Source organism: Nonomuraea pusilla (assembly GCF_900109355.1).
GTDB classification, from domain to species: domain Bacteria; phylum Actinomycetota; class Actinomycetes; order Streptosporangiales; family Streptosporangiaceae; genus Nonomuraea; species Nonomuraea pusilla.
Genome location: NZ_FOBF01000028.1, coordinates 1 through 55,910, shown reverse-complemented (window position 1 = coordinate 55,910; position 55,910 = coordinate 1). Strand labels below are relative to the sequence as shown.

At 74.1% G+C, this 55,910-nt stretch carries 49 protein-coding genes (1 of these 49 running past the window's edge); 13 read left to right on the top strand and 36 right to left on the bottom strand.

Annotation, left to right across the window (positions count from 1 at the left end):
- Positions 1–62, top strand: partial view of a TetR/AcrR family transcriptional regulator gene (locus BMX74_RS38450; protein ID WP_091105379.1) — the end only. The gene continues 556 nt to the left of window position 1, outside the view; 62 of the gene's 618 nt are visible here — the last part of the coding sequence; its start codon lies off the left edge, out of view; its stop codon occupies positions 60–62.
- 58 nt (positions 63–120) lie between these two features.
- Here BMX74_RS38450 and BMX74_RS38445 read toward each other — a convergent pair whose 3' ends face one another.
- Positions 121–993, bottom strand: a complete 873-nt coding sequence (locus BMX74_RS38445; protein WP_091105377.1) for an alpha/beta fold hydrolase — start codon at positions 991–993, stop codon at positions 121–123.
- 174 nt (positions 994–1,167) lie between these two features.
- On the opposite strand from BMX74_RS38445, the gene BMX74_RS44600 reads away from it, so the two are divergent.
- Positions 1,168–1,407, top strand: a complete 240-nt coding sequence (locus tag BMX74_RS44600) for a TetR/AcrR family transcriptional regulator C-terminal ligand-binding domain-containing protein (protein WP_177227664.1) — start codon at positions 1,168–1,170, stop codon at positions 1,405–1,407.
- A gap of 127 nt (positions 1,408–1,534) precedes the next feature.
- On the opposite strand, the gene BMX74_RS38435 is transcribed toward BMX74_RS44600, so the two are convergent.
- A complete protein-coding gene (locus BMX74_RS38435) occupies positions 1,535–2,797 on the bottom strand; it encodes a glycosyltransferase (protein ID WP_091105375.1) in 1,263 nt (420 codons plus the stop codon).
- Between the two features lie 153 nt (positions 2,798–2,950).
- Between BMX74_RS38435 and BMX74_RS38430 the strand changes: the two genes are divergently transcribed.
- On the top strand, positions 2,951–3,412 hold the full coding sequence (locus BMX74_RS38430; protein WP_091105374.1) for a GbsR/MarR family transcriptional regulator: 462 nt from the start codon (positions 2,951–2,953) through the stop codon (positions 3,410–3,412).
- Between the two features lie 56 nt (positions 3,413–3,468).
- Here BMX74_RS38430 and BMX74_RS38425 read toward each other — a convergent pair whose 3' ends face one another.
- Positions 3,469–4,083 (bottom strand): sulfocyanin-like copper-binding protein, encoded by a 615-nt coding sequence (locus BMX74_RS38425; protein WP_055501206.1) that lies wholly within the window; start codon positions 4,081–4,083, stop codon positions 3,469–3,471.
- Positions 4,084–4,211: 128 nt separating this feature from the next.
- Positions 4,212–4,340 (bottom strand): hypothetical protein, encoded by a 129-nt coding sequence (locus BMX74_RS46120; protein WP_256257534.1) that lies wholly within the window; start codon positions 4,338–4,340, stop codon positions 4,212–4,214.
- Between the two features lie 289 nt (positions 4,341–4,629).
- On the opposite strand from BMX74_RS46120, the gene BMX74_RS44595 reads away from it, so the two are divergent.
- Positions 4,630–5,004 carry an STAS domain-containing protein gene (locus BMX74_RS44595; protein ID WP_176573255.1) on the top strand — a complete coding sequence of 125 codons (375 nt, stop codon included), beginning with the start codon at positions 4,630–4,632 and terminating at the stop codon, positions 5,002–5,004.
- A 503-nt stretch (positions 5,005–5,507) separates the two neighbouring features.
- Here the strand turns inward: BMX74_RS44595 and BMX74_RS38415 are convergent.
- The 3 genes from BMX74_RS38415 to BMX74_RS38405 all read right to left on the bottom strand — a co-directional run bounded on the left by BMX74_RS38415 (position 5,508) and on the right by BMX74_RS38405 (position 12,954).
- A complete protein-coding gene (locus BMX74_RS38415) occupies positions 5,508–7,892 on the bottom strand; it encodes a SpoIIE family protein phosphatase (RefSeq protein WP_143078918.1) in 2,385 nt (794 codons plus the stop codon).
- An 86-nt stretch (positions 7,893–7,978) separates the two neighbouring features.
- A complete protein-coding gene (locus tag BMX74_RS38410; protein ID WP_091105370.1) occupies positions 7,979–12,235 on the bottom strand; it encodes a HAMP domain-containing protein in 4,257 nt (1,418 codons plus the stop codon).
- Between the two features lie 365 nt (positions 12,236–12,600).
- Complete coding sequence (locus tag BMX74_RS38405) at positions 12,601–12,954, bottom strand: STAS domain-containing protein (RefSeq protein ID WP_055501202.1); 354 nt, start codon at positions 12,952–12,954, stop codon at positions 12,601–12,603.
- Positions 12,955–13,197: 243 nt separating this feature from the next.
- Here BMX74_RS38405 and BMX74_RS38400 point away from each other — a divergent pair, with 243 nt between their 5' ends.
- Entirely contained in the window at positions 13,198–13,548 is a 351-nt protein-coding gene (locus BMX74_RS38400; RefSeq protein ID WP_055501201.1) for a helix-turn-helix transcriptional regulator, read from the top strand.
- 10 nt (positions 13,549–13,558) lie between these two features.
- On the opposite strand, the gene BMX74_RS38395 is transcribed toward BMX74_RS38400, so the two are convergent.
- A complete protein-coding gene (locus BMX74_RS38395; RefSeq protein ID WP_055501200.1) occupies positions 13,559–14,656 on the bottom strand; it encodes a carboxylate-amine ligase in 1,098 nt (365 codons plus the stop codon).
- Between the two features lie 292 nt (positions 14,657–14,948).
- Between BMX74_RS38395 and BMX74_RS38390 the strand changes: the two genes are divergently transcribed.
- A complete protein-coding gene (locus tag BMX74_RS38390) occupies positions 14,949–15,218 on the top strand; it encodes a DUF1876 domain-containing protein (protein ID WP_055503746.1) in 270 nt (89 codons plus the stop codon).
- Positions 15,219–15,333: 115 nt separating this feature from the next.
- On the opposite strand, the gene BMX74_RS38385 is transcribed toward BMX74_RS38390, so the two are convergent.
- Both BMX74_RS38385 and BMX74_RS38380 read right to left on the bottom strand, forming a co-directional pair.
- Positions 15,334–16,737 carry a wax ester/triacylglycerol synthase family O-acyltransferase gene (locus tag BMX74_RS38385; RefSeq protein WP_091105368.1) on the bottom strand — a complete coding sequence of 468 codons (1,404 nt, stop codon included), beginning with the start codon at positions 16,735–16,737 and terminating at the stop codon, positions 15,334–15,336.
- A gap of 15 nt (positions 16,738–16,752) precedes the next feature.
- Complete coding sequence (locus BMX74_RS38380) at positions 16,753–17,040, bottom strand: PLD nuclease N-terminal domain-containing protein (protein WP_082534581.1); 288 nt, start codon at positions 17,038–17,040, stop codon at positions 16,753–16,755.
- A gap of 221 nt (positions 17,041–17,261) precedes the next feature.
- Between BMX74_RS38380 and BMX74_RS38375 the strand changes: the two genes are divergently transcribed.
- Positions 17,262–18,692, top strand: a complete 1,431-nt coding sequence (locus BMX74_RS38375) for a DUF4389 domain-containing protein (RefSeq protein ID WP_091105367.1) — start codon at positions 17,262–17,264, stop codon at positions 18,690–18,692.
- Here the strand turns inward: BMX74_RS38375 and BMX74_RS38370 are convergent.
- The 3 genes from BMX74_RS38370 to BMX74_RS38360 all read right to left on the bottom strand — a co-directional run bounded on the left by BMX74_RS38370 (position 18,662) and on the right by BMX74_RS38360 (position 24,006).
- Positions 18,662–21,061: a heavy metal translocating P-type ATPase gene (locus BMX74_RS38370; protein WP_091105365.1), complete on the bottom strand. Its 2,400-nt coding sequence runs from the start codon at positions 21,059–21,061 to the stop codon at positions 18,662–18,664. The two genes, BMX74_RS38375 and BMX74_RS38370, sit on opposite strands and share 31 nt — an antisense overlap.
- A gap of 156 nt (positions 21,062–21,217) precedes the next feature.
- A complete protein-coding gene (gene ftsH, locus BMX74_RS38365; RefSeq protein WP_055501197.1) occupies positions 21,218–23,143 on the bottom strand; it encodes an ATP-dependent zinc metalloprotease FtsH in 1,926 nt (641 codons plus the stop codon).
- Positions 23,144–23,421: 278 nt separating this feature from the next.
- The gene (locus BMX74_RS38360; protein WP_055501196.1) at positions 23,422–24,006 is read right to left on the bottom strand and encodes a hemerythrin domain-containing protein; all 585 of its coding nucleotides are present in this window, start codon (positions 24,004–24,006) and stop codon (positions 23,422–23,424) included.
- Here BMX74_RS38360 and BMX74_RS38355 point away from each other — a divergent pair.
- Both BMX74_RS38355 and BMX74_RS38350 read left to right on the top strand, forming a co-directional pair.
- Complete coding sequence (locus BMX74_RS38355; protein WP_337959884.1) at positions 24,005–24,910, top strand: YqjF family protein; 906 nt, start codon at positions 24,005–24,007, stop codon at positions 24,908–24,910. The two genes, BMX74_RS38360 and BMX74_RS38355, sit on opposite strands and share 2 nt — an antisense overlap.
- Before the next feature lie 89 nt (positions 24,911–24,999).
- On the top strand, positions 25,000–25,269 hold the full coding sequence (locus tag BMX74_RS38350) for a metal-sensitive transcriptional regulator (protein ID WP_055501194.1): 270 nt from the start codon (positions 25,000–25,002) through the stop codon (positions 25,267–25,269).
- A 50-nt stretch (positions 25,270–25,319) separates the two neighbouring features.
- Here BMX74_RS38350 and BMX74_RS38345 read toward each other — a convergent pair whose 3' ends face one another.
- A complete protein-coding gene (locus BMX74_RS38345) occupies positions 25,320–26,882 on the bottom strand; it encodes a serine/threonine-protein kinase (RefSeq protein ID WP_091105361.1) in 1,563 nt (520 codons plus the stop codon).
- A gap of 215 nt (positions 26,883–27,097) precedes the next feature.
- On the opposite strand from BMX74_RS38345, the gene BMX74_RS38340 reads away from it, so the two are divergent.
- A complete protein-coding gene (locus BMX74_RS38340) occupies positions 27,098–27,454 on the top strand; it encodes a DUF3592 domain-containing protein (RefSeq protein ID WP_143078917.1) in 357 nt (118 codons plus the stop codon).
- A 30-nt stretch (positions 27,455–27,484) separates the two neighbouring features.
- Here BMX74_RS38340 and BMX74_RS38335 read toward each other — a convergent pair whose 3' ends face one another.
- Positions 27,485–27,676, bottom strand: coding sequence for a hypothetical protein (locus BMX74_RS38335; RefSeq protein WP_091105360.1), 192 nt, complete (start codon positions 27,674–27,676; stop codon positions 27,485–27,487).
- Between the two features lie 64 nt (positions 27,677–27,740).
- Complete coding sequence (locus tag BMX74_RS38330) at positions 27,741–28,625, bottom strand: hypothetical protein (protein ID WP_091105358.1); 885 nt, start codon at positions 28,623–28,625, stop codon at positions 27,741–27,743.
- A gap of 212 nt (positions 28,626–28,837) precedes the next feature.
- Between BMX74_RS38330 and BMX74_RS38325 the strand changes: the two genes are divergently transcribed.
- Positions 28,838–29,497, top strand: a complete 660-nt coding sequence (locus BMX74_RS38325; protein ID WP_055501189.1) for a pentapeptide repeat-containing protein — start codon at positions 28,838–28,840, stop codon at positions 29,495–29,497.
- Positions 29,498–29,546: 49 nt separating this feature from the next.
- Here BMX74_RS38325 and BMX74_RS38320 read toward each other — a convergent pair whose 3' ends face one another.
- From BMX74_RS38320 to BMX74_RS38290, 7 genes are all read right to left on the bottom strand, one after another.
- On the bottom strand, positions 29,547–30,413 hold the full coding sequence (locus BMX74_RS38320) for a hypothetical protein (RefSeq protein WP_091105356.1): 867 nt from the start codon (positions 30,411–30,413) through the stop codon (positions 29,547–29,549).
- 4 nt (positions 30,414–30,417) lie between these two features.
- On the bottom strand, positions 30,418–32,514 hold the full coding sequence (locus BMX74_RS38315) for a right-handed parallel beta-helix repeat-containing protein (RefSeq protein WP_091105354.1): 2,097 nt from the start codon (positions 32,512–32,514) through the stop codon (positions 30,418–30,420).
- Positions 32,515–32,553: 39 nt separating this feature from the next.
- A complete protein-coding gene (locus tag BMX74_RS38310) occupies positions 32,554–33,531 on the bottom strand; it encodes a hydroxyacid dehydrogenase (protein ID WP_091105353.1) in 978 nt (325 codons plus the stop codon).
- Positions 33,532–33,551: 20 nt separating this feature from the next.
- Positions 33,552–34,385, bottom strand: coding sequence for a carbohydrate ABC transporter permease (locus tag BMX74_RS38305; protein WP_236714539.1), 834 nt, complete (start codon positions 34,383–34,385; stop codon positions 33,552–33,554).
- On the bottom strand, positions 34,382–35,302 hold the full coding sequence (locus BMX74_RS38300; RefSeq protein ID WP_091105350.1) for a carbohydrate ABC transporter permease: 921 nt from the start codon (positions 35,300–35,302) through the stop codon (positions 34,382–34,384). The genes BMX74_RS38305 and BMX74_RS38300 overlap by 4 nt, the downstream gene beginning before the upstream one ends.
- Positions 35,303–35,565: 263 nt before the next feature.
- Positions 35,566–36,873: an ABC transporter substrate-binding protein gene (locus BMX74_RS38295; RefSeq protein ID WP_091105349.1), complete on the bottom strand. Its 1,308-nt coding sequence runs from the start codon at positions 36,871–36,873 to the stop codon at positions 35,566–35,568.
- A gap of 109 nt (positions 36,874–36,982) precedes the next feature.
- Entirely contained in the window at positions 36,983–38,023 is a 1,041-nt protein-coding gene (locus tag BMX74_RS38290; RefSeq protein ID WP_055501182.1) for a LacI family DNA-binding transcriptional regulator, read from the bottom strand.
- Positions 38,024–38,145: 122 nt separating this feature from the next.
- Here BMX74_RS38290 and BMX74_RS46410 point away from each other — a divergent pair, with 122 nt between their 5' ends.
- Positions 38,146–40,488, top strand: a complete 2,343-nt coding sequence (locus tag BMX74_RS46410) for a DUF2264 domain-containing protein (RefSeq protein ID WP_218154194.1) — start codon at positions 38,146–38,148, stop codon at positions 40,486–40,488.
- Positions 40,489–41,004: 516 nt separating this feature from the next.
- Here the strand turns inward: BMX74_RS46410 and BMX74_RS38275 are convergent.
- Positions 41,005–42,738 carry a glycoside hydrolase family 35 protein gene (locus tag BMX74_RS38275; protein WP_091105347.1) on the bottom strand — a complete coding sequence of 578 codons (1,734 nt, stop codon included), beginning with the start codon at positions 42,736–42,738 and terminating at the stop codon, positions 41,005–41,007.
- Between the two features lie 270 nt (positions 42,739–43,008).
- On the opposite strand from BMX74_RS38275, the gene nadE reads away from it, so the two are divergent.
- A complete protein-coding gene (gene nadE, locus BMX74_RS38270; protein ID WP_177227675.1) occupies positions 43,009–43,821 on the top strand; it encodes an ammonia-dependent NAD(+) synthetase in 813 nt (270 codons plus the stop codon).
- A 12-nt stretch (positions 43,822–43,833) separates the two neighbouring features.
- Here the strand turns inward: nadE and BMX74_RS38265 are convergent, their stop codons facing one another.
- The 12 genes from BMX74_RS38265 to BMX74_RS38210 all read right to left on the bottom strand — a co-directional run.
- Positions 43,834–44,211: an ASCH domain-containing protein gene (locus BMX74_RS38265; RefSeq protein ID WP_201784399.1), complete on the bottom strand. Its 378-nt coding sequence runs from the start codon at positions 44,209–44,211 to the stop codon at positions 43,834–43,836.
- 39 nt (positions 44,212–44,250) lie between these two features.
- A complete protein-coding gene (locus BMX74_RS38260) occupies positions 44,251–45,942 on the bottom strand; it encodes a dipeptide ABC transporter ATP-binding protein (RefSeq protein WP_177227667.1) in 1,692 nt (563 codons plus the stop codon).
- On the bottom strand, positions 45,939–46,733 hold the full coding sequence (locus BMX74_RS38255) for an ABC transporter permease (protein WP_091105344.1): 795 nt from the start codon (positions 46,731–46,733) through the stop codon (positions 45,939–45,941). Before BMX74_RS38255 ends, BMX74_RS38260 begins: the two co-directional genes overlap by 4 nt.
- Positions 46,734–46,737: 4 nt before the next feature.
- A complete protein-coding gene (locus tag BMX74_RS38250; protein ID WP_055501175.1) occupies positions 46,738–47,709 on the bottom strand; it encodes an ABC transporter permease in 972 nt (323 codons plus the stop codon).
- A complete protein-coding gene (locus BMX74_RS38245) occupies positions 47,706–49,319 on the bottom strand; it encodes an ABC transporter substrate-binding protein (protein WP_177227666.1) in 1,614 nt (537 codons plus the stop codon). The genes BMX74_RS38250 and BMX74_RS38245 overlap by 4 nt, the downstream gene beginning before the upstream one ends.
- Positions 49,316–50,473 carry an LLM class flavin-dependent oxidoreductase gene (locus BMX74_RS38240; protein WP_091105342.1) on the bottom strand — a complete coding sequence of 386 codons (1,158 nt, stop codon included), beginning with the start codon at positions 50,471–50,473 and terminating at the stop codon, positions 49,316–49,318. Before BMX74_RS38240 ends, BMX74_RS38245 begins: the two co-directional genes overlap by 4 nt.
- 32 nt (positions 50,474–50,505) lie before the next feature.
- The gene (locus BMX74_RS38235; RefSeq protein WP_055501172.1) at positions 50,506–51,537 is read right to left on the bottom strand and encodes an LLM class flavin-dependent oxidoreductase; all 1,032 of its coding nucleotides are present in this window, start codon (positions 51,535–51,537) and stop codon (positions 50,506–50,508) included.
- Complete coding sequence (locus BMX74_RS38230) at positions 51,534–52,700, bottom strand: LLM class flavin-dependent oxidoreductase (protein ID WP_091105340.1); 1,167 nt, start codon at positions 52,698–52,700, stop codon at positions 51,534–51,536. Before BMX74_RS38230 ends, BMX74_RS38235 begins: the two co-directional genes overlap by 4 nt.
- Positions 52,697–54,025, bottom strand: a complete 1,329-nt coding sequence (locus tag BMX74_RS38225; protein ID WP_091105338.1) for an NtaA/DmoA family FMN-dependent monooxygenase — start codon at positions 54,023–54,025, stop codon at positions 52,697–52,699. The genes BMX74_RS38230 and BMX74_RS38225 overlap by 4 nt, the downstream gene beginning before the upstream one ends.
- Before the next feature lie 10 nt (positions 54,026–54,035).
- Complete coding sequence (locus BMX74_RS38220) at positions 54,036–54,542, bottom strand: flavin reductase family protein (protein WP_055501169.1); 507 nt, start codon at positions 54,540–54,542, stop codon at positions 54,036–54,038.
- A complete protein-coding gene (locus tag BMX74_RS38215; RefSeq protein ID WP_055501168.1) occupies positions 54,539–55,066 on the bottom strand; it encodes an NADPH-dependent FMN reductase in 528 nt (175 codons plus the stop codon). The genes BMX74_RS38220 and BMX74_RS38215 overlap by 4 nt, the downstream gene beginning before the upstream one ends.
- A gap of 406 nt (positions 55,067–55,472) precedes the next feature.
- Positions 55,473–55,910: hypothetical protein (locus BMX74_RS38210; protein ID WP_091105336.1), on the bottom strand; the 438-nt coding region annotated here is incomplete at its 5' end.

Sequence of the window (55,910 nt, the reverse complement as noted above, 5' to 3'; positions counted from 1 at the left end):
CGAAGATCCTCGACCTGCTCGTCGACATCGTCGCCGCAGGCCTCACCCCGAAGCACCCCTGACCTCCCCAGGGCGAGGCGACCGCCTCGGGCCACAGCTCAGGTGAAGGGCCAGGGTGCCTCAGCCTGCGCCAAGGAAATCGCGGATCTTCGCGGCGATCCGGGGATAGTCCGGGCCGAACCAGATCATGTGACTGTCGGCCCGGCTGTCCACCAGTTCGGCGTTCGGCATCGCCGCCGCCAGGGACTCGGCGTGGGCGAAGGACACCGACCGGTCGCGGCGGCTGGCGATGACCAGTGCGGGCTGGCCGACCTGCGCGGCGCAGTCCGGCACGGGGAGCATGTCGGCGACGAAGCCGTGGCCCGAGCGCATCATGGTGAACAGTCCGGTCAGCGTCGCCCGCTCGCTGACGGACAGGCCCGCCAGGACCTGCCGCGCGGGCAGGACCGACAGGTCGCGCAGCAGCAGGCACAGCGCCGAGGACGGCGCGGCCCGGATCAGGGACCGCATGATCGCCCAGGTTCCGGCCTCGACGCGCGCGTTGAACAACGCCCTGCCGCCCAGCCGGGTCAGCCGGTCGGGCCAGGGCAGGAATCCGACCGCGCTTTGCAGGATGACGCGTTCGACCAGGTGCGGATGGCAGGCGGCCATGGTCAGCGCGGTGCGTCCCCCCGCCGAGACACCCACGACCGCGGCGAGGCGTTCGATGCCCAGTGTCCCGCACAGCTGGGCGGTGGCGTCGGCGAAGCCGGCCGGCGTGGCGCCGGTGGTCAGCGGCGTACGCCCGTAACCGGGGCGTGAGGGCGCCAGCACCGTGAGACCGGCGTCGGCGAAGACCTCCTCGCCCAGCGCCAGCCCCGCCCGCATGTGACCGCCGTGGAACACCAGGACTGTCCTGGAGCCTTCGCCTTCCAGCCGGTACTCCACCGTGCCCGCCGGCAGCCGGGCCAGGGCGGTGGCGCGCTCGGAGAAGGCTGTGCGGGAAGTGGACATGATCGCGTCTCCTTGGCGAAGTCCGGCAGCCGACGGGCAGACGGCAGGCGAGCCGCCGACGTCTGCCCGACATGGTCACCGCGGTCGGCGTATCTCGCGGGTGACACCTCCGTACCAGGCCGGGACCTCGCGCTCGTCGTCGAAGCCGCGGGCCACCACGATGCCGGTCGAGCTGTGCGGCAGGATCGACAGCACGACGATCACCGCGAGCTGGCCGCCGCGATGCCGCGGCGCGCCCAGCGGGACGGCACGATGGCGGCCGACGCCGACCTGGACGTGCTGATCGACATGATGGCCGGCGCGGTGACCTACCGGGTGCTGCAGCCCGACCCGCCGGACGCCGCCGGCATGCTGCGCCACCTGACCGCCGTCCACCGCCAGGCCGGGCTGTACTTGCCCGCTCAGGACACCTGAGCGGGCAAGTACAGCCCGGCCCCGGGCATGGCTGCTCTGCCTGGACGGGTCGCTGCCGGAGCGCGCGCCGGTCAGCGCCGCCAGGCTCTCGGCGTGGCCGGTGACGAGGCCGCGCAGGTCGTACCGATCATGACAGCGACTCCAGGATCGTCACGGCACGCCCGGTGCTGTCCTCGGCGCGGATCCGGCGCCCGAGATCGGCGGCGGCGGCCGCCATCCCGGGGTCGGTGGCGGCCAGGCGGATGGCGGCGGCGAGCGTCTCCGGGGTCAGGCGTCGCTGCGGCTGGGGCGGCACGGCGACGCCGGCCGCGTGCGCGCGGGCCGCCCAGAACGGCTGGTCGGCGACGAACGGGCAGACGACCTGCGGCCGTCCGGCGGCCAGCGCCGCGCCGGTGGTGCCGCTGCCGCCGTGGTGGACGATCGCGGCCATGCGCGGGAACAGCCAGTCGTGCGGGGCCTGGTCGAGCTGGTGGACGGTGTCCGGCAGGTCCGTGGCCTGGATGCCGCCCCAGCCGGAGGCCAGCACGGCGCGCACGCCGGCCAGCCTGACCGCCTCCGTCACGATGCGGCCGACGCGCCGCGGATCGGTGCCGGCCATGCTGCCGAACCCCACGTACACCGGCGGCTGCCCGGCTTCCAGGAACGCGGCCAGCTCGGGCGACGGCGCCCAGCCGGGCGGCGCGGGCAGGAACCAGAAGCCGGTCGTGTGCACCCACGCCGGGTAGTCCAGGCGGCCGGGCAGGAGGTGCCTGCTGAAGCCGTGCAGGACGGTCGCCGGGCGGCCGTCGGGCCCGCGCAGGATGTCGTGCCGCCCGCGTCGGCGCGGCAGGCCGAGCCGGCGTTCGCGCAGGTCGTCGGCGATGCCGCCGAGGGAGCGCAGCATCAGCCTGATCGGCAGGTACGAGGCTCGGTTCAGCGCTCCGGGCAACGGCACCGGCAGCATGGGGTTGGGGAAGGCCGCGGTGGGCACCCAGACGGGCTGGAGCGCGGCGGGCACCGCGGGGACTCCGAGCCGTTCCGCGACGTGCTGTCCCGGGATGCCGGGCGCGTGCACGACCAGGTCGGCCCCCTGCTCGGCGACGGTGACGAGGTCGTCGAGGACGGCCGCCATGAGCGGCTTGGTGCGGCGCATCACCCGCAGGGCGACCTTCTTGCCGCGCAGGCCGCGGTAGTTGGTCTCGACGGCCTGGCGGATGTCCGGGTCGTCGATGAGGGTGTTCGGCCCGTCGTGGAGCGGCGCGAACGTGATGTCGTGCGGCTCGGCCAGGGAGGCCATCGCGGCCGGGCCGGCCAGGACCGGCTCGTGCCCGGCCGTTCTCAGTGCGAGCGCGAGGGCGGCGTACGGCTGCACGTCGCCGCGGGTGCCATGGGTGAGGATGAGGACCTTCATCGGCGCTCCTTGCGTGGAGGACTGCTGCTGCGCTCGCCGACCAGGCTTCCCGGCACACCGTCGGCCCCGAGGAACCGAATGCCCGCAATATAGCGAAATTTCAGAAATTTCTGAAGGCTTAGGAATCCGCTATTCTGCCGTGGGAGGTGGCAGGTGAGCGAGACGGAGCGGTGGCAGGCCGCGGAACAGCTGGCGCTGGCGCTGGCCGAGGGCGGCCTGCAGCGGATGCCGGCACGGGCACTGGCCGTGTTCCTGTTCACCGGCGACGAGACGGTGACCATGGGGGAGATCGCCGACCGGCTCGGCGTCAGCGCGGGCTCGGTGTCCGGCGCGGTCAAGGCGCTGCTGTCGGTCGGCCTGATCGAACGACTGCCCGCGCCCGGCAGCCGCCGCGAGCACTACCGCCTGCGCGACGACGCCTGGTCCACCCTGTTCTCCGCCCAGAACACGGTGGTCGGCGTCATGCTGAAGGCGGCCGACACCGGGATCGCCGCCACCGCGTCCGGCGACCCGGCCCACGAGCGTCTGACGCGGATGCGCGACTTCTACCGGTTCCTGCTGGGCGAACTGCCCGGCCTGCTGCGCCGCTGGGAAGAGCAGCACCCGCCCCGCTGACCCTGTAAGGCCCCGCCCAGCCCGGCATGGCGGGCCGCGAGGCCGGGGGTGGGTGGTTACCGGGTGACGTCCAGTTCCGCGTACATGCCGGCGGCGTAGTGGCCGGGGAAGTTGCAGACCAGCTCATAGCGGCCCGGCCGCAAGGTCAGGGTGGTCCAGCCGGTGGATCCGGGGGCGATCCCGCTCCCCGCGCCCGCCCCGCACGTACGGGACGCCTCCCCCAGGCTGCCCGCCTCGCTGACGCGCCCGTCCGGATTCGTCACGCGCCGCCCCGGCGTCTGCCCCGGCTGGAGGGGCAGCACGACGACCTCGTGGGTGTAGACGCCGTCGTTGACCACCCTCAGCGAGACCTTCCCCGCAGGAACGGCCTGCGGCGTGGCTCTCAGCGTCATGCGCATGCCGTGCGGCCACTGACCGTACGGGCCCGGAGTCCCCGGCATGGGCCCGCCAGGGCCCGGGGTGCCGGGATAGGGGCCGGGGCCCATCATGCCGGGCCCCATGTCAGCCGTCGTCACGTCGACGACCTGGCCCTGCAGCGGTGGCGCCGTGCACGCGGGCGACGGCTGCCGGTGGGGAGCGGTCGTCGAAGCGGCGGCCGGTCCTCCCATGCCGAGTCCGGCGAGCGCGACGAGGCTCGCCGCCGCCACGGCATTCATCCTGTGCGACAACATGGCTCGCCACCCCGGAGACGAACGGCGGTCCGGCCCGGCCGGCCACTTCGCGGGGGCGCCTCACGGCAACCGCCGCAGCCGGGCCCTCCGGAAGCCCGTGCCCCGCCGTGTCCAGCGCAAACGCCGGCTCACGCGCTCGGGCGCCCAGGCCGGAGACGGTCGCCGCCCTTGACGTCGGCGAGGAGTTCCGTGGCGATGGCCTCACCCCGGCGGAGCACGCTGATGTCGCCGGTGCGTTCCAGCATCACCGCGGCCACGTCGCCGCGTCCGTCCAGGTCGGTCCGATGCGCATGCTCGTTCCCCCTGCCGTGGACGGCCAGGTGGCGGAGGGCCCGGGTTCCTGTCGCGATCCTGCGGGATTCTTGCCCTGAGCAAAGTTCTGCTACCGTCACCTGTCAGGTGAGCCGGGAAGTCGGGTCGGCACGTCACGCCGTGCCACGCGGAAGGTCCACAGATGTCCCCAGACCGGCGCCCAGGTCGCGATGGTCCCCACGCCGTGGCCGGGGAGCGCGCGGCGCCCCGCTTCTCACGAGCGGACGAGACCTCGTGACCGGACCCTTGCGGATCACGGAGTTCACTGCCGGCTTCCGCATCACCGTGCTCACGCTCGAAGGCGTTCTCGACCTGGACTCATACCCGCTTCTCCAGGTCAGGCTCGCCGGTGCGCTGGCGCTTCACCAACCACCCCTCGTCGCGGTGGAGGTCAGCAGGCTGCTGTCGGCCGACTCGTACGGCCTGTCCGTGCTCGTCGCCGCCGATCAGCACGCACGGGCCTCGGGCGGCGGGATGTCGGTGTGCGGTGCCGGCGACCTGCTGCTCGCCACCTTCCGGCAACGCGGGCTGGACGGCTGCCTGACCCTGCATGCGTCGCTGGCCGACGCGCTGCGCGACCTGCGTCCGGCCGTCGGCGAGGGCGACTGAGGACTCGCAGGGCCCGGTCACCCCGTCGCGGCCGATGCCTGCCCTGCCTGTCGCCCGGCATCAACGCTTCGCAGGGCGTCGTCGCAGGGGGCTCCATGACATCCGCCGCCGAGAGCACCGAGGCGAACACGGCACCGGCGAGTCTGCGCCTGCCCGGGATCGTCCTGGGGGGTGGGGCTCGGCGGGTTCGTGATGCACGACCATCCGATGCGCGCGCACGGCGGCGGCTCCTGGGACGCCCTGGTGCCGGCGGCCCTGGCGGTGCTGCCGGCGGTCGCGTACCTGCTGCTGGTGCGCCGCGCCGCCCGCGCCGGGCGGCGCGCCTGGCCGCCGTGGCGCACGGCGGCCTTCCCGCGCCCCGGTCGCCCAGGTGCGCGGCGGCGCGGAGCTCATGGACTACGGCGGCGACATCGCCGGGCTCCTGCTCGCCGCCGCCCTGGTGGCCACCCGGCGGCCCCGGCAGGGGGTGAGTCCCCGGCCTGTCCTTCCGGCCGGGGAGCGCGTCAGTGGAGCTGGATGCCGACGAGGCAGGTGTCGTCGTCGGTGTCGGAGTTGCTGTGCGTCAGCAGGTGGTCGAGGCGGCGCTCCAGGTCCGGCGTCGGGTGCCGCGCCGTCTCCAGGAGCTGCTGCTGGGAGTGCTGCAGCGCGCCGTCGCGCCGCTCGATGAGGCCGTCGGTGTACATGAGCAGGACGTCCTCGGCGGCGAGCTGGATCTCGCCCTCCTCGTAGTCGGCCTCGGAGACGGCGCCGAGCAGGATGCCGCCGGTGAGGTCGAGTTCCGCGGCGTCGCCGCCGCGCACCAGGATGGGCGGCAGGTGGCCCGCCCTGGCCCAGCGCAGCGCCCGGGTGTGGGGGTCGTACAGCGCGCAGATGGCGGTGGCGGTGACGTTCTCGGTGAGGTGGTGGGCCACCAGGTTGAGCCAGGCGAGGAGCTGGCCCGGGCCCGCGCCGGTGGCGGCCAGGCCGCGCAGGGCGTTGCGCAGCACGACCATGCCGGTGGCCGCCTCGATGCCGTGACCGGCGACGTCGCCGACCGACAGCAGGATCTGCTTGGACGGCAGCACCACGGCGTCGTACCAGTCGCCGCCGACGAGGTGCTCCTTCTCGGCCGGGCGGTACCGTACGGCGATCTTGAGGTTGAACGCCTCCATCGGCTCCCGGCTGGGCGGCATGATGGCCTGCTGGAGCTGGAGGGCGAGCCGGTTGCGCTCGGCGGCCTGCTGTTCGGTGTGCGCGAGCTGGTCACGGGTCGCGGCCAGTGCCACTTCTGTCCAGTGCTGAGCGGAGATGTCCTGGTAGGCGCCGCGGACGGCGAGCAGCCGGCCGTCGGCGTCGAAGACGGGCTCGGCCACCACCCTGATGTGCCGGACGATCCCGTCGGGCCGCTGCAGCCTAAAGGCGGTGGAGGCCGAGCGGCGGTGGTGCAGGACGGTGCGCAGGAAACGGCCGATGGCCACCGCGTCGTCGGGGTGGGCGTGGCCGGCCAGACGCTCCAGCGGGATGGGCGGCTCGTCGCCCGCCATGCCGTACAGCGCGTAGAGCTGGCTGTTCCAGAGGATCTCGCCGGTGAGCGCGTTCTCCTCGAAGCCGCCGATGCGGCCGAGCCGCTGCGCGTGCTGGAGCAGGCTGGCGAGCTGGGCGGCCTCGTCCTGCAGGCGCCAGATGAGCAGCACGCCGTCGCCGTGCCTGACGATGCTGACGCTCGCCACGCTGGGCAGCGCCACCTGGTCGACCAGCGCGGTGAGCGTCATCCGCTCGGCGCGGAACGGCTCGCCGGTGGCGTGCACGTGCTCGATCTTGGCGAACAGGCCGTTGTCCTCGGCGGCCAGCGGGTACGCCTCCAGCAGCAGCGCCCCGGTGACCACGCTCCTCGGCCGCCCCGCCGGATCGACGAAACGGGCGTTGGTGTGCTGGATGCGGAAGTCGGTGAGCCGGCCGTCGGGGTCGAGGTGGGGGCTCAGCACGAGGGCCGCGTCGGGCAGCGCGTCGGCGAGGCCGGCCAGCTCGGGCAGCACGTCCCCCCGCGGCTCGGCGCCGCCGGGCGACTCCAGGGTGTGCGCGCACAGCTCGGCCAGCGCCTCGATCTGCTTCCTGATCTGCGGCGGCTGCGGCGGCAGCGGGTCGGGCCAGCCGATCTCCAGCACGCCGAGGATCCTGCCTCCGGTGCCGGCGGGCACGGTGACGCGGCCGCCGGGCGTGTCACGCTGGCCGATGGACGGCAGCCCGACCGCGGCCAGCTCATCCAGCCAGACGGTCTGCCGCTCGACGAGGGCGCGGCGGGCCGGCGTGGCGACGCCGGGCGGGACGTAGCGCCACCGCCTGGCCTCCTCGGCGCTCAGGCCGGCGTACCCGGCGAGCGTGAGCGAGGCGTCGGGACCCGCCTCCCACACGGCGACCACGGTCGCGCCGAGCGGCGCGAGCGCATGCTCCAGCAGCGACTCCGCCGCCGCCTGCACGTCGGTCGCCTTGAGCGCGCCGCTCTCCGCGGTGCGCAGCCGCACCGCGACGTCGGACGCCTCCCCGGTGGCCCCGCCCGGGGCCGGCGCCGGCCCCGCCGAGGCCAGGAACGCGCGGGCCGCCTCGCTGATGCGGTCCTGGGCCGCCTGGTTGATGATGTCGGCGGCCAGTTCGAGCTGGGTCAGCCCCGCCTGCTCGGCGAGCGTGGCGAGCTGCTGCGCGGCGGTGGTGACGCCGCAGCGCAGCCGCTCGACGAGGATGCCCTTGGCCAGCTCGATGAGCGCGCGTCCCTCCGCGGCGAGCTGGGCCTCCTGGACCTCCTTGCGCAGGCGCTCGATCGTGGCGGCCAGCCTGCCGACGTTCGTCTCGGAGCCAGCCGGCGCGGGCGCGCCCTGCCGGGTCGGGACGGCCGGCTGCTGTGGGCTCTGCACTTGCTGCTCCTTCTGCTGCTGCGGCGAGCTGGACGTGGCGTGCCTGCCGCCGGGGCCGGCGGCGTGCCCGGCGGGAGGCGGCGTGGCTAGGGCGCGAGCCAGCGCCGGATGCGCTCCATGAGCTCGTCCGGCTCGACCGGCTTGGTGACGTGGTCGCTGGCCCCGGCCGCCAGGCTCTTCTCCTGGTCGCCCGGCATCGCCTTGGCGGTGACCGCGATGATCGGCAGCTCGGCGTACCTCGGCATGGCGCGGATCGCCGTGGTCGCGGTGTAGCCGTCCATCTCGGGCATCATCACGTCCATGAGGACCAGGTCGGTCTCGGGGTGCGCGAGGAGCGTGTCGATGCCGGCCCTGCCGTTCTCGGCGTGCAGGACGTTCATGCCGTGGATCTCGAGGATGCTCGTCAGCGCGAACAGGTTCCTGGTGTCGTCGTCGACGACCAGCACGGTGCGCCCGGTCAGTCCGTCGCCGCGCTCGCGCGGCAGCGGCTCCCCGGCCGCGTCCCGCGTGCGCGCGCCGCCCGGCTCGTCGGCGGTCAGGTGGCGGGCGATGCGCTCGCGCAGCTCGTCCAGGCTGGACAGCAGCTCGAGCGGCTGGCTGCCGGCCCGCTCCTGCAGCCCGGTGAGCTGCTGCGGCGTGGCCCGCCAGTTGTTGTACGCCAGCACCGGCACCGCGAGCAGCGCCGGGTCGCCGTCCATGGCGTCGAGGAGCTGGTAGGCCGCCCCGTCGGGCATGTCCAGGTCGAGGACGATGCCGTGGCACGGCTCGTCGGCGAGCGTGGCGGCGGCCTCCTGCGGGCCGGCGGCGGTGACGAGCTCGACGTCGTAGCCGGAGTCGAGGTCGTTGACCACGCTCTCGGCCACGAGCGACAGCAGGCCGTGCGGGCGGTGCTCGATCACGAGGAGCCGGCGGTGGAGCGGCGCGGCCGACTCGGCCTCCTCCGGGTCGTCCCCGGCGGCGGCTTCGCCCACGGCCGGCTCCCCGGCCGGCTCCTCACCGGGCGCCTCCGCGGCGGCCGGGCGGACCGGCGACTCCTGGAAGTCGGGCCGCGCGATCGGCAGGTACAGGGTGAAGACGCTGCCCTCGCCCGGCGTGCTCTGGGCGGTGATGGCCCCGCCGAGCAGGTAGGCGATCTCGCGGCTGATCGACAGGCCGAGCCCGGTGCCGCCGTACTTGCGGCTGGTGGTGCCGTCGGCCTGCTGGAAGGCCCCGAAGATGGCTTCGAGCTGCTGCTCGGGGATGCCGATGCCGGTGTCGGCCACGCGCAGGGCGACGGCCGCGCCGTGCGGGCGCACCGACGGCGGCAGCTCTCCCTGGCCGGCGGGCTCGATGCTCAGCTCGACGGTGCCCGTCTCGGTGAACTTCACCGCGTTCGACAGCAGGTTGCGCAGCACCTGGCGCAGCCTGGAGTCGTCGGTGATGAGGTCGACGGGCAGGCCGGGGGCGGTGGTGATGCGGAAGTCGAGCCCCTTCTGCGTGGTCATCGGACGGAACGTGGCCTCCACGTAGTCGAGGAGCTGCCGCAGGGGCACCCGCTCGGGGTTGACGTCCATCTTGCCCGCCTCGACCTTCGACAGGTCGAGGATGTCGTTGATGAGCTGCAGCAGGTCCGAGCCGGCGGAGTGGATGATCTCGGCGTACTCGACCTGCTTGGGCGTGAGGTTGCGCGTGTGGTTCTGCGCCAGCAGCTGGGCGAGGATGAGCAGCGAGTTGAGCGGGGTGCGCAGCTCGTGGCTCATGTTCGCGAGGAACTCGCTCTTGTACTTGGAGGCGAGGGCGAGCTGCTGGGCGCGGTCCTCCAGCTCCTGGCGGGCCTGCTCGATCTCCAGGTTCTTGGTCTCGATGTCCTGGTTCTGGCTGGCGAGCAGCCGCGCCTTCTCCTCCAGCTCGGCGTTGGAGCGCTGCAGCTCCTCCTGCTGGTTCTGCAGCTCCTCGGAGCGGGCCTGCAGCTCGGCGGTCAGGCGCTGCGACTCCACCAGCAGTTCGTCGGTGCGGGCGTTGGCCACGATGGTGTTGAGGTTGACCCCGATGGTCTCCATCAGCTGGCCGAGGAACGCCCGGTGCACCTGGGTGAACGAGTGGACGGAGGCCAGCTCGATGACGCCGAGCACCTGCTCCTCGAACACGATGGGCAGCACGATGAGCGAGGCGGGCTCGGCCTGGCCCAGGCCGGAGGAGACGGTGACGTACCCGGCGGGGACGTCCTCGACGGCGATGGCGCGGCGGGTGCGCGCGGCCTGGCCGACGAGCGCCTCGCCCAGCCGGAAGGTGGTGGGCCGCCCCGGGTCGGCGGGGTAGCCGTAGGCGCTGATCAGCCGCAGCTCGTGCTCCTCGGCGAGGAAGAACGCGCCGTACTGGGCGGCGACGAGCGGCGCCAGCTCGTTCATGACGACGTCGGCGACGGTGGTGAGGTCGCGCTGGCCCTGCATGAGGCCGGAGATGCGGGCGAGGTTGGACTTGAGCCAGTCCTGCTCCTCGGTGGCCCGGGTGGTCTGGCGCAGCGACTCCACCATGGAGTTGATGTTGTCCTTGAGGTCGGCCAGCTCGCCCTCGGCGTCGACGGTGATGGAGCGGGTCAGGTCGCCGGAGGTCACCGCGCTGGTCACCTCGGCGATGGCGCGCACCTGCCTGGTGAGGTTGCCCGCCAGCTCGTTGACGTTCTCCGTGAGGCGCTTCCAGGTGCCCGACACGCCCTCGACCTCGGCCTGGCCGCCGAGGCGGCCCTCGCTGCCGACCTCGCGGGCCACCCGGGTCACCTCGGCGGCGAACGACGAGAGCTGGTCGACCATCGTGTTGATCGTGGTCTTGAGTTCGAGGATCTCGCCGCGGGCGTCCACGTCGATCTTGCGGGTGAGGTCGCCCCTGGCGACGGCCGTGGTGACCTGCGCGATGCTGCGCACCTGGTTGGTCAGGTTGTCGGCCATCGAGTTGACGTTGTCGGTGAGGTTCTTCCAGGTGCCGGCCACGTTGGGGACGTGCGCCTGGCCGCCGAGCTGGCCCTCGGTGCCGACCTCGCGGGCCACCCGGGTGACCTCGTCGGCGAACGCGCCGAGGGTGTCGACCATGGTGTTGATGGTCTGGGCCAGCGCGGCGACCTCGCCCTTGGCCTCGACGGTGATCTTCTGTGACAGGTCGCCCTTGGCGACGGCGGTGGCCACCTGCGCGATGCTGCGCACCTGGCTGGTCAGGTTGGAGGCCATGACGTTGACGTTGTCGGTCAGGTCCTTCCAGGTGCCCGACACGCCGCGGACGATGGCCTGCCCGCCGAGGTTGCCCTCGGTGCCGACCTCGCGCGCCACGCGCGTGACCTCGTCGGCGAACGACGAGAGCTGGTCGACCATCGTGTTGATGGTCTCCTTCAGCTCCAGGATCTCGCCGCGCGCGTCGACCCTGATCTTCTGGGTCAGGTCGCCCCTGGCGACCGCGGTGGTGACCTCGGCGATGCTGCGCACCTGCGCGGTGAGGTTGTCGGCCATGACGTTCACCGACTCGGTGAGCGCCTTCCACGTGCCCGACACGCCCTTGACGTCGGCCTGGCCGCCCAGCCTGCCGTCGGTGCCGACCTCGCGGGCCACCCGCGTCACCTCGTCGGCGAACGACGAGAGCTGGTCGACCATCGTGTTGAGGGTGTTCTTCAGCTCCAGGATCTCGCCGCGGGCCGAGACGGTGATCTTCTGCGACAGGTCGCCGCGGGCGACGGCGGTGGCCACCTGCGAGATGTTGCGTACCTGGTCGGTGAGGTTGCTGGCCATGAAGTTCACCGAGTCGGTGAGGTCGCGCCAGGTGCCGGCCACGCCCTTGACGTCGGCCTGGCCGCCGAGGCGGCCCTCGGTGCCGACCTCGCGGGCCACCCGCGTGACCTCGTCGGCGAACGACGAGAGCTGGTCCACCATCGTGTTGACGGTGTTCTTCAGCTCCAGGATCTCGCCGCGCGCGTCGACGGTGATCTTCTGCGACAGGTCGCCCTTCGCCACGGCCGTGGTGACCTGCGCGATGCTGCGCACCTGGTCGGTCAGGTTCCCTGCCATGGCGTTGACCGAGTCGGTGAGGTCCTTCCAGGTGCCGGAGACGGCGGGCACCTCGGCCTGGCCTCCCAGGCGGCCCTCGGTGCCCACCTCGCGGGCCACGCGGGTCACCTCGGAGGTGAACAGCGAGAGCTGGTCCACCATCCCGTTGAACACGGAGGCGATCTCGCCCATGAGGCCGTCGGCGTCGTCCGGCAGCCTGGTGCCGAAGTCACCGTCGCGTACGGCGGTCAGGCCGGCCAGCAGCTGCCGGAGCTCACGCTCCCCGGCGTCGGCGCCGGTTGTGGACCGTGAGCCGCCAACCGTCGTGTCACTCATGTCCACCCTCGTTATTCCGTTTCGCTTCCACGGGAATCCACCACCAGGGGTGGACACGGCCCCATCCCGCCACACAAGTGATTACCAGCCCGTTGCGCGGACAAGTCAGGAGATTATCCCCACGGGAGGGTAGCGGCTTCCGAACGACCGCTCGAACGCGCGGCTCCAGGAGGACCTCCTCGGGGGGACGGCAGCGGACGGCTCGACCTGCCGGTCTGCCGGCGGGCACGCAGAGGCGGATCAAGGACCCCGGAGTGCCGAAGATTGTATCTGCCCCTTCCCCCGGCCCGTACACCAGCCAAGACGGCGTGATCATCGGGGCGGCACGCGACGGGCACGCCGGGATCACCTCCATCCTGCCGCCGTCAGACCAGGGGCCAGTTCAGCACGCGCAGCAGGCGCATCATCCGCGGCGGCACGTTGTCCAGGCGGGTCCAGCCCTCGCGGCAGAACCGCGCGAGCGTCCGCACCCCGGCCACGTCGACGAAGGCGAGGCCGGCGGCGTCGAGGACGATCAGCTCGTCGATCTGCCTGGCGCGGGCCAGCGCCCGCCCGACCTCGGCGGCGTTGGACGCGTCGACCTCCCCGGCCAGGCGGACCACGGAAGGGCCCGAGCCCCGGGTGCAGGTGACGCGGACCAGGTCGTCGGCGTGGAGCAGGTGGCAGGACGGCGCGGTGCCGGCGGGGGCGCCGCGGCGGCCCGCGCCGGCGGCGGTCACGGCGTCCTCCCCAGGGTGAGGACGAGCGGCGACGACCTCCTCGCGCGGGAGGCGAGCGGCGGTGAGCCGGTGCGGGACGGGGGCATGGCACCTCGGTGTTCTCGCGGCCCTGTGACGGCGGCGTTGCCTGTCACGAATCACACACTAATTCCAGAAGACAGTTACCGGAAAGCTATTTCGCTATAGGATCTTCTCGTAAGAAGCCCGCTGGAATCCGTCCCCTGCCGGGGCTGAAGGTGGAACATGGCCGCGAGTAAGCCTCAAGACCGCTCCTCATGGACGTTCCTGACGCACCACGCCCGCGTCCTGCTGGAGATCGCCCGCGACCCGCAGGCCCGGCTGAAGGACATCGCCGCGGCCATCGGCATCACCGAGCGGGCCGTCCAGGGCATCGTGTCCGACCTGCACGAGGCCGGGTACCTCACACGCGACAGGGTGGGCCGGCGCAACCACTACAGCGTCAACCCCGACCAGCGCTTCCGGTACCGCACCGAGGCCAACCTCCCCGTACGCCTCCTCATCGACCTGTTCGCCCAGCACGACCTGCCGCGAGACAGGGAGCCCGCCGAGGGCGAGCCGCCGGCCCCCGGCTGACCTCCGCGGGTCAGTCGAGGGTGGCGGCGGCCAGCAGGCCGGCGAACGCGTGCGGCGTCCCCGCCCGCGTCCACAGCTCGCGCTGCCTGGAGGCGCCGTTGCCCCGCAGCAGCAGCCGCCCGACCAGCCGCTCCAGCGGCCCGGGGTCGGCGACCCGGTCGAGGACGAGGCCCAGCAGCACCCGCTGCGGCACCCACCGCCCGGTGTACGGGTCGGGCGCGAGCCCGTCCAGCCCGTCTCGGGCGGCGGCGTTCAGCGCGGCCAGGATGGTGACGTCGGGCATCGGCAACACCGGCACGCCGTCCTCGGCGTCCCGCATGGCGAGGTCCACCAGGGCCCGGACGGTGCCGGCCACGAGCACGGCGTCCTCGGCCGACAGGCACGCGTCCATGATCCGCAGCTCCACCGTGGGATAGCGGGGCGAGAGCCTGGCGTGGAAGTAGACGCTGCGCTCGTCCAGGGCCCGGCCCCGCCGGACCAGGTGGCGCACCGCCGCGTCGTAGTCGGCGGGCGTCTGCCACACCCCTGGAGGCATCGCGGACGGCCACCGGCTCCACCGCAGGTAGCGCCGGCTCGCCCACGACGTGTCGCGGCCGTCGGCGAAGGGCGAGTTCGACGTGATCGCGAGCAGCGTCGCCAGGTACGGCCGCAGCCTGGAGAGCACCTGCACGCCCACCTCCCGCGACGGGACGCCGACGTGGACGTGGCAGCCGCAGGTGCCCGCTTCGACGATCATGGAGCCGTACCGGCGGGCGAGCTCGGCGTAGCGCGGGTCGTCGGTGAGGGCGGCGATGCCGGGCAGCGGCCCCGGCGAGACGCCCGAGGCGACCAGGTGGCAGCCCAGCTCCGCCGCTGCGGCGGCGGCGCGCCGGCGCAGCGCCGACAGCTCGGCGCCGAGCTGGTCGAGGTCGGCGCAGACCCCGGTGACCGTCTCCAGCTGGTAGCGCATGAGCTCGGGCTTGACATGCAGATCGTCGTCGAGCAGCTCCAGGATCGCCGGCGCCCGCAGCGCCGGGCGCCCGGTGACGCGGTCCAGCAACAGGAACTCCTCTTCCACGCCCAGCGTCAACGCGCCGGTCGCGTGGCGTGCCGCGGCGGCGACTGACATCCCCACCTCCTCGCGCCCTGGATGGACCGCGACCTCTCCCCCCGAGAGTCCGCGCTCACGGCGAGGATGGCAAGAGACGTCCTGCTGCCGGTAGCGACCAAGGTCCCTTACCCGCAGGATCTCCACCGCCGGGCCGGACCGGCGTCGCCGCAGGTCAGTAGGGTCGTTGGTCCTGACAGGGCCGGGCGTTGGCCTCTGGCGGCCCGTCCCTTCCCACGGCGACGATGGAGGGAGGAGCCGTAACGGCAGCAGTGCAGTGGCAGTGCAGTGGCAGTGCAGGAGGTTCGCCGTCATGGAAGCCAAGCAGTGGACGGTGCAGGTCTTCCTCAACGAGGAGGGCGACGACACGACCGCGGAGGCGGCCCTGACCACGAGGGACGGCACGCGTCTTGTCGGGAAGGGGCGTGCGCGCCGCAACCCGTCCGACCCGTCGGTGCCGGAGATCGGGGACGAGCTGGCCGCCTCGCGCGCGCTGGCCGACCTGGCCGAGAAGCTGGGTGTGGTCACCCAGCGGGACATCGCGGAGTACTCGGGGCCGTCGGTGCCCACGCGCTCCTGGTAGGCCGTGTCCTGGCAGGGCGTGTCCTGGTGAGTGCGGGCCGGGCGTGCCGGAGGGGGCGCGCCCGGCCCGCGGCGCGTCCCGGGGGTCGCGAGCGGGAGTCAGTCACAGGCGGGCGTCACAAGCGGGCGTCGGTGGCGGCGGCGGTCAGCTCGTCCAGCGACTCGCGCAGGTGGCCGGGCAGGTCCCACACGTCCGGCACCATGTCGCTGCAGGCCGTGAACCCCACGTCCAGCCGGCCGTCGTAGGAGAACACGGTGATGTTGAGCGCGCCGCTCACCCCCGTGACCACCGAGACCGGGTGGTGCGCGAGCAGCCGGATCCCCGACACGTACAGGGGGAACTGCGGGCCGGGCACGTTCGAGACGACGACGTTGACCGGCGGGAACGCCTGCCCCGCGAGCGCGAACGCGGCCCGGTCGGCCAGCCCGTTGAGCGCCGCGGGCAGGGCGCCGCTGAGCTCGCGCAGCCACGAGGCGGGCACCGGGCCGAAGCGCTCCTTCAACGCCCGCATGCCCGCGCTGACGTCCCTGAGCCGGTCCACGGGGCCGGCCAGGTGCGTGGCGAGCGGGCTGGTCATGATGGTGACCTGGTTGCCGTCGCCCGCCTGCGCGGGCAGCGCGAACGGCACGCCCGCCACCAGCGGCTCGTCCGGCAGCCCGTCGTGCGCCAGCAGCCAGCGCCGCAGCGTGGAGGCCACCAGCGTCAGGACGACGTCGTTCACGGTCACGCCGAACGCGTTCTTCACCCGCTTGACCTCCGGCAGCGGCAGCTCGGCGAAGGCGTAGCCGCGCCGCTCCGAGACCGGGCCGCTGAGCGGCGTGCGCGGCGCCACCGCGCGCGGCAGCTCCGGCAGGTGGTCGCCGCGCAGCAGCCGCGACACCCGGCCCGCGCCCGGGAGCTGCGAGAGCACCGGGATCTGGTCGAGGTGCGGCATCGCCCCCGCCACGAACCGCGCCAGGTGGGCGGGCGCCGCCGCCAGGTGCAGCCCGCCCCGCAGCAGCATGGTCCAGCCGTCGGGCGGCAGGTCGGGCTCGCGCGGGCCGGGCGGCGGCACGCCGGGCACCGGGTCCATGAGCGCCGTCAGCACGGCCGCGCCGGTGACGCCGTCCACGGCCGCGTGGTGCAGCTTCGTGTACACCGCGCCGCGCCCGCCCGCCAGGCCGTCGATCACGTACATCTCCCACAGGGGCCTGTCGCGGTCCAGCCGCCGCCCGTGCAGCTCCGCGACCAGCTCGCCCAGCCGGACGTCGTCGCCGGGCGGCGGCAGCGTGACCTGGTGGACGTGGCGGCCGAGGTCGGGCTCCTCGTCCTCCGCCCAGTACGGGTGGTCGAGCCCCAGCGGCACGGGGACGAGCCGCCGGCGCAGCTGGGGGACGACCGCGACCCGGTCCCTGAGGCGGGCGAGCGCGCGGTCCAGGGGCAGCGGACGCTCCAGGATCGCCAGGCCGCCGATGTTGGCGACGTCGGCGTCCGTCTCGAAGTTGAGGAACTGCGCGTCGACCGCGCTGAGCTGCCGCATACCCCTACGGTCCGCTCAGGCGGGCGGCGTCGTGAGGGCCGATGTCCCCTCAGCCGCGGGACCTTCGTCCCCTGCCCGCCCGCGGCACCGCGCCCCGCTCCCGCGCCGGCCCCACAGCAGGTACGCGAGCGGCCCCACCGGCTGCACGAGGATGCCGGCCGCCCACAGCGCCTTGCGCCCGCGCACCGACTCGCGCGGCCTGAACCACAGGTCCGCCGCCGCGGTCGCGGTCAGCGCGACCTCCACCGACGCCAGCGCCAGCAGCGCCGCGCGCCGCCCGCGCGGCATCTCGTCCCATCGCATGGCCGTACCCCTTCCCTCGGTGCGCCCGGGTTCCCCTCACGCGCCGGGCCCTTCGCGCTCCCCCACTCGGAGCCTGGCACCGCGCCGCGCCGCCCGGGGGAGGCGGAGGTCCCGCGCCGCCGTGCCTTTCGTCCCGTCCGATCGGCCCCGGGGCCGATCGGCGGGGCGTCCGAGGACCTTCGGCCGGTGTGACGGAGCGCGTCCGGTGCTGCGCTTGGGACATGAGCACCTATCCCGTACGCGTCGAGGCCCGGCTGGAGGAGCCGCTCAACCGGGGCCTCTGGATCGTCAAGTGGATCCTCGCGATCCCCCACTACGTCGTGCTGGCGTTCCTGTGGATCGCCATGGCCGTCCTCACCGTGGTCGCGTTCTTCGCGATCCTCTTCACCGGCCGGTACCCCCGCGCGCTGTTCGACTTCAACCTCGGCGTGCTGCGGTGGACCTGGCGGGTCGCGTTCTACAGCTACGGCGCGCTCGGCACCGACCGCTACCCGCCCTTCACCCTCGGCCCCGCCCCCGGCTACCCGGCGACGCTGGAGATCGACTACCCGGAGCGGCTGTCGCGCGGCCTCGTCCTGGTCAAGTGGTGGCTGCTCGCCGTCCCGCACTACCTCGTCGTCGGCCTGTTCACCAGCGGCAGCATCGTGTCCTGGACGGGCGCGCTGCCCGACCGCGGCGGCGTGCTGTACACGCTGGACTGGGGCGGGCTCATCGGGCTGCTCGTCCTCGTCGCGGCGCTGTCGCTGCTGTTCACCGGCCGCTACCCGCACGGCGTCCTCGACTTCGTCGTCGGCATGAACCGCTGGTCGCTGCGCGTCGCCGCCTACGCGCTGCTCATGACCGACGCCTACCCGCCGTTCCGCCTGGAGCAGGGCGAGCGCGAGCTGCCCCGCATGGAGCCGCCCCCGGCGCCGCACCCCCACGTACGGCACCGGGCCGGTTCCGTCGTGGCGGTCGCCGCGGGCGCGGTGCTGGTCTTCTGCGGCCTCGGCGCGGCGGCGGCCGGCACCGGCGGCACGTTCGTCTCCATGGCGCGGGGCGACGACGGCTTCCTCAGCAGCGGCCCCGAACGCGTCAGCACCTCCGCGTACGCGCTGACCCTGGAGCCCGGCGCGGTCACCGGCGGCGGCGTGGACCTGATGGGCGACGCCGTCGGCACGGTCAGGCTGACCGCGACGGGCACGGGCGCGCCGGCGTTCGTCGGCATCGCGCCGAAGGCCGACGTGCAGCGGTACCTGAACGGTGTGAGCCACGACCGGATCACCCGGCTGTCCTTCCCCGCCCCCGGCTCCTCCTCCGGCCCCGCCGACGTCGGGTACGAGCGCCACGCGGGCGGAGCGCCGTCCGGTCAGCCCGCGGCGCAGCGCTTCTGGAGCGCGAGCGGCACCGGCGCCGTCACCTGGAACCTGCGGCCCGGCGAGTGGGCGGTCGTCGTCATGAACGCCGACGGCTCGGCGGGCGTCACCACCGACCTGCGGGTGGCCGCCACCCTGCCGGGGCTGCGCGGGCTCACCGCGGGCCTGCTCGTCGCGGCCGGTCTGCTGCTGGTCGGCGGCGGCGCGCTCATCGTGGCGGGCGTGCGGATGGCCATCGCTCCGGCGGGCGCGGGCAGCGACGCCGGTCAGTCGGCGTGGCCGGCCAGGGAGAAGTAGGCCTCCTCCTCCTGGGCGAAGTGCAAGGTGAGGACGGCGTGCAGCCCGTACAGGCAGGCCCTCAGGTCGTCGCGCTGCTCCGGGCGCGGGCCGTCCTCGCCCGCCAGCTCCAGGTGGCGGGCCAGCCTGTCCGCGAGCCTGCCGATCTCGGCGTGCGCCCTGCTCATCGTCACGGTCGCCTCGGGGTCGCCGAGCAGTCTGGTCAGCGCCGGGTACAGGCGCTGCTCCTCCTCCTGCTCGTGCGGCATGATCTCGGTGTCGAGCGCGTCGTGGACGCGGCGCAGCAGCGTCAGGGCGGTCCGCGGCGGGCCGTCGAGCGCGTCGGCGGCCTCGCGCAGCAGTTCGAGCGCCGGCCTCAGCGTGGCGTGCTCCTGGTCGAAGCGCTGCAGCAGCTCGCCGGTGGGGCGGTCCACCCGCAGCCGGGTGCCGCGTCCCGGGGCGAGGGCGCGCAGCGCGTTGAGTATGACGGCCACGTCGATGGCCTCCTGCAGCAGCGCGCCCGCGGCGGGCGGCAGGAAGCCGAACGCCGCGAAGGCCATGGCCAGCAGCGACAGCCCGATGCCGACGCCCGCGCTCTCGACGGCGATGCGCCTGGCGCGGCGGGCGACGTCCATGGCGTCGGCGAGCCTGTCGAGCCGGTCCGTGGTCAGCACCACGTCGGCCGCCTGCGTGGACGCGGCCGAGCCGCGCGCCCCCATGGCGACGCCGACCTGCGCGGCGGCCAGGGCGGGCGCGTCGTTGACGCCGTCGCCCACCATGACGGTCGGGGCCCGCTCCGCCTCCTCGCGGACGCCCTCCACCTTGCCCGCGGGGCTGCGCTCCGCCAGGACGTCGTCCACGCCGAGCACGGCCGCGACGCCCTGCGCCACCTCGGCGCGGTCGCCGGTGAGCATGACGACCCGGTCGATGCCGGCCGTCCTGAGCCTGCGCAGCGTGCGGGAGGCGTCGGCGCGGACGGCGTCGCGCAGGAGGACGACCCCGGCGACCACGCCGTCCACGGTGATCCAGACGGTGATGGCGCTGTCGAGCGCGGCCCTGGCCCGCTGCGCGGCGACCCACCCGGAGTCCGTGCGCGGGGCGTCCGTGCGCGGGGCGTCCGTGGCGGCGGGGTCGGCGGTGCCGGTCGCAGCGGGGTCGGCGATGCCAGTTGCGGCGGGGTCGCCGGTGGCGTCGGTGTCCGCGGGGACGGCGCTCGCGGGGAGCTTGCCGACGCGGACCAGGCGTCCGCCGACGGTCCCCTCGGTGCCGGAGCCCGGCCGTTCCCGCACCCCCGCCGCCGTGACCCCGTCCAGGCCGCGCGCCTCCGCCGCGTGCACGATCGCCGTGGCCAGGACGTGCGACGACACCCGGTCGACGGCGGCGGCCAGGCTCAGCACCTCGTCCGCCGCGTACCCCGGCGCGGGCACGACGTCCAGCACCTGCGGACGGCCCTCCGTGAGCGTCCCCGTCTTGTCGAGGACGAGCGTGCGGGCCCTGCCCAGCGACTCCAGCGCGCCGCCGCCCTTGACGACGACCCCGTGGCGCGCCGTGCGCGACAGACCGGAGGCGATGGCGGCCGGGGCGGCCAGCAGCAGCGGGCACGGCGTCGCCACGACCAGCACGGCCACCGCGCGCACCAGGTCGCCCGACAGCGCCCACGCCAGCCCGGCGATCACCAGCGTCGCCGGGAGGAACCAGGCGGCGAACCTGTCGGCCAGCCGCACCACCGGCGCGCTGCCCGCCTCCGTCTCGCGGGCCAGCCGCACCACCCCGGCGTACGTGCTCTCCTCGGCGGTGCCCGTCGCGCGCAGGTCGAAGGCCGAGCCGGCGTTCACGACGCCGCTGCGGACGCTCTCCCCCTCCGGGTACTCGACGGGCATGGACTCACCGGTCAGCGCCGACTCGTCCAGCACGGCCGTGTGTCCCGCCACCACGCCGTCCACCGGCACCATCTCGCCGGCGGGCACCGCCAGCAGGTCGCCCCTGCGCACGGCGGCGACGTCCACGCGCTTCGGCACGCCGTCCTCGTAGCGGTGCGCCCAGCGGGGGGCTCGCTCGTACAGGGCGGTCAGGTCGCGCCCCGCGCGGGCCAGCGCGTACTCCTCCAGCACCCGGCCCGTGGACAGCATGACCGCGATCAGCGCGCCGGCCAGGTACTCCTGGACGACGAGCGTGCCGACCAGGGCGAGCACGGCGATCGCGTCCACGCCGAGCCTGCGGGCGCGCAGCGCGGAGATCACCCACCACAGGGCGGGCAGGACGGCCGCGGCCGTCGCCGCCGCCCACACGGCGTCGCCCCATCCGGGGAGTCCCGCCAGGTGGAGCACGCCTCCGGCGGCCAGCGCCGCCACCGTCCCGCTGAGGAAGACCGTCAGCCAGAGCTTCTTCATCCCTCCACCCTGCCCCGGCTCCCGCCCCGGTCACAGGGCCGTTCGGCCCGTCCTCGGACGGCCACACGGCCCTCCCCCGCGCCGGGGCGAGGGCCGCGCGACCGGGTGGCGGCCGGGTGGTGAGCAGGGCGACAGGGGTGAGCCGGGGCGGCCGGGTCAGGCGCCCGCGGGGAGGTGCTCGTCGGCGAGCGCCTTGATGACGGCGTCCCCGTCCACCGTCTCCTGCTCCACGAGCAGGGCGGCCAGCCGCTCCAGGGCGTCGCGGTGCGACCGCAGCAGGCCGAGCGCCCGCTGCTCGGCGGCCCGCAGCAGCCTGGCCACCTCCTGGTCGATGAGCCGCTGGGTGTGCTCCGAGTACTGCTGCCGCGGCGACGCCTCGTCCTGGCCGACGAAGTCGAGGCTCTCCGAGCCGTACCCGACGGGACCGAGCTCGCTCGACAGGCCGAAGTCGCGCACCATGCGGGTGGCGACCTGGGTGGCGCCCGCGAGGTCGTTGGCGGCGCCGGTGGAGCCCTCGCCGAACACGAGCAGCTCCGCCGCGCGCCCGCCGAGCCGCACGGCCAGCAGGTCGTTCAGGAAGCCCTCGCTGTAGAGGTGACGCTCCGCCTCGGGAAGCTGCTCGGTGACGCCCAGCGTCAGCCCCGCCGGCAGGATCGTCACCTTCGCCACCGGGTCGGCGTGCTCGCACAGCGCCGCCACCAGGGCGTGCCCCGACTCGTGCACCGCCACGGAACGGCGTTCCTGCGGCAGCAGCGCGTTCGTCGTGTCCCTGCGGCCGAGCAGCACGCGGTCGCGGGCGGCGTCCAGGTCGGCGACGGTGATCGTGGTGCGGTCGTCGCGCACCGCGTTGATCGCGGCCTCGTTGACGAGGTTGGCCAGGTCGGCGCCGGAGAAGCCGGGCGTGGCCCTGGCCACCAGGGCGAGGTCCACCTCGGGCGCCAGGTGCTTGCCGGAGGCGTGGACGGCCAGGATGGCCGTCCGCTCGGCCTGGTTCGGCAGCGGCACGGTTACCTGGCGGTCGAACCGTCCCGGGCGCAGCAGCGCCGGGTCGAGCGTCTGGGGCCGGTTCGTCGCGGCCAGCACGACGATGCCGCTGGACTGGTCGAACCCGTCCATCTCGGCCAGGAGCTGGTTCAGGGTCTGCTCGCGCTCGTCGTTGCCGCCGCCGGTGACGACCGCGCCTCTGCGCCCGCCGATCGCGTCGATCTCGTCGATGAAGATGATGGACGGCGCCCGCCTGCGCGCCTCCTCGAACAGGTCCCGCACCCGGGAGGCGCCCACGCCGACGAACATCTCGACGAACGCCGACCCCGTCACCGACAGGAACGGCACCTCGGCCTCACCGGCGACCGCCCTCGCGATGAGCGTCTTGCCGGTGCCGGGAGGGCCGACCATGATGACGCCGCGGGGCGGCTTGGCCCCGGCCGCCGCGTACCGTTCCGGGTCGCGCAGGAAGTCCACGACCTCGCCGATCTCCTGCTTGACGCCCTCGTACCCGGCGACGTCGGCGAAGCGGGTGGCCGGGCGCTCCGCCTCGATGATCTTGGCTCGGGAGCGGCCGAACCCGCCCATCCCCGCCATGAGGCCGCCCCCGACCTTGCGGCCCATCCACCAGAACAGCCCGATGATGAGCAGCAGCGGAAGGAACGCCACCAGCAGCGAGGTCAGCGACCCCGACGAGGAGGTCGCGGTGATCGCCACGTGGTGGGCGCGCAGGTCCTGCTCCAGCCCCGCGTTGTTCAGCGCCGTCGGGATCTGCGTCTGCATCCTGTCGCCGCTCTTCAACGTGGCCGAGACGGCGCCCCCGTCGTCGATCGTCACGGCGGTGACCTGGCCGGCGTCCACCTTCGCCACGAAGTCCGTGTACGGCGTCCTGCCCGGGGTCTGCGCCGCCAGCAGCATCGGCCCGACCAGCCACGCCAGCAGGGCCAGCACGCCGACCACCCACAGCCAGCGGCTCCAGCGGGGCGGCGGCTGCTCGCCGCTCGGCTGGGGCGGCTCCTTCCCCGGCCCCGGCTTCGCGGTTCCGGTCGGGTGACGCGACGGTACGAACCTGGCGATCCACGGCCTCTCGGTGGTCATCGCGTTCCTCCAACGACCGGCGCGCGAGGGCCGGGGCTCCGGCCGCGCTGCCCGGTGCTCCCCCGCCTCTCGCGCTCATGAACGACTCCCCTATGCCTCCAAGGGTGCGCGTGGCGCGGGCACGGCGGCAGGGCCGTAGGTCTCGCGAGCGCGGGTCCTTCGGCCCTCCGGACGCCGTCCCCCCGCGAAGCCGCGCGAGGGCGTCGTCGAGGGCGTCGTCGAGGGCGTCGTCGAGGGTGTCGAGGGTGCGGCGGCGCGGGGGGACGCCGGCCCGGTCGTCAGTGCTCCTTGCCCATGGTCTTCCTGATGACGTCGCGGACGCGGTCCATCATCGCGACCGGCGTGCCCACGAGCACGTTCTTCGTGGCCGACTCGGTGCCGGGGTGCGGGTGCGTCGGCGCCAGCGCCTCGGCCGCCTTCACGCCCACCGACAGCGCCCTGCGCTCCGCCGCGCTGGTCTGGGCGCGCAGCTTGGTGAACTCGTACCGCTCCTCGCTGCGGGCGTGCGCCTCCACGGCGCCGCGCAGCAGCGTGAGGTTGGCGAGGAAGTCGGGGGCCTCCACGCCCGCCTCGTCCATCTGCTGCAGCAGCTCCTTGGCCTGGTGCTCCTCCTCCAGCCGGTCCGCGACGATCCCCTCGCCGCCCTCCAGCTTCCTGCGCGCGTACGGGTGGACGATCTCCTCCTCGGCCGTCTCGTGCACGGCCAGCAGCCGCACCAGCCGGGTGAACGCCTCGGCGCGCCGGTCCCGCGGCGCCTGCTCGACCTCGTCGAACAGGTCTGTGATCATCGCGTGCTGCGCCAGCAGCAGGTCGATGACGTCGCTCTCTTCCATCGTCTCCGGCATGGTCTTCTGACGTGCCATGGTCCTTCCCCCCTGTCGAGCTACGGCCCGTGACTACCCGGGCGGCCGCCGGTCACGCCCGTCCTTACCAAGTCGGGGCGTTCACCGGTGCTTTCGCCAGCGCTCGCGGGGCGATTGCCGGGCGGAAGCGGGGGTAGCGGGTGGCCATGCCCGTCCGTCCAGCGGCGGGGGCGCGCCGGTGAGGCCGCCGCCGTCGCCGCGCGTCTCCCGGCCGGTGATGCACCATCGCTGGTCACGGATGACGTTCGTCCACTGGCGGTACCCTCCCGGGGCGGTGCGTCCGCTGCTGCCCGGCGGCCTGGAGCCCGAGACGTTCGACGGCGACGCCTGGGTCGGGCTGACGCCCTTCCTCATGGAGGGCGTGCGGCCGCCCGGCACGCCCGCCCTGCCGTGGCTGTCGCGCTTCCCCGAGACCAATCTGCGCACGTACGTGCGGGACGGGCCCGGGCGCACCGGCCTGTGGTTCCTGTCGCTGGACGCCGGCCGCCTGGCCGCCGTGCTCGCCGGCCGGGTGGGGTACGGGCTGCCGTACCACTGGTCGGACATGGAGGTGCGCGCGGCCGGGCGCCTCGTGCGCTACCGCGGCCGCCGCCACCGCCCCACCGGCGCGGCCGGACCCGCCGGGCGCTGCGACGCCGAGGTGGAGGTCGGACGGCCGCTCACGGAGGGCGAACGCGACGAGCTGGCGCACTTCCTGACCGCCCGCTTCCGGCTGTTCACGGTGGTGGCGGGACGGCTCGCGGCGGCCGAGGTCGAACACCCGCCCTGGCCGCTGCGCCAGGCCCGGCTCCTGCACCTGGACCAGGACCTGGTCCGGCTCGCCGGCCTGCCCGCGCCGGACCGCGCCCCGGTGCTGCACGCCTCCCCCGGCGTACCCGTACGGGTCGGCAGGTGGACCCGCTGAGCGACCGGGCGCCTCCCGCCCGCGCCGGTGCAGTCCGCCCTGGTCTCGGCGTTTGCCGCGCTCCTTACCCTCGGGGGTATAGTCGGAGCATGGAACTGAACGAGGGCATGGTCGGTGACGCGCTGACCCGGCTCAAGCGGGCCCAGGGCCAGCTCGCCGGGGTGATCGCGATGATCGAGGCGGGAGAGGACTGCACGAAGGTGCTCACCCAGCTGGCCGCCGTCTCCAAGGCACTCGACCGGGCCGGGTTCAAGATCGTCGCAAGCGGCCTGCGCCACTGCCAGACCGCCCAGGACCGCGGCGAGCAGCCCCCGATGAGCGTCTCCGAACTGGAGAAGCTCTTCCTCGCCCTGGCCTGACCGCCTCCGCACCACTCAGGAGCCCAGGGGGCCGGCGCCGGCCCCTGGGCTCAGTGCTTGGATGGCTTCCCCTGGCCCCTGCCGCGGTTCGCCGGGCGGTGCTCGGCCGACTTGCCCCTGGACGCCGCCGCCGAGGCGGCCGCCGGAGGCGGGCCCCCGCCGCGGGTCGTCCCCTGCTGCTGGAGGGAGGGGGTGGCGGTCTTCCGTGGCGTCGCGGGCGGCGTGGTGCCGGTGTCGTCCCGCCGGCGGTGTCCCTGCGGCGGCCCGGAACGGTGGTTCGACATGGGACGGGCGACCATGGCGCCGTTCGACTGCTCCGGGGTGCGCGGGGCGGGGTCGGAGAGCACGATGCGGTGCGGCTGCTCCGGGGCGGCGTTCCACCAGGTGGTCGTGGCCACGGCGCTGACGACGAGCGCCGTCACGGCGGTCGCCTCGCGCCAGCGGGCACGCAGCGCCGCGACGGCCGCGCCCGGCCGCGCCGCCGACGCGTCCGCGCCTCCCAGGCTCCCCAGCGGGCGCCGGGTCGGCGCGCCCAGCGCCACGGGCACGAAGCCGTCACCGTCGCCGAGCGTGCCGCCGTCCCCGTGCGCGCCATCGCCGGCGGCGCCACCAAGGGCGACACGGAGGCCGCGGGGTGCGGGCGCGTCCGGGCTGAGGCGGCGGCGGGTCCTCGCGCGCAGGCGGCCGGCGACGGGACTGGTCACCGCCCCCCAGGAGCGGCCCGGCCTGGCCGGTCGCCCGCCCTCCTCCCCGCCCGGCAGCGCGGCCGGGAGGTTCCCGTCGTAGCGGGCGACGAGGCGGCGCAGCTCGTCACGGGCCCGGACGGCGTCCACCCGCTCCGACGGATCCTTCACGAGCAGGGCGCCGATCAGCGGCGTCAGCAGCCCGGCCCGGCAGAACGGCGCGGGGTCCGCCGTCAGGACGGCGCTGATCGTCGCCAGTCTGCCGCCGTTGTCACCGAAAGGGGTGCGGCCCTCGACGGCGGTGTACAGGGTGACGCCGAGCGACCACAGGTCCGACGCCGGGACGGACCTGCCCCCGCCCGCCCGTTCCGGGGCGATGTAGGCGGGGGTGCCGACGACGATACCGGCCTCGGTCAGCGACGACTCCTCGTCCAGCGTGCTGGCCAGGCCGAAGTCGGTGAGGAAGGCGTGGCCGCCGGGGCCGAACAGGATGTTGGCGGGCTTGATGTCGCGGTGCATGACGCCTGCCTCGTGGGCGGCCTCCAGCGCGCCGAGGAGCTGGAGGCCGATCCTGGCGACGTCGGGGACGGGCAGCGGCCCCCGCTCGGCGATCACCTGGGCGAGACTGCGGGAGCGGACGAGCTGGAGCACGATCCACGGGCGGTCGTCTGCCAGGACGACGTCGTAGACGGCGGCGATGTGCGGGTGTGAGAGCCGGGCGGCCAGGCGGGCCTCGCGCATGGTGCGTTCGACGGCGAGTTCGCGCGCCGGGCCGGGCGGTCCCGCGAGGGCGACCTCCTTGACCGCGACCTCGCGGTCGAGCAGCTCGTCGTGGGCGCGCCACACCGTGCCCATGCCGCCCCGGCCCAGCTCACCCAGGAGCCGGTACCGTCCGGCCAGTAACCATCCCTCACACCGCTCACCCGACATGGCAGCAGGCCTACCCGATCATCGACACCTCATGCAATGGTCACCTTTCGACGTATGCGCCCCGATTCCTCCCCTGAAGGCGGCGGTGACGCGTGCAACCGGCGGTCAAGCCGGGTGCAATGCGCCGTGGATAGAACCAGGTCCAGAGATCTTCGAAAGGCCGCCGCCCGTGAGGCGGGGCAGAGGTGGGAGTGGGAGTGGGAGTGGCGAGCCTGATGACGTTGGTGATCGTCAGCTGTACGTTGCTGATCAGCGTGGGTGTGTGGCTGCCGTTCCTGGTCGTGGCCCGCAACGGGCGGCGGCTGCTGGCCACCGGCCTGCCCGCGCAGGCGGTCGTCGAGTCGATGGCCGACACCGGCATGTCGGTCAACCACCGGCCGGTGGTGAGCTTCGTGCTGCAGGTACGGCTCCCGAGCGGCGAGACGTACCGGGTGACGCACCGGCAGTCGCTGCCGCGCATCCCGATGGGCGTCGTCGCGACGGGCACGGTGCTGCCGGTCAAGGTCGATCCGCAGCGGTACGAGCGGCTGCGCATCGACTGGTTCGCCTGGCGCCCGGCCCACCACGCCTGACGCCCGCCCCTGCCCGGCGGCTCGCGGAGGTCAGGGCAGGCGGGAGCGGTCCACCTTGCCGGTCTGGTTGCGGGGCACCTCCTCCACGAACACCACGTCGCGGTACGCCTCGACCACGCGGGCCGGCACGGCGGGGCGTTCGGGGCTGAGCAGCCCGTTCCTCGTGTACGTGCCGACCGCCTCGCGCCCGAACCCGCGCAGCTGGGCCAGCCTGCCGATCATCCGGCCCCCTCTCCCCGGGAGGCGCCTGCCCTGTCGCCCGGCCCGCATGCCAGGAGCCGGAGGTTCAGGGGCCCGCCACGGTGACGCCGGTGACGGCGAAGCGTTCGACGTCCGCGACGTGCCCGCCCGTGGAGGCGACGACGGTGACGGTGGTGCCGGGGACGGCGCGGAACGTCACCGACGTGGACCACGGCTCGCGCTCGCCGCCTGCGGGCAGGCAGCAGCGCTCGCCGGCCGGGGCCGCCGAGCCGGGCCGCCTGACCTCGACCCTGATGCTCTCGTCCACGCCGGTGATCCGGCCGCCCACCTTCACCGGCGAGCGCACCGCCGCGCCGTAGCGCGGGACGGTCAGGGTGAGCGTGGTGTCGTCGGTGCCCACGACCTCCCAGGGGGCGTCGTCGCCGGAGCCGTACCTGACGAGGTGGACGACGGCGGCGACCAGCCGGCCCTCCTGGGTGTCCTGCCCGACGTGGACGCGGGCGTGGTCGCCCTCGACCCGGGTGCTGACGGCGCGGTCGAGGTCGCGGAAGCCCAGGTGGTCGCTGGTGAAGCGGAGGGCGGTGGCGGCCGGGTCGAGGTGCCACGGCTGGTGGCCGCCCGACCGGTACGCGCGCTGCCAGGCGCGGGCCTCGTCCGGCGTGGAGAACGGCCACAGCGGCTGGTAGCGGCCGGCCACCAGCCGGTCGCCCCCGCCCGGGACGGGCGTCCCCGAGGGCCGCCCGGGGCTCACGGCCGGGGAACCCGTCGGAGACGGTGCGGCCGGGGACCGCGCGCCCGGGGACGCGGACGGCGGCGTGCCGGAGGGCGTTCCCCCGGTGGGGCGGGTGGCCGTCGCCGTGCCGGTGGCCGTCGCCGTGCCCCCGCTAGGGGCGCCGCCGCAGCCCGCCGCCGCGCCCAGGACGGCCAGGACGGCCAGCAGGGCGGCGGCACGTCCGGTCCTCAGCGTCATGAAGGTCCTCCTGACCGTGGCTCCGCTTCGTCCCCTCCACCATCGGGCGTGGGAGCCGCCCTTGCCCAGAGCGGCGCGGCGGTCGTGCGCCGATTAGGCGGAAGCGGGCCGGCGGCGGTAAGCATGAGGTGCCTCTCCTCACCCCTGCGGGCCCGGCCGGGGCTCCCCCGGTGAGGTCCGCACGCCATGAGACCTCCGTCGGAAGGACGCCGATGCCGGCCCGAGCGCCCCGTGACCTCACCGCACTCCCGTACGCGGCCCGCCTCAAGCCGTTCGACGGCGAGCTCGACCGGGAGGGCGACCACGAGTGGGTCCACTTCGACGGCGGCACGTTCGAGGACGCCGACGCCCGCGGCTCCCGCTTCGGCGAGTCCGCCTTCTCCTCGGTCACCTTCGCCGGCGGCCGCTACCAGCGCTCCCGCTTCGACGACGTGTGGCTGCACGCCGTCCGCGTCGTCGGCAGCAGCCTCGCGGAGACCACCTGGCTGGACGGCGAGGTCCGCGACAGCGTCCTCGCCGGCGCGCAGCTCTACGGCGCCCAGCTGCACCGCACGCTCTTCCACCGCTGCAAGTTCGACTCGGTCAACCTGCGCACGGCGACCCTCCGGCACGTCACGTTCGCCGACTGCCTGCTGCGGGACGTGGACTTCGGCGGCGCCACCCTGACCGGGGTCTCGTTCCCCGGCTCGACGCTCGACCGGGCGCGGTTCGACAAGGCCACCCTGAGCGGGGTGGACCTGCGCCGGGCCGAGGGGCTGGGCATCGCCTCAGGGCTGGAGGACCTGAAGGGCGCGACGATCAGCCCGGTGCAGCTCCTCGACCTCGCCCCCGCGCTGGCACGGGTCGTCGGCCTCACCGTCCAGGACGCCTGACGCCGGGCCGCGTCCTCGCTCTCAGGACGCCGGGGCGGGGCCGCAGAGCTCAGGGTCCGCCCGACGGTCGTGGCGAGGCTGCGGCCCGAGGTTCGGAGGGGTCTGTGGCGGCGCGGGCGCGGAGGGCGCGTTCGTACTCCTGGAGCACGATCTGGCGGCGGACGTTCTCCCTCGCCTGCTCGAACGGCGGCGCGCCCGGGACGGCTGCCCGGGCGTACTGCTCGCGCAGCCTCCGCTCCGACAGGTCCAGGCCGTGCGCGTACAGCTTGCTGAGCGCCGAGTCCAGCTCGGCCGCGCGGACCTGGGCGTAGGTGTACTCGTCGTAGGACGGCACGCCGGGGACGGGCCGCCCGGCGCGCGCGGCCTCGGCGCGGCGCCGGTTCCCGGCGGTCAGCTCGCGCTGGAAGCCCCGCTCGCTCACGTCGGCGAGCAGCCCGGCCTCGCGGGCCCAGGTCCGCCGCGCCTTGTCCAGGGCGGCGGCGTCCACCGCCCGCTCCCTGAGCCGCGCGGCGGGGGTCACGCCGTCCTGTACGCGCTCCCAGAAGCCGGGGCCGAGGTCGCGTCCCGTGAACTCGGAGATCACCTCCGCCCTGAGGGCGCGGGCCGCCCTGAGCACCTCGGCGCCGGTCACCGGCTCGCCGGCCACCGTGGTGACGACGTCCGCGGGCCGGATCCCGAGCACCCGCTCGGCCGGCGCCGAGGCGTCGGCGCCGGCCGCTCCCGCCGGGGACGTCCCGCCCGACGGGTTCCCCGCGAGGGCGAGGACGGCGGTGAGGGCGAGCGCCACGGCCAGGACGGTCCCTGCGAGGACCAGGACCGTCGCGCGGCGCCGGCGCGGCACAGTACCGCCCGCCGCGCCCCCGCCCCCCGGCCTGGTCTTGGGCCTGGTCGAGGGCCTGGTCGTGGCGCTGCTCATCGCGTCAGCCCGCGATCTTCATGTCGAAGACGTGGAGCCCCGCGTCGGCGAGCGGGCTGCCCTCGGGCAGGGTGACGGTCGCGACCGTCCTGGACGGGTCCAGCGGCACCGCGTAGCCGAACACCGACACGCCCGACTCGTACGTCTGCCCGCTGGCGGGGTTCTTGTAGCTGGTCTGGGTGCGGTTGTGGTAGGCGGCACGCGCCACCAGCACCCCGCCCTCCGGCGCGCTCGCGTCCCACTGGTCGCCGAAGCGGACGGTCCGCTCCTCCGCGGTGCCGTCGGTGTAGGTGACGGTGACGACGCCTTCGCGCGCCTTGAGCCCGCCCGCGCCCAGCAGCACCAGCGCAGAGCCGCGCCCGGCCAGGGCGATGGTCTGCCCGGCCGCCTTGACGTTGTCCGTCCAGCCGTACGGGCGCGGGTGCCAGACGAAGTCGGCGCCGAGCACCCGCACCGTCGCTCCGGGGGCGAGCCCCGCCTGCTCCAGCGCCTGCCCGGAGTAGCTGCGGCCGCTGGTGGAGAAGCCGCCGGTGTTGGGGTTGAGGTCGGAGCTGACGGCGACGTTGTTGTACGCCTCCTCCACCGAGCCGAAGACGACCGGCTCGACGGCGGGCCCGTTGTACGCCCCGCGCGACGGCGCGCCGCTCACCGGGTTGCCGAAGTAGTCGCGGTCGCCGAGGCCGTCGAGCGCCGCGCCGGAGCCGAGCGCGGGAGAGCCGCGCAGCAGCTTGTAGCCGTCCACGTCGTCGGCGCCGTCGGCGGTGCCGGGGGCGGCCAGGCCGGGGTCGGCGGTGACGGCGCGGGCGTCGGAGGCGGGGGCGGCGACCCCGCCGTGGTAGACGTTCGAGTCGTAGACGATGCCGGGCGCGGCGGGCAGCGTGCCGGACGGCGCGTAGAACACGTTGTTGGCGATGGTCGAGTCGCCCGTGGGCACCGCCACGTCGAGCTTCTGCGAGGGGCAGAAGAACGTGTTGTTGTACAGCCGCAGCGGGCTCTTGTTGTCGCCGGAGGCGTTGCCCGCGATGCGGCAGTCGTCCTGGGCGATGTTGAACCGCAGCACGGCCGTGGCCCGGTAGTTGGGGAACTCGGTGCAGCTCTGGCAGCCCAGGTAGAAGCCGCCCGCGTTGTCGTGCGAGTAGTTGTACTGGTACACGCACGACCCCTTGATGCCGCCGTCGCAGTCCCAGGCGGTGGAGTCGAAGATGGTCGGCCGCTGCCGCGTGACCTCGTTGTACTGGAAGACGGGATCGACGGAGTTGATGGGCCACATGCCGGCGAAGTTGCCGTCGACGTACGGGTACCTGCCCGCGCCGCCCTCGTCGAAGAGGTTGTGCTCCACCAGGGGGTGGTCGGAGGCGTGGACGACGATGCCGTCGCCGCCGACGGCCCGGATGGTGTTGCGGGCGATGTGGACGTTCCTGTGGTAGTCGGTGCCCTTGCGGCTGATCTTGATGCCGCCGCCGCCGGTGTCGTGGATGTAGTTCCCGGTGATGGTGATGCCGTCCAGGTAGCCGACCTGGCCCTCGGGCAGCGCCTGGACGCTGATCCCCGCGGAGTAGGCGAACCAGGACGAGTTCGCCCCGGTCTTGTTGCCCCAGCCGGCCACGTCGGAGATCTCCAGGTCGCGCAGCACCAGGCCGGCCTTGGGCTCGGGCGTGGTGGAGTTGTACTGCACGCCGGTCCGCTTGGCGGTGGTGGCGGCGGGGTTGGTGATGTGGAGCTTCTCCAGCGTCAGGTGGCTGTTGTCGACGAGGTGGACGGCCCACTCGCCGCCGTCGCCCTGGATGATCGGCTTGGGCCCCTCGCCGTACGAGGTGAACAGGACGGGGTGCTCGGCGCTGCCCGACCCCACGGGTTCGAGGCGGCCCGCGCAGACCGTCCCGGCCCGGAACATGATCTTGTCTTTGGCGCGGAGCTCGATGGCGTTGACGGCGGCCAGGCTGTTCAGCGGCTCTGCGGCGTTGCGGCCGGAGCCGCCGTCCTGTGCCTGGCAGTCGACGAAGAAGTTCCTGGCGGGAGCCGCTTCGGCGGGGGCGGCGACGAGGCCGCCCGTCACCATGGCCGTGACCGCGAGCGCGGCCACGCGTCGATGAAGGCGCATGCTTCCTCTCTGGGGGGTTGACGTGCGGTGCGGAGGGGGTCAGGCGGACCTGGAGAGGCTGCCGCGCTCCACCGGGTGCTCGAACGGCAGCCCGCGGGCGTAGCGCGACAGCTCGTCGAGCGCGAGGTCCGCCATGCGGACCAGCTCTCCTCCGAGCGAGCCGGCGATGTGCGGCGTGACCAGGACGTTCGGCAGGTCGTACAGCGGCGAACCCGGGGGCAGGAACTCGGGCTCGGTGTGGTCGAGCACGGCGAACAGCCGGCCGGCGGCCAGCTCGCGGGTCAGGGCCTCCTGGTCGACCAGCGCCGCGCGGGCGGTGTTGATGAGCGTGGCGCCGTCGCGCATGGCGGCGAGCCGCCCGGCGTCCATCAGGTGGCGGGTCTCGGGCAGGTCGGGCGCGTGCAGGGTGACCACGTCGGAGGCGGCGACGAGCTCGTCCAGCCCGACCCGCCGCACGCCCAGGTCGTCGTCCAGGTACGGGTCGCTGACCAGCACCTCGACGTCGAACGGCCGCAGCAGCTCGATCACCCGCCGGCCGATCCTGGACGCGCCGACGACGCCGACGGTCCTGCGGTAGTTGCCGAAGCCGGGGTAGCGGGCGTCCCAGTCGTCGTTGGCCCTGGCCGCGCGGTAGGCGCGGGCGATGTCGACGACGCGTTTGTTGGCGAACAGGATCGCCGCGAGCGTGAACTCGGCGACCGGCTGCGCGTTGGCCGCCGCCGCCGACGACACGGCGATGCCGCGCTCCCAGCAGGCGTCGGTGACGTGGTGCTTGACCGAGCCGGCCGCGTGGACGACGGCCCGCAGCTCCGGCGCCCGGGCGAGCACCTCGGCGGTGACGGGCGGGCAGCTCCACGACGTGAACAGCACCTCGGTGCGCGACAGGTCCACCCCGGCGAAGTCGTCCACGACGCCCTGGACGTCGGCGACGCGGTGCAGACGCTCGCGCACCTCGCCCGTGATCAGCCGTTCCGCGACGTCCGCGCCCATGGCGGCGACGGTCACTGGCCTTGTCATGCTCTCCCCCGATTCTTCGGTCATTTGACGCTGCCCGCCGTCATGCCGGCCTTCCAGAACCGCTGCAGGAGCAGGAACACCACGAGCAGCGGCACCACCGACAGCAGCGACCCGGTGATCACGAGGCTGTGGAACTCGGGGAAGGCGTGGCCCTGCTTCTCCCAGGCGAACAGGCCCAGGCTGAGCGGGTAGAGGTTCTGGTCGTTGAGCATGACCAGGGGCAGGAAGAAGTTGTTCCAGATGGCGGTGAACTGGAACAGGAAGATCGTCACGTACGCGGGCAGCAGCATCGGCATCGCCACCGACGCGAACGTGCGGATCTCGCCCGCGCCGTCCGACCTGGCCGCCTCCAGCACCTCGCGCGGCACGTACCCGGCCGACAGCACGCGGGCCAGGTAGACGCCGAACGGGTGCACCAGGGTCGGGACGAACACCGACCAGAACGTGTTCACCACGCCGATCTTCGAGGCGAGCAGGTAGAGCGGCACGGCCGTGGCGGTGGTCGGCACGAGCACGCCCAGCAGCACCGCGCCGAACAGCTTCTCCTTGCCGAGCCACTGGTACTTGTCGAACGCGTAGCCGCAGGCCACCGTGATCAGGGAGCTCACCGCCGCGCCGACGCCCGCGTAGAGCAGGCTGTTGAGGTACCAGCGGAAGAACACGCCGCCGCCCTCCCGCGCCACCGCCTCGACATTGGCGAACAGGTTGAACTCGCCGAAGGCGAAGCCGGGCGTCGCGTACAGGTCGGACAGCGACTTGGTGGACGCGAACAGCAGCCAGGTGAGCGGCAGCAGCGTGTACAGGGCGGAGACGGCCAGCAGGGCGTTCACCGCCGTCCGGGACATCCACCTCATCGCCGGTTCCCCCATCTCGTGACGGCGTACGACAGGACGGCGGCGAGCAGCGCGAGGATGATCGACGCGGCGCCGGCCTGGCCGATGTCGTTGTTGCCGAACGCCTCGTTGTAGGCGTACATGTTGGGCGTCCAGGTGCTGACGATGCCGTCGCTGCTGTTGTCGAGCACGGTCGGCTCGGTGAACAGCTGCAGCGAGCCGATGATCGTGAAGAGGACCGTGGTGACCACGGCGCCGCGGATCATGGGGATCTTGACGCTCCACGCGATCCTGGCGCCGCCCGCGCCGTCCGTCCTGGCGGCCTCGACCACCTCGGCGGGGATGGCCTGCAGCGCCGCGAAGTAGATGATCATGTTGTAGCCGAGCCACTCCCACAGGGCGATGTTGACCACCGCGCCGAGCGCGCCCCGGCCGCCGAGGAAGTCGGCGTCGCCCAGCAGGTCCACGATCGGGCTGATGCCCGGCAGGTACAGGTAGAGCCAGATGAGCCCGGCGATGACGCCCGGCACGATGTGCGGCATGAACAGCGCGGCTTGGAAGACCTTCCCGAACCTGGCCAGCCCCGAGTCGAGCAGCAGCGCCAGCGCGAGCGCCCCGCCGATCATGAGCGGGATGTACAGGACGCAGTAACCGAGGATCACCAGGAAGCCGTCGGTGAACGCCTCGTCCTTCAGGGTGTCGAGGTAGTTGCCGAGCCCGACGAACACCGTCTCCGCGCCGCCGAAGCCCAGCCCCGACGACTTCTCGGCGAACAGGCTCAGGTACACCGCGTACGCCAGCGGCGCCACGATGACCGCCAGGAACAGCGCGAAGAACGGCCCGACGAACAGCAGGATCGCCCCGCGCCTGCGCCACGCCTCGTCGCCCTCGCGCGCCGCGCCCGGCGCTCTGGCCTGTGTCATCGGACTCGTCGTCATCTCCACCTTCCCTTGACTTCGCGTGAGACCCGCTGAGTACGCGTGAGACCCGCTTGGTACGCGTGAGACCCGCTTGATACGCCTGGGATCCGCTGAGTACGCGTGGGACCCGCTTGGTACACGTGAGATCCGCTGAGTACGCGTGGGATCCGCTTGGTACACGTGGGATCCGCTGAGTACGCGTGAGACCCGCTTGGTACACGTGAGACCCGCGCCCGCGCCGGCGCGCGGATCTCACCCTGCTCACGCGGCCGGGCCGCCGCCTACTGCTGGGCGACGTTCAGGCCACGGCTCTTGATCTCGGCGACCGTGGCCGTCTGGACGGTGTCGAACACGTCCGGGATCGTCGTCTCGCCGGAGCCGACCTTGCCCAGGGCGTCCTTGAACGCGGTCAGCGTCTGCACCATGCTCGGCCCCCACGTCCAGCCGGGCTGGATGGTCGCGTACGACTCGGAGAACAGCTTGTAGATGTCCTGGCCGCCGTAGAAGGAGGCGTCGAAGCTCTTGGCCGCGACCGGCACGAGGTCGGTGATCGCGGGGAAGCCGCTGGAGGTGCCGGAGGACAGGCGGGCGCTCCACGCCTCCTGCGAGCCGGTCAGCCACTTGACGACCTCGACGGCGGCCTTGGTGTTCTTCGACCCCTTGCTCACGGCGAACGTGGTGCCGCCGAGCATGCCGCTGGACGGCGTGCCCCAGTTCGGGATCGGCGCGATGGCCCACTTGCCGGACTGGCCCGCGTGGTTGCCCTTCATGACGCCCGCGCCCCAGTTGGCGCCGACGTAGCCCCACAGGGTGCCGTCCTCGAAGGCGGCGTTCCACTCCTGGCTGAAGGACGGCTGGACCTTCACCAGGTCCTCCTTCACCAGGTCCTGCCAGTAGGCGGCGACCTTCTTGCTGGGCTCGTCGTTGATCGTCACCTTCCAGGCGTCGCCCTCGGTGCCGAACCAGCGTCCGCCCGCCTGCCACGACAGCGCGGCCAGGACGCTGGGGTCGTCGGGGAAGAACGTGGCGATGCGGGCCTTGCCGTCGGCCTTCTTCACCTTCTCGGCGGCGGCCTTGAAGTCGTCCCAGGTCTTCGGGACCTCGATCTTGTTCTTCTCGAACAGGTCCTTGCGGTAGAAGAACACCTGCGGCGCGGCGTCCATGGGCAGCGCCCAGGTCTTGCCGCCCAGCTCCACCAGGCCGAGGACGCCGGCGGGGTACTTGGGCTTGACGTCGGAGACCTCGGCCGAGATGTCCTGCAGCGCGCCCTGGTTCACGAAGTCGGGCAGCTGCGGGTACTCCACGGACATGATGTCGGGCGCGTTGCCCGCCTTGACGGCGTTGGAGAACTTCGCGTAGCCGCCGGCGTTGCCCGAGGGGATCTCCTCGAACTTGATCTGGACGTCCTTGTGCGAGGCGTTGAAGGCGTCCACGACCTGCTGGGTGCCCTTGGCCCAGCCCCAGAACGTCACCTGGGCCGGCTTGCCCGCCTCAGCCGCGGGCTCCGCCTGCCCCCCGCCGCCGCACGCGGTGGCGAGCAGGCTCACACCGGCCAGCACTCCGGCGATGCCGGTGCTCTTACGTCCCATCGATTGCTCCTCATCGGTTTCGATCGATAAAGCATCATTCGCTCACTATCGATCGTTTGTCTAGAGTTGAGGATCAATCGATCAGTAACGAAATGAACGCGCAAACCGGTCAGCGCGGCGGCGCGGTGGACTCCCGCACCCTCAGCTCGGGCAGCAGCGCCACCTGCCTCGCCGCGCGATCGGGCCCCTCCTCGATCCTGCTGACCAGCAGATCGACGGCACACCTGCCGACCGCCGCCTTGGGCGGGGCGACCGCCGTCAGCGGCGGGTCGCTCAGCAGCGCCACCTCGTCGTCGTACGCCACGATCGACACCTCGTCAGGGATCCGCACGCCCGCCACCCGCAGGTGCTGCACGAGCAGGAGGGTGTCCTCGTCGTTGTGCACGAGCAGGGCCGTGACGCCGTCCCTGATCGCCTCCACCACCTCGGCGACCTGCTCGCGCGAGGGCCCCTCCTGCTCCACGGCCAGGTGGACGGGTTCGAGCCCCAGGTCGTCCACGGCGGCCAGGAAGCCGTGACGCACCCGCGGCGCCGTCGGGCTGCGGCGGGACATCAGGCCCACCCGCCGGTGCCCCAGCTCGGCGAGGTGCCTGGTGCCGAGGTAGGCGCCGTGGGCGTGGTGCGAGGCGGCGGCGTCCAGCAGCGAGGCGGGGCCGCCCAGCTCGGCCCGCCGCTCCACCAGCACCGCCGGAACCCCCAGCTCGCTCAGCTCCCCCAGCCACGCCTCGTGCGAGGCGTCCGGCTGTCTGCTCGGGGTCAGCAGCAGCCCCTCCACGCCGCCGTCCACGAGCTGCTTGACCTGCGTGCGGTCCTCGTCGTCGCTGTAGCGGGACACCCCGAGGACGATCCTGGCGCCCAGGCGTTCCGCCTGCTCGCGGGCACCCCTGATGACCGCGGGGAAGTAGTACATGGCCGAGGGGACCAGCATGCCCAGGGTCAGCGAGCGCCCCTTCGCGGCCTCCTGCGCCGGGTCCGGCCTGGTGATGCCACCGTGCACGCGGTTGACGAGACCCTGCGCCGCGAGCTGCTCGACGTCCCTGCGCAGGGTGACCATGGAGACGTTCAGCCGGTCGGCCAGCTCGGCCAGGCGTACCGAGCCACGCTCGCGCACCTCGCGCAGGATCAGTTCATGGCGTTGCTCTGCGAACACGGCGACTCCTTCTGAGGGAACGAACCCATCCTACCGGGCCGAGCTTTCGTTTGTGAACGAATACTTTCGTTCGATCAGAGTGCTAAGGTCCGCCGCAAACCGCATACCTCTTGGAGTGCCGCATGTTTCCGCTCCCGACGGACGATCGAACGCTCAGCCCGTACACCGGCTGGACCCGTGCCCACTGGGAGGCGGTGGCCGACGGGTTGCTCGCCGCGGTGCAACCGTACCGCTCCGCCGACAGCGCCTTGATCACTTTGCCGGGCCGGGAGAGCTGGTCGCGCTGCGACGGGCTGGAGGGGTACGCGCGCACGTTCCTCCTCGCGGCCTTCCGCGTCGCCGGGGGCGGCCCCGCCGCGCTGCTGGCCCCGTACGAGGAGGGGCTGGAGGCGGGCCCCGAGGTGTGGCCCCGCATCGGCGACCGCACGCAGCCCATGGTCGAGGCCGCCTCGATCGCCCTGTCGCTCTGGCTCACCCGCGACCGCCTCTGGGACCGGCTGCCCGCGCGGACGCGCGAACGCGTCGCCGGCTACCTGTCGGACGCTCTGCGGCACGAACCGGTCGACAACAACTGGTGGCTGTTCCCGGCCGTGGTGGGCGGCTTCCTGACCGCGGCGGGCCTGGACGCACAGCCGCCCGGCCCGGTACCGGACGGCCGGGTGCCAGACGGCCCGATGCCGGACGGCCGGGTGCCGGACGGCGCGGCCACCACGAACGGCCCGGAGGTGGCGGCGGCGGAGGCCGCCGTGACGCGCGACCCGGCCATCGCAGCGGCCGAGGCCACCGTCACACGCGGCCCGGCCATGGCAGCGGCGGAGGCCGCCGTGACACGCGACCCGGCCATGGCAGCGGCGGGGGCCGCCGTCACGCGCGGCCCGGATGTGGGGGCGGCGGAGGCGGCCGTCAGGCGGGGGCTCGACCGCATCGAGGGCTGGTACGTCGGCGACGGCTGGTACTCCGACGGCGACAACCGCTCCTTCGACCACTACAACGGCTGGGCCATGCACCTCTACCCCGCCCTGCTCGGCCACCTGTCGGGCACCGTCGATCCCCGCCACCGCGAGCGGCTGCGCACGTTCCTGGCCGGCTACTCCCTGGCCTTCGACAGCGGGGGCGGCATGCTGTACCACGGCCGCTCGGTCACCTACCGCTTCGCGTCCGCGGCCTCCCTGTTCGCCGGAGCCCTGATCGACGCCACCCCGCTCACACCCGGCCAGACGCGCCGCGTCGCGTCCGGCCTCCTGCGCCACTTCCTGGAGCACCGGGCACTGTCACCTGAAGGGCTGCTCACCCTCGGCTGGTACGGCCCCCACGAGCCGTCCCTGCAGGACTACTCGGGGTCCGCCTCGCCGTACTGGGCCTCCAAGGCGTTCCTCGGCCTGCTGCTGCCGCCCGACCATCCGGTGTGGACCGCCGTCGAGGAGCCAGGACCGGAGGGAACCGTCGCGCTGCCCGGTCCCGGCCTGATCCTCGGCAACGGCGGCGGCGTGGCCCGGCTGCTCAACCACGGCAGCCGGCACCACGCCGGCGACCCCCTCTACGACCGGTACGCCTACTCCAGCAGGACCGGGCCCACCGTGAACGTGCCGGACAACCACGTGGGCCTCGTCCTGGACGACGGCACGGTCACGCCGCGCGGCCCGCTCACGCCGAGGGGCGCCGGGACCTCGGGCGGGACGGCGTGGGCGGCGTCGGCGGGCGACGGGATGGAGAGCCTGAGCGTGCTGCGCGGCCAGGTGGAACTGCGCGTCCACCGGGTGCCGCGCGGCGCGGCGGTCCGCCAGACCGGCTGGGCCCTGACGCACACGACCGCTTCGACCACCCAGGCCCCCTTGACGGTCACCCTGCGAGCGACGAACGCCCCGGCCGACGAGCCAGACGCCGTTCTCGCCGACGGGCCCGTCGACAGGCATGGCACCCTTCTCGACGACGCACCCGTCGACAGGCATGGCACCCTTCTCGACGACGCACCCCTCGACGGGCCTGGCGACGGGCTCGACCGCGCGCCCGGCCACGGGCTCGGCCCCGCGCCCCGCGATCGGCTCAACCCTGCGCTCGGCGACGGGCTCAACGGCGGCCAGACCGGCGAGCGGCCCGGCGGGCGATGTGACGGCGCGCTCGACGGCGGGAGCGGTGGGCGGACCGACGGCGGGCTCCCCGGCGGGAGGGGTGGGCGGACCGGCGGCGGGTTGGTCTCGTTCCTCGCGGCCGTTCACGGTTACTCGCGCGCCTTCGTCGCCGAGGAGGCCGAGGGCACGGCGTTCGGCCGTCCGGCCCTGGTGCCGGTGCTGGAGGGGATCGCGGAGGACGGCTGGGTGGCGTGCGTCGCCGTCCTGACCGGGGAGGAGGACGCGTCGCACGGCCCCGCGCCGCTGCCCGCCGTGGAGGCCGCCGGGGAGACGTTCACGATCACCTGGCCCGACGGCCTCACGCAGACCTTCACCCTCCCGGCCCCACCCGCCTGACCACCTCACACACCCAAAGCTGGCAGGGCCGCCCACCTGCCCGCCCCGGCCCGCCCAAGGCCCCGGCCCGCCTCGCCACACCCCGGCACGCCCCGGTCCGTCACGGCGGGCAGGGGAAGGGCGGCGGGTCAGGGCGGTCTGAGGCACGGGCGGCAGAAGGGCGAACGTGGCGGCAGGGCGACGGCCTTCCCGACGGCGGGCAGGGCCGGCAGGTGGGAGGCAGTCGAGCGGGCATGGCGCCGGACCCGGCGGATGAAGGGACGGGCGCCGCACCGGGCCGGGGGATGAAGGGACGGGCGCCGCACCGGGGTCGGCGGATCAGGGGCCGGGCGGGCGCCGCGTCGGGCTCGGCGGATGAAGGGGTGGGCGGGCACAGTGCCCGGCTCGGCGGATCAGGGGTCAGGCGGACGCGCGCTGGACCCGGGAGACGAAGGGTCGGGCGGGCACGGCGCCCGGCCCGGCGGAGGGTCGGGTGGGCGCCGTGCCGGGCACGGCGGATCAGGGGGCGGGCGGGGGTTAGGTGCCGAGGTCGGGGGTCTCGCGCAGTTCCAGGGCGGAGCCGGCGCGGTCGAGTTCCAGGTGGACGATCTCGTTGGTGCCCGCCCTCAGCAGCGGGGCGGGCACGTAGAGGGTCCGCTGCGGCCCCCTGTCCCAGTAGCGTCCGAGCAGGACGCCGTTGATCCAGACGTACCCCTTGCCCCATCCCGGCAGCGCCAGGAACGTGTCCGCCGGCTCGGCCACCTCCAGGGTGGTGAGGAAGAACGCGGGCGGCTCCCCCGCCGTCCCCGGCTCGAAGGTCAGCCCCGAGACGTCCTCCAGCGGGAGCGCCCGGACCGCGTACCCGTGCAGGTACTGCAGGCGGTGCAGGACGCCGCCGAGGAGCCCCTTGCGCTCGCCGAGCAGCGGCCCGTAGTTGGTGCGTCCCATCGACTCCACCAGCACCTCGACCGTGGCGAACCCGCCCGCGACCGGCTGCGGACGGTCGTCGGCGTCGCGCTCGACCACGGCGGCGAGCCGCCCGTCGACGTACACGTGGGCGCGGTCGCGCACCTCACGCAGGGTCAGCGGGTGCGGCTCGCGCGGCCCTGGAACGGTGGTGCGGTAGAGGACGAGCCCGTGCTCCAGTCCCAGTTCCTCAAACGTGGGCGGAACGGGCGAGACCACCTCGGGCCGCGCGAGGACGTCCATGGCCTGCCGCAGCGGGACGGTCCCGGCCGGGTGCAGCGTCGCGGGCGGCAGCAGGGGCGGCGTCTCGGGAACGTCGGGCAGGTCCTCGGTGTAGCGGGACAGCACCTCGCGGAACAGCCAGAACTTCTCGGTGGGCGCGCCGCGCTCGTCGATGGGGGCGTCGTAGTCGTACGAGGTCACGGTGGGCCGCCAGGCGCCGTCGGGCTGGTCGCCGGCGCGGTTGGCGCCCGCCCGTGTCCCTGGGTTGCTGCCGCCGTGCGCCATGTAGATGTTGACCGACGCCCCGGCGGCGAGGATGCGCTCCAGGGTGTCGGCGGCGTCGCGCGGGTCGCGGGTGACGTGCTGCTGCCCCCAGTGGTCGAACCAGCCGCACCAGAACTCCATGCAGAACAGCGGGTCGTCGGGGCGGTGGGCGCGCAGCGCGGCGAACGCCTGCTCCGGCTCGGAGCCGAAGTTGACCGTGGCCAGCACGCCGGGGATCGTCCCGCCGGTCAGGTAGTGGTCGGCGGCGCCGTCGGAGGTGAACAGCGGCACCTCGACGCCGCGCGCGACCAGGCCGTCGGCGAGGTGCCGCAGGTAGGCGTGGTCGGTGCCGTAGGAGCCGTACTCGTTCTCCACCTGCACCATGATCACGTTCCCGCCGCGGGTGATCTGCCGCTCGGTCACCGGCGGCAGGACCTGGTCGAGGTAGCGGTCGACGTGCGCGAGGTACTCGGGGTCGCTGGTGCGCGGTCGGCCGGTCAGCCAGGCGGGCAGGCCGCCGTTGTCCCACTCGGCGCAGATGTACGGGCCGGGCCGCACGATCGCGAGCAGCCCCTCGGCCGCGGCCGCGTCCAGGAAGGCGCCCAGTTCCTCCAACCGGCGGAACTCCCCCGGGCTGGGCTCGTGCAGGTTCCACGGCACGTACGTCTCGACGGTGTTGAGCCCCATCGCGCGCAGCATCGCGAGCCGGTGCCCCCACTGCTCGGGATGCACGCGGAAGTAGTGCAGGGCGCCGGACAGCACCCTGAACTCGGCGCCGTCGAGGCGGAATGAGCCGTCGTCGATGGAAAACACGCGCACGGAACGCCCCTTTTGTGATTGCCAGTGCCTGATCGGCGAACCTTGGAAAGCGCTTTCTCAGCGAGAGGACCCTAGAGTGCCGCTCCGCGGCCCGTCAATCTCGGCCCGGACCCACCGCCCTCCGTCCCGGGGTGGGCGGCATGTGGTGGTTCGGGGGGCTCCTTTAGAGTGCTTTCGTCCCCCGCGCGCCCGCGCCTTCCGGCTCGGCGGCGCGTGCCGCCCCGTCCCCCGGGGCCCGACCTAGGAGCGAGCGTGACCGACCTGGCGTCCATGTCCCTGCAGCAGGAGATCGCCCGTGATCTCCAGGTGAGCGAGTCCTTCGACGCACGGCAGGAGATCGAGCGCCGGGTGGCCTTCCTCGCCGGCCGGCTGACCTCCGCGGGACTGCGCTCGCTGGTGCTCGGCATCAGCGGAGGCGTCGACTCCACGACCGCGGGCCGGCTGTGCCAGCTCGCCGTGGAGCGGGCCAGGGCCGCCGGGCGGGAGGCGACGTTCGTCGCGATGCGGCTGCCGTACGGCGTCCAGGCCGACGAGCGGGACGCGCGGCTGGCGCTGGAGTTCATCCGGCCCGACCGGGTCCTGACGGTGGACGTGAAGCCGGCCGCCGACGCCGCGATGGAGGCGCTGCTCGCCGGCGGCATGGCGTTCCGCGACGCGCACCAGCAGGACTTCGTGCTCGGCAACATCAAGGCCAGGCAGCGCATGATCGCCCAGTTCGCGGTGGCGGGCGCGGACGACGGCCTGGTGGTGGGCACCGACCACGCCGCCGAGGCGGTCTCGGGCTTCTTCACGAAGTTCGGCGACGGCGCGGCCGACGTGGTGCCGCTCACCGGCCTGACCAAGCGCCGCGTACGGGCCGTGGCGCAGGCGCTGGGGGCGCCGTCGGAGCTGGTCGGCAAGACCCCGACCGCGGACCTGGAGACGCTGAACCCGGGCAGGCCCGACGAGGAGGCACTCGGCGTCACCTACGACGACATCGACGACTTCCTGGAGGGCAAGCCGGTCGGCGACGACGCCTTCGACGCGATCGTCCGCCGCTACCGGCTCACCGAGCACAAGCGGCGGCCGCCGATCGCCCCCTGATCGGGGCGGGCGTCAGCCCTGCTCGACCAGCTTGAACGCGATGCACACGACGGGGGTGTGGTCCTCCACGGGCGTGCCGACGCGGCTCCAGAAGCGGCGGTGGCCGGCGCGCCAGTCGTCGAGGGAGGCGTCGCCCTCGCCCTCGGCCGCCGCGTGCTCCCACGTCACCTCGATGAAGGGCTTCACCTCCACCCCGGTGACCTCCAGCGTGGCGGCGTGGTGGCCCTCGACGTCCAGGAGGGCGATCCGCTCACCGGGGTACTCCAGGCCCTCCGCCTCCTCGGCGTACTCGGCGAGCAGACCCGTCGTCGCGGTCTTCGCCCCGGACAGGACGAGGGCGTTCAGCCTGACCCGCATCTCGTCCGGCGTGCCGAGTTCCATCGCCCGCATCCCGTTGACCCTTGGCCACATCGTCCCGTCGCCCCCGCATCAGCTCGTCCTCGACCGTTCCGGATGATCATACGAGGGTGACGGCGCGGGACGGGACGGCCGGGCGGGCGGCAGCCGGGGCACGGCGGCGACCAGCGCCCGCGTGTACGGGTGGCGCGGGCGCAGGAACACCTCCTCCACGTCGCCCTCCTCGACGGCCTCGCCGTCCTTCATGACCAGGACGCGGTCGCTGACGTGGCGGACCACCCCGAGGTCGTGCGAGATGAACAGCATCGCCAGGCCCCTCTCCGCCTGCAGCTCGGCGAGCAGGTCGAGCACCTGGGCCTGCACGGATACGTCGAGCGCCGAGACGGGCTCGTCGCAGACAAGCACGGCGGGGCGCGGGCCGAGGGCCCTCGCGATGGCGACGCGCTGGCGCTGCCCGCCGGACAGCTCGCGCGGGTGGCGCGCGGCCGTGCCCGGCGGCAGGCCGACGCGTTCCAGCAGGTCGAGCACCCGGGCCCGGCGCTCGCGCCGGGGCAGCCGCAGCGGCTCGGCGACGAGCCTGCCGACGGTGTGACGCGGGTCGAACGAGTCGAGCGGGTTCTGCGACACGAGCTGGATGGACGGCCGCAGGGGGCGGCGGGCGCGTTCCCGCACGCCGCTCCACGGCCGCCCGTGCAGGGTGACCTCGCCGGCGTCGGGGTCGAGCAGGCCGAGGACGAGCCGGGCGAGCGTGGTCTTGCCCGACCCGGACTCGCCGACGACGCCGAGGGTCTCGCCGGGGCGCAGCGCGAAGGAGACGCCGCCGACGGCGCGGCGCGGCCCGTGCGACCTGACCAGGCCGGTGGCGGCGAGCACGGGGACGTCCCCGCCCGGGGGCCGCCGGGGCGGCGGCGGCGGGCCGTCCGACAGCCGCGCGCCCCTGGTCGCGGCCGAGGGCACGGCGGCGAGGAGGGAGCGGGTGTAGGGGTGGGCGGGAGAGGACAGCACGTCCCGGGTGGGCCCCTGCTCGACGACCTGCCCGTCGCGCAGGACGAGGACCCGGTCGGCGACCGACGCGACCACGGCCAGGTCGTGGCTGATGAGCAGCAGCGCGGTGCCCTCCGCCCGGCGCTCGGCGAGCAGGCGCAGGATCCGGGCCTGGACGGTGACGTCGAGCGCGGTGGTGGGCTCGTCGGCGATGATCAGGCGGGGGCCGGCGGCGACGGCGGAGGCGATGAGCACGCGCTGGCGCAGCCCGCCGGACAGCTCGTGGGGCCGCTGCCCGGCGCGCAGCGCGGGCTCGGGCACGCCGGCCGCCGCCAGGAGCTCCAGCACCCGGGCGGCGCGGGCCCGGCGCGGCACCACGCCGTGGACGGACAGCACCTCGCCGATCTCGGCGGCGGCCGTGCGCAGCGGGTCGAGGGAGCCGAGCGCGTCCTGCAGGACGAGCCCGGCGAACGAGCCGCGCAGCCGCCGCCAGTCCGGCTCGCGGAAGGCGAGCGCGTCGCGCCCGGCGACGGAGAACGCGGCGGCGCGCACGGCGGCGCCGGGACCCGCCAGGCCGAGCAGGGACCTCGCGGTGACGCTCTTGCCCGACCCCGACTCGCCGACGAGCGCCACGCACTCCCCCGGCGCGACGGACAGGGAGACACCCCGCACCACCTCGGCCGCGCCGAAGCTCACGCGCAGGTCCTCGACGGCCACGAGCGGCCCGGCGGGCGCTGCGGCGGACGGGCGGGCGTCAGCGGATCCGTGGACGGCGGTCACGGCGTCCTCCCTTCGAAGCGGCGCTGGAGCCCGCGGCCGACGACGGTCAGGCAGGCGACGGTCAGGGTGATCGCGGCGCCGGGGAACAGCGCCTCCCACCAGGCGACCCGCAGGTAGTCACGGGCGCCGGCGAGCATCGCGCCCCACTCGGCCGCGGGCGGCTGCGGCCCCATCCCGAGGAAGCTGAGGCCGGACGAGGCGATCACGGCCGTGCCCAGGCCGATGGTGGCGAGCACCGGGATCGGTCCGAGCACGTTGGGCAGGACGTGCCCGGCCGTGACGGCCCAGCGGGACCGGCCGGACGTCACGGCGTGCTCGACGTAGCCGGCCCGCCTGACGACGAAGGTCTGCGCCCTGACGACCCGCGCGTACGTCGGGATCTGCGCGACCGCGATGGCGGCGATCACGTTGCCCGTGCCGGGCCCGGTGACGGCGACGACGAGCAGGGCGAGCAGCAGCTCGGGCAGGGTGGACAGCACGTCGAACGCGCGGGACAGCGCCTCGTCCAGCCAGGCGGGCGACAGCCCGGCGGCCAGGCCGAGCAGGACGCCCGCGGCGACCGACAGCGCGGTGGCGGCGACGCCGATGCCGAGGGAGTGGCGGGCGCCGTGCACCACTCTCGACAGCACGTCCCGGCCGAGGTGGTCGGAGCCGAACCAGTGGGCGCCGCCGGGCGGCGCGAGCGCGGCCGCCGGGTCGGCCGCGAGCGGGTCGGAGGCGGCCAGCAGCCCTGGCGCGGCCACGGCGACCGCCAGCAGCACGAGGACCGCCCCGGGGAGGACCAGGCGCACCCCCTCACCCCCTCGTCCGCGGGTCGATCACCCGGTAGGCCAGGTCGAGCAGCGTGCTGACGGTGACGTACACGACGGCCGACAGCAGCACCACGGCCATCACGACCGGCATGTCGCGGCCCGTCACGGCCCGCATGGCGACCTGGCCGAGCCCGGGGCGGCCGAACAGCGCCTCGGTGATCACGGCGCCGCCGAGCAGCGTCCCGGTGAACCAGCCCGCCAGCGTCACGGCGGGCAGCAGCGCGTGCCTGAGCGCGTGCCTGGTGACGAGGGCCCGCTCGGTGAGCCCACGCGCCCGCGCGGTGACGGCGAACGGCTGTTCCAGCGCCCGTTCGAGCCCGCCGCGCAGCACCTGCCCGAGGACGCCCGCGATGGGCAGGCCCAGCGCGAGCGCGGGCAGCACGAGCGCCCGCGCCCCTTCGGCGCCGGAGACGGGGAACCAGCCGAGCGTGAACGAGAACACGGCGAGCAGCACGATCCCGATGAGGAACGGCGGCACCGACACCGACGCCAGTTCGGCGGCCGAGGCCGCGCCGCGCGCCAGGCGGCCCCTGCCCGCCGTGGCCGTCGCGATGACGCAGGCCAGGGTCACGCCGACGCCGGCCGCGGCGAGCGTGAGCTGCGCGGTGGGGCCGACCTGGCCGGCGAGGACGTCCGCGACTCCCCGCTGGAGCTGGTAGGAGCGGCCGAGGTCGCCGTGGAGCAGCCGCCACAGGTACGACAGGTACTGGACGACCTGCGGCCGGTCGAGCCCCCACTCGGCGACGATCCCGGCCCGGATGCCGGGCGTGTCGGGGCCGTCGCCGACGAGGATGTCCACGGTGTCGCCGGGGGCGAGCAGCAGCGCCACGTACGCGGTGGTGGCGGCGGCCCACAGCACGGCGGCGGCGGCCAGTGTCCGCCTGGCGGCGAACCGGGCCCACGCGGGCAGGACGGCCGCCCGGCCGGGGGCGGCGGCGAGCCCCGCGCCGGTCATGTCCCCACCCGGACGTCGTAGGCGCCGCGCGGCGTGCCGGTGACCGGGTCGAACCCGAGCCCCTGCACACTCCTGCGGGCGGCGATCTGGTCGCCGGGCACGTAGATCGGGAACACGAGGGCCTGCTCCTCGACCGCCTTCCGCTGCACCTCGGCGTAGAGCCGGCGGCGCTCGGCCGGGTCGGAGGTCGCGGACGCGGCGGCGAGCCACCCGTCCAGCTCCGGATCGGAGTACCTGGTGCGGTTGATCGCGCCGTCGCCCCGCAGGATCAGGTTGAGCGCGGCGCCCGCGTCGGAGTCGCCGCGGGAGTTCTCGAAGATCTCGTACTGGTCGTCGTCCGCGGCCTGCTGGGCGGCGCCCTGGTCGACGATCCTGATCTGGAGGTCGATGCCGGCGCTCTGCTTGACCTGGGCCTGGACGGCCTGGGCGAGGACGTCGCGGCGGTCCCTGACGAACGGGGCGGACGACACGCTGCGCACGGTGAGCCGCCTGCCGTCCTTGACCCGGTAGCCCTCGGCGTCGCGCTGCCTCCACCCGGCCGCGTCGAGGAGGGCGCCGGCCTCGGCGGCGTTCCCGCCGTAGCGGCCCTCCAGCCCGGCGTCGTAGAACGGGCTGCTCCTGGCGACCACGCTCCACGCCCTGGTGGCGGTGCCCCGGTAGACGGACGCGAGCACCGCGTCGAGGTCCACGGCCTCGCGGAAGGCCCTGCGCACGCGGACGTCGTCGAAGGGCGGGTGCGAGGTGTTGAAGTAGTACGAGAACGAGGTGCCGGAGTTGAGCGCCCTCAGGAAGGTCAGGCCGGGGTCCTTCTCGACGAGGGCGACCTCGGTGGCCGGGACGCCCTCGATGACCTGCACCTGGCCGGAGGTGAGCGCGCCGACCCTGACGGCCGCCTCGGGCAGGAACCGGTAGGTGATCTCGGACAGGTGGGCGGGGCCCTGGTGCCCCGCTCCCGGCGGCGCCCAGCGGTAGGCGGGGTTACGGTGGTAGTGCAACTCCTGGCCCTGGACGTACCTGTCGAGGATGAACGGCCCGGTCCCGGCCAGCTCGGTGCCGCCGAACTTGAGGTCCTTGGCGGCGCGCAGCGAGGCGGGCGAGACCTGCCCGGCGTACGGGGAGGACAGGAAGTCGAGGAACAGCGCGTCCGGCCGCTTCAGCGTGATCCTCAACCTGGTCGGCGACAGCACCTCCGCCCGGGAGAACGAGCCGAGCTGGATCGCGGCCACGGCCGGGTTGTAGCCCGGCTTGAGCAGCTGGTCGAGGTTGGCCTTGACGGCGGCGGCGTCGAACCTGGTGCCGTCGTGGAAGGTCACGTCGTCGCGCAGCTCGAAGGTGTAGGCGCGCCCGTCGTCCGACACCTTCCACGACCTCGCCAGCCACGGCTGGAACGAGCCGTCGGCGCCGCGCGAGACGAGCGCGTCGAACTGGTTGAACACAAGCAGCCTGACCTTGTTCTGCGCCCACAGGTGCGGGTTCAGCGTGACGGGCTGCGTCTCGACGGCCCAGGTCAGCGACGTGGCCCCCGCCTGCGGGGCGGCCTGCGCGCCGCAGCCGACGAGGACGGCCGCCGACAGGACCACGGACGACGCCAGGGCGGCGGCGCGCCTCACGACCGGCCTGCCCAGGCGCGGGCGAGCAGCTCGTACGAGCGCACGCGGTCGGCGTGGCCGTGCGTGACCGTGGTGACGAGCAGCTCGTCGGCCCCGGTGACGCGGCGCAGCGTCTCCAGCCCGTCGGCGACCTCGCGCGGCGAGCCCACGAACCGGGTGTCCAGCCGGTCCCTGACGAGGTCGAGGTCGTCCTGGGTCCACGCGTGCGCGGCGGCCTCCTCGGGGGTGGGGAACGGGGGCGCGCCGGCTCCCGTCCTGATGGAGCGGACCCAGACGCCGTACGGCGCGGCCAGCTCGCGCGCGGTGGCGGCGTCCTCGGCGACGACGACGTCGGCGGAGACGACGACGTACGGCTCGGCGAGCAGGTCGGACGGCTGGAACGCCTCGCGGTAGGCGTCCACGGCCTCCAGCACGGTGGCGGGGCTGACGTGGTAGTTCGCGGCGAACGGCAGCCCCCGCTCGCCGGCGACCCTGGCGCTCTCCCCGCCGCTGCTGCCGAGGATCCACACCTCCAGGCCGGCTCCCTCGCCCGGCACGGCGTGCGCCTCGTGGGTGCCCTTGAGGAAGGCGAGGACGTCGTCCACCTGCTCGGCGAAGGCGGGCGTGACCGCGCCCGGCTGCTGGAGCAGCGCCGCCTGGCGGGCCAGGCGCGGGTCCCTGGCGAGGGCCGTCCAGTCGAACGGGGGCGGGACGAGCAGGCCGTCCACGGTCCTGGCGACGGCCCGCACGGCGACGGCCCGCACGGGGACGGCCGGCACAGGGGCGGCCGGCACAGGGGCGGCCGGCACGGGGGCGGGCGCGCCGGCGGCCAGTTCGGCGCGCCGCTGCCCGGAGCGGCCGATGCCGAGGTCGATCCGGCCGGGGTGCAGCGCGTCGACCAGCCCGAACGACTCGACGACCGACACGGGCGCGCGGTGCCCGAGCTGGACGGCTCCAGAGCCGACCCTGATCCGGCTGGTCGCGGCGGCCAGCAGCGCGACGAGCACGTCGGGCGCGGAGCTCGCCACGCCGGGCGCGAAGTGGTGCTCGGCCACCCAGTAGCGGCGGTAGCCGAGCGCCTCGGCGCGCCTGGCCAGGTCGATGGTGTTGCGCAGGGCGCCGGCCGCGGTGCCGCCCGACGGGATCGGGGCGAGGTCGAGCACGGACAGCGGCACGGAGTGAGGTGCGGAGTGAGGTGCGGGGCGCGTCAAGGGGTGCTCCCGGGGAAGGGCCGGCTCGGGATCTGGGCGCGCAGCGCGGGCGCGATGTCGGACTGGAACAGTTCCAGCGAGGCCCGGTGCCGCTCGGGCGTGAGCCCGTCGGCGTCGGCGGGCAGGTGCATCACCTCGTGCCCGAACCGCTTGTGGTAGCGCAGCACCTTGTCGACGATCTGCTGCGGGCTGCCCACGAGGAGGGAGCTGCGCTCGACGGCGTCCTCCAGGGTGGGGAACACCGGCCGCACGCCCTGGCGGGCCAGGAGGTCGAGCCGGGCCCGGTAGATCGGCCGGTACGTCTCCAGCGCCTCCTGCGAGGTGCGGGCCGCGTAGTAGCCGGCGTGCCCGGCGCCGACGAGCGCGTCCGCCGGGTCGTGCCCGTGGTGGGCCCAGCGCTCCCGGTAGTGGTCGATCAGCTCGGCGTACGGCTCGACGGGGTTGGTGACGTTGGCGCTGAACAGCGGGTCGCCGTGGCGGGCCGCCAGGTCCACGGAGTCCCTGCTGGTGGCGCTGCCGTGCCACACCCTGATGGGCTGCTGCAGCGGGCGCGGCCAGGTCTCGGCGTCGGTGAGCGGCGGGCGGAAGCGGCCCTGCCAGGTGACCTTGTCCTCCCGCCACAACCGGCGGAACAGCTCGTACGCCTCCCTGGCGCGCTCCCACTGGTCCTCGGCGGTGACGTGGAACAGGCGCGCCTGAGCGGCGCCGTTGCCCTTGCCGATGATGAGCTCCAGCCTGCCGCCCGACAGGTGGTCGAGCGTGGAGTAGTCCTCGAAGGCGCGCACCGGGTCGAGCAGGCTGAGCGTGGTCACGGCGGTGAACAGCCTGATCCTGGACGTCCGGGCGGCGATGTGGCTGAGCACGACGGGCGGCGAGGAGGAGATGAACGGCCGCTCGTGCCGCTCCCCCACGCCGAACCCGTCGAAGCCCAGTTCCTCGGCCAGCTCCGCGTGGCGCACGACCTCGCGCAACCGCTCGGTGGCCGGGCCGCCGTGGTGCGTGATCAGGGTGATGAGCAGGACCTTCACCGCACCTCCAGGTGGCCGCTCGCGTACCTGCTCGCGGGGCGGGGCAGGCCCAGCAGCCCGCGCAGGGTCGCCGCCTCGTACCTGGTCCTGAACGCGCCGCGGCGGCGCAGCTCGGCGGTGACGCCGCGGGTGATCTGCTCCAGGTCGTACGGCAGCGCGCCCGGCCTGAGCCTGAACCCCTGGACGCCGGCCCGCCGCCAGTCGAGCAGCAGCTCCGCCAGTTCGGAGGCGGTGCCGGTGAAGATCGCGGCGTCGGAGGCGAGCTCGGCCCCGTCCAGCTCGTCGAGCCGCGCCTTGCGGGCGGCGGCGCCGTCGCCGAGGAAGACGACCAGGTCGGCGAAGATCTTCAGGTCGGCCGAGAGCTCCCTGACCTCCGCCACGACGGCACGGGCCTCGTCGGCCGAGTGCGGCGTGACGAACACGAGGTCGGCGGCGGCGGCCGCGAACTCGTACGGGAGCCTCGAGTGGGCGAGCGCCGCCACCACCGGCTGACCCTGGGGCGGGCGCGGCGTGATCGCCGGGCCCTTCACGGAGAAGAAGCGCCCGGCGAAGTCGATGTGGTGGATCTTGTCGCGGTCGAGGAACCTGCCGGTGGCGAGGTCGCGGATCTCGGCGTCGTCCTCCCAGCTGTCCCAGAGCCGCCTGGCCGCCTCCACCGCGTCGGCGGCCTCCTCGAACAGGGCGCGCGTGTGCGGGTCGTCCGCCCGGTGGACGGGGTCGAGCGGCGGGAACTCCCTGCGGCCGAAGTGGCGGGCCTCGCTGCGTCTGGCCGAGACCTGGGGACGCCAGCCCGCCCTGCCGCCGCTGACGTGGTCGAGCGTGGCGATGCCCATGGCGACGTGGAACGGCTCGGTGTGCGTGGTCGTGGCGGTCGGGATGAGCCCGATCCTGCTGGTCAGCGGGGCGATCCTGGACGCGGTCAGCACGGCGTCGAGCCGTCCGCGCACCTGGTCGGCGCGCTCGTCGGGCCCGTCTGCCCGGGTTGACTGCAGGCCGAAGCCGTCCTCGATGGTGATGAAGTCGAGCAGGCCGTACTCGGACTCCCCGGCCAGCGCCGCCCAGTAGCGGGCGGTGAAGAGCGCGCTCGGCGTGGCGGGCGGCCGCCGCCAGGCGGCCGGGTGCCAGCCCGCGCCGTCCAGGGCGACGGCGAGATGCAGGGTCATGTCAGCTCCAGGTGGTCGTGCAGGGTCTCGCCGCCGTACTCGGAACGGAAGGCGCCGCGCTCCTGCAGCAGCGGCACCACCCGGTCCACGAACTCGTCCAGGCCGCCGGGCGTCAGGTGCGGCACGAGGACGAACCCGTCGGCCGCTCCCGCCTCGACGTGGGCGATCATCTGGCGGGCGACGCTCTCGGGCGTGCCGACGAACGTCTGCCGCCCGGTCACCTCGATCACCAGCTCGCGGATCGTCAGGCCCTTCTCCTCGGCCAGCGCCCGCCAGGCCGCGGCGGTCGCGGCCCGGTCGGCGAGGGGGACGCGGCCCTGTGAGACCTCGCCCGACAGGTCGGGCTCCACGTCGGGCAGCGGGCCCTCCGGGTCGTGGGCCGACATGTCGCGGCCCCACACCTGCTCCAGGAAGGCGATGGCGGTCCGCGGGCCGACCTGCTGCCGGCGGATCTCGGCCGCGCGCTCGGCGGCGTCCTCCTCGGTGTCGCCGAGCGCGTACGTGACCCCCGGCATGATCTTCAGCTGGTGCGGCCGCCTGCCGTGCCTGGCGAGGCGGCGTTTGACGTCGGTCTGGAAGGCCCTGCCCGCCTCCAGCGTGGAGTGGCGGCTGAAGACGACGTCGGCCGTGGCGGCGGCGAACTCCCTGCCCTCGTCCGAGTCGCCCGCCTGGATGATGACCGGCCGGCCCTGCGGGCTGCGCGGCACGGTGAAGCGGCCGGTCACGGTGAAGTGCTCGCCGTGGTGCTCGACGGCGCCGATGCCGCCGTGCCTGACGAAGACGCCCGCCTCCTGGTCGGCGGCGACCGCGTCGGGGCTCCACGAGTCCCACAGCTCGCGCGACAGGCGAACGAACTCGGCGGCCCGCTTGTAGCGGTCGGCCCGGTCGAGGAAGCCGCCGCGGCGGAAGTTCTCACCGGTGAACGCGTCGGAGGTGGTGACGACGTTCCAGGCGGCGCGGCCCTCGCTCAGGTGGTCGAGGGTGGCCAGCCGCCTGGCCAGCTCGTACGGCTCGTTGAAGGTGGTGTTGACGGTGCCGGCCAGGCCGAGCCGCCGCGTGACGGCCGCGAGGGCGCTCAGCACGGTGAGCGACTCGGGCCTGCCGGCGACGTCCAGGTCGTGGACGCGGCCCTTCAGCTCGCGCAGCCGCAGGCCCTCGGCCAGGAAGAAGAAGTCGAACCTGCCGCGCTCGGCCGTCCTGGCCAGGTGGGTGAACGAGGCGAAGTCGATCTGGCTGCCGGAGCGCGGGTCGGACCAGACGGTGGTGTTGTTGACGCCGGGGAAGTGCGCCGCCAGGTGGAGCCTGCGGCGTGGAGTTACGCTCATGGTGCTCCCGTCAGGGATGGGCGGTGAAGCGGCCGAAACGCCCCTGGTGGTAGAGCAGGGGGCGGCCGGGGCGGCCCACGCTCGCCTCGGCGACCAGCCCGACCACCAGCACGTGGTCGCCCACGTCCCGGGTCTCGTACGGCAGGCAGACGAGGTGGGCGGACACGTCCAGCAGCAGCGGCGCGCCGAGGGGGCCGGGACGCCAGCGCGTCGGCTCGGCGAACCTGTCGACGCCCTTGCTCGCGAAGCGGGCGGCGACGTCGGCCTGGTCGCTGCTCAGCACGTTGACGGCGAAGTGGCCGGCGCCGCGCAGCGACGGCCAGGTGGTGGAGGAGCGGTCCACGTAGAAGGAGACGAGCGGCGGGTCGAGGCTGACGGAGGAGAAGGACGTGGCGGTCAGCCCGACGGGGACCCCCTCGCTGCGCGCCGTGATCACGACGACGCCGGCGGCGTGCACGGCCAGCGCGCGGCGGAACCCGTCGCCGTCGACGACGCGGTCGGGAAGCGTGTCGGTCATGCGCGGGCCACCTCCTGCAGCGCGGGCCTGACCTGCGGAAGGACGCGGTCGAACCAGCCGTTCAGCACGTCGGGCAGGCGCGGCAGGTCGGTCTCGAGCAGGGCCAGGCCGGGTGTGACGACGCAGGCGCCCAGCTCGACCAGCAGGGGCCGCAGGTGCACCTCGACGGCGAGGGCGTGCCTCGGGTCGCCCAGGACGAGCAGGGGCAGCGCGACCGTCCCGGCCAGCGCGTTCGGCGGGAGCCGGTCGAGGAACGCCTTGAGCAGGCCGGTGTAGCTGCCCTTGTAGGTGGGGCTGGCCACCAGGAGCACGCTCGCGTCCTCGACCAGTTCGAGCGCCACCTCGACGCCGGGGGACGGAAGGGGCGACAGGATCTGGGGGCCGAGGGCGGACAGGTCCACGAGGTCGATCGGGCCGGGGTGGCCGGCGCGCCGGGTGAGCGCCTCGGCCGCCCCGGTGGCGACGGCGAGCGTCCTGGATCCCCCGCGGGGGTTGCCGACGAGGGCCACGATGCCGCCGCTCATGACTCCGCCCGGGTGTCGTGCGTCAGGTCGTACCGATGGGTTCGTTCGATTGTGATCACGAGTGTCCTCACGAAGATCGTCAGAGGAAGGGGACGAGTGCGTTCGTGATCAACGACATTGCGCGCTGGCGACGTGGCCGTGGTCCACGTGCGGGCGCCGGATCAGGCTCAGACCCTGGCTCATGCCGTGAACCTACGCGCTCACCGCGCGAGAAGTCAACATTCCCTGCAGGTTTACTAGGAAATACCGCCGAGCAGCCAGGACGGCCTCACCCGGACGCCACCCGGCCTGGCGGGAAGGTCAGACGTCGTTCAGGCAGGCGAGGACGCGGCGGTCGGTCGTCACCACGCAGAACGACGCCCGCCCCCGGGGTGTCCGGGGGCGGGCGTCGGGTGCGGCGTGGCGACTACCGCAGGTACGGGTTCCGCTTGACGATCTCCAGGTTGCCCAGGCCGAGGGTGGCTCCGGCGTTGGCCATGGCCAGGCCGACCAGGACGACCGCGTAGACGATGTGCTCGTCCATGAACGGGTTGTTGGCGAGGGGCAGTTCGGCCGCCCACATCAGGGCCAGCATCAGCGGGCCGGCCACCGCGGCGATCCTGGTGCCCACGCCGAGGACGAGGGCGGCGCCGATGCCGAGCAGGCCGAGCATGAACAGCCAGTCCACCCACGCCTGGCCGGCCAGCGCGCTGAAGAAGCCGCCGAGCGCGTTGTCGCCGGTGCCCTTGAGGAAGCCGGTCGTCGGGCTGCCGCCGGCGATCCACGCCTTGTTCGCGGGGGTGGCGAAGCCCCAGCCGAAGGTCTTGTCGAGGAAGGCCCACAGGAAGATCCAGCCGATCGCGAT

Bases quoted from the DNA above. Each gene is read 5' to 3' on its own strand.
- BMX74_RS38445 (WP_091105377.1), bottom strand. From the start codon at position 993: ATGTCCACTTCCCGCACAGCCTTCTCCGAGCGCGCCACCGCCCTGGCC.
- BMX74_RS38435 (WP_091105375.1), bottom strand. From the start codon at position 2,797: ATGAAGGTCCTCATCCTCACCCATGGCACCCGCGGCGACGTGCAGCCG.
- BMX74_RS38425 (WP_055501206.1), bottom strand. From the start codon at position 4,083: ATGTTGTCGCACAGGATGAATGCCGTGGCGGCGGCGAGCCTCGTCGCG.
- BMX74_RS38410 (WP_091105370.1), bottom strand. From the start codon at position 12,235: ATGAGTGACACGACGGTTGGCGGCTCACGGTCCACAACCGGCGCCGAC.
- BMX74_RS38400 (WP_055501201.1), top strand. From the start codon at position 13,198: ATGGCCGCGAGTAAGCCTCAAGACCGCTCCTCATGGACGTTCCTGACG.
- BMX74_RS38395 (WP_055501200.1), bottom strand. From the start codon at position 14,656: ATGTCAGTCGCCGCCGCGGCACGCCACGCGACCGGCGCGTTGACGCTG.
- BMX74_RS38390 (WP_055503746.1), top strand. From the start codon at position 14,949: ATGGAAGCCAAGCAGTGGACGGTGCAGGTCTTCCTCAACGAGGAGGGC.
- BMX74_RS38385 (WP_091105368.1), bottom strand. From the start codon at position 16,737: ATGCGGCAGCTCAGCGCGGTCGACGCGCAGTTCCTCAACTTCGAGACG.
- BMX74_RS38380 (WP_082534581.1), bottom strand. From the start codon at position 17,040: ATGCGATGGGACGAGATGCCGCGCGGGCGGCGCGCGGCGCTGCTGGCG.
- BMX74_RS38375 (WP_091105367.1), top strand. From the start codon at position 17,262: ATGAGCACCTATCCCGTACGCGTCGAGGCCCGGCTGGAGGAGCCGCTC.
- BMX74_RS38370 (WP_091105365.1), bottom strand. From the start codon at position 21,061: ATGAAGAAGCTCTGGCTGACGGTCTTCCTCAGCGGGACGGTGGCGGCG.
- ftsH (WP_055501197.1), bottom strand. From the start codon at position 23,143: ATGACCACCGAGAGGCCGTGGATCGCCAGGTTCGTACCGTCGCGTCAC.
- BMX74_RS38355 (WP_337959884.1), top strand. From the start codon at position 24,005: ATGGTCCTTCCCCCCTGTCGAGCTACGGCCCGTGACTACCCGGGCGGC.
- BMX74_RS38360 (WP_055501196.1), bottom strand. From the start codon at position 24,006: ATGGCACGTCAGAAGACCATGCCGGAGACGATGGAAGAGAGCGACGTC.
- BMX74_RS38350 (WP_055501194.1), top strand. From the start codon at position 25,000: ATGGAACTGAACGAGGGCATGGTCGGTGACGCGCTGACCCGGCTCAAG.
- BMX74_RS38345 (WP_091105361.1), bottom strand. From the start codon at position 26,882: ATGTCGGGTGAGCGGTGTGAGGGATGGTTACTGGCCGGACGGTACCGG.
- BMX74_RS38340 (WP_143078917.1), top strand. From the start codon at position 27,098: ATGACGTTGGTGATCGTCAGCTGTACGTTGCTGATCAGCGTGGGTGTG.
- BMX74_RS38335 (WP_091105360.1), bottom strand. From the start codon at position 27,676: ATGATCGGCAGGCTGGCCCAGCTGCGCGGGTTCGGGCGCGAGGCGGTC.
- BMX74_RS38330 (WP_091105358.1), bottom strand. From the start codon at position 28,625: ATGACGCTGAGGACCGGACGTGCCGCCGCCCTGCTGGCCGTCCTGGCC.
- BMX74_RS38325 (WP_055501189.1), top strand. From the start codon at position 28,838: ATGCCGGCCCGAGCGCCCCGTGACCTCACCGCACTCCCGTACGCGGCC.
- BMX74_RS38320 (WP_091105356.1), bottom strand. From the start codon at position 30,413: ATGAGCAGCGCCACGACCAGGCCCTCGACCAGGCCCAAGACCAGGCCG.
- BMX74_RS38315 (WP_091105354.1), bottom strand. From the start codon at position 32,514: ATGCGCCTTCATCGACGCGTGGCCGCGCTCGCGGTCACGGCCATGGTG.
- BMX74_RS38310 (WP_091105353.1), bottom strand. From the start codon at position 33,531: ATGACAAGGCCAGTGACCGTCGCCGCCATGGGCGCGGACGTCGCGGAA.
- BMX74_RS38305 (WP_236714539.1), bottom strand. From the start codon at position 34,385: ATGAGGTGGATGTCCCGGACGGCGGTGAACGCCCTGCTGGCCGTCTCC.
- BMX74_RS38300 (WP_091105350.1), bottom strand. From the start codon at position 35,302: ATGACGACGAGTCCGATGACACAGGCCAGAGCGCCGGGCGCGGCGCGC.
- BMX74_RS38295 (WP_091105349.1), bottom strand. From the start codon at position 36,873: ATGGGACGTAAGAGCACCGGCATCGCCGGAGTGCTGGCCGGTGTGAGC.
- BMX74_RS46410 (WP_218154194.1), top strand. From the start codon at position 38,146: ATGTTTCCGCTCCCGACGGACGATCGAACGCTCAGCCCGTACACCGGC.
- nadE (WP_177227675.1), top strand. From the start codon at position 43,009: ATGTCCCTGCAGCAGGAGATCGCCCGTGATCTCCAGGTGAGCGAGTCC.
- BMX74_RS38265 (WP_201784399.1), bottom strand. From the start codon at position 44,211: ATGCGGGCGATGGAACTCGGCACGCCGGACGAGATGCGGGTCAGGCTG.
- BMX74_RS38250 (WP_055501175.1), bottom strand. From the start codon at position 47,709: ATGACCGGCGCGGGGCTCGCCGCCGCCCCCGGCCGGGCGGCCGTCCTG.
- BMX74_RS38230 (WP_091105340.1), bottom strand. From the start codon at position 52,700: ATGACCCTGCATCTCGCCGTCGCCCTGGACGGCGCGGGCTGGCACCCG.
- BMX74_RS38225 (WP_091105338.1), bottom strand. From the start codon at position 54,025: ATGAGCGTAACTCCACGCCGCAGGCTCCACCTGGCGGCGCACTTCCCC.
- BMX74_RS38220 (WP_055501169.1), bottom strand. From the start codon at position 54,542: ATGACCGACACGCTTCCCGACCGCGTCGTCGACGGCGACGGGTTCCGC.
- BMX74_RS38215 (WP_055501168.1), bottom strand. From the start codon at position 55,066: ATGAGCGGCGGCATCGTGGCCCTCGTCGGCAACCCCCGCGGGGGATCC.